We start from the raw sequence: 55,961 nt of genomic DNA, 5'->3' as shown, positions 1-55,961 counted from the left end.
AGGACCTGCGCGCCCTGCTGGCCGAGGTCAAGCAGGCGGGCGCCGCCGTCGTGAGGCGTACCCATCCGTCGCAGACGGTATCCGTGGCGGCACCCATCCGGGGTGCCGGCGGCGACGTTGTGGCGGCGCTGTCCATCGTGGTGCCAGATGCCGCCACCCAGGCGCACGAGATGGTGCCGCTGGTGCGTGCCTCGGCCCTCGCCATCTCCCGGAGCCTGGGGCACCAGGGGAAAGCCAGCGGCGCGTGGCGGCATCCGGTGGCGCGACAGCGGGACGATACGGGCACCGACGGCACATGAAGCAGGCGGGCAGGACCTGGTGGTCCCGCCCGCCTGCTGCTGGTTCCGGGGTGTCCGCTTTAGTTCAGCGCGGCCGAATTGGCAAGGCTTAGTCCGGGCTGCTGTCCGTGCCGGCACGGGTTGACTTGCTCATCTGGAACCGCGGAATGTCGCCGGGGTTGGGGCCGCCGCGGAACTTGGGTGACGGCGCCTGGCCCTCGCTGATCCGCTGCAGTTCCTGGTCCTGGAAGTCTTCTTCCTTGCCGAGCATCACGGCGGAGTCATGGTTGGTGATCTCGCCCTTGAAGGCCCGGACCATAACGCTGCGGTCAAACTGGCCTTCCCACTTGGAGACCACGAAGGTGGCCACGCAGTTGCCCAGCAGGTTGACCACCACGCGCATGGAGTCCATCAGCCGGTCCGCACCGAGCAGGAGCGCCACGCCGGCCACCGGGAAGATCCCCAGCGCAGCGGCCGTGGCGGAGAGGGCCAGGAAGGACGAGCCCGGGACGCCCGCCATGCCCTTGGACGTGAGCAGCAGGACGCCCAGTGCGGCGAGCTGCTGGCCGAGGTCCAGGTTGTGGCCGAAGGCCTGCGCCAGGAAGAGCAGGGAAATCGAGAGGTAGATGGCTGCGCCGTCGAGGTTGAAGGAGTAGCCCGTGGGTACCACCAGGCCGGTGGTGGCGCGGGAGCAGCCGGCGTTGGTCAGTTTGGTCATGATCCGGGGCATGACGGCCTCGGTGGAGGCGGTGCCCAGGGCCAGGAGGAACTCCTCCCGGGTGTACTTGAGGAACTGCCACAGCGGCACGCGGGCAGTGAGCCAGGCGACCACGAAGAGCAGTCCGATGAAGACCACGGCGGCTCCGTAGCAGGCGGCGATCAGGACGGCGTAGGTGCTGAGCGTGCTGAGGCCGTACTGGCCGATGATGAAGGCCATGGCGCCGAAGGCACCGATGGGTGCCACCTTCATGATCCAGGACATGATCTTGAAGATCAGTTCCAGGACGGTTTCCATCAGGCTGATGACCGGCATGCACCGTTCCCGGCCGATGACCACAATGGCTGCGCCGAAGAACACCGAGAAGAACAGGACCTGCAGGAGACTGTTGCTGGCGAAGGCTCCGATCACGCTGGCTGGAATGACATCCAGGATGAAGGATGCTGCGTCCTTGGGCGCGGCAGAGCCGGTTTTGGCGTCCAGGTCAGCCTGCGACAGGGTGGCGGGGTCGATGTTCAGTCCCGCGCCGGGCTGGACCAGGTTTCCGACGACCAGGCCGAAGAGCAGCGCGAACAGGGTGGCCGCCGTGAAATAGACCAGGGCCTTGACCCCAACCCTTCCAACCGCCTTGACGTCGCCTACGGCCGAAATGCCGGTGACGATCACCAGGAAGATCAGCGGCGCGATGATCATCTTGATGAGTTTGATGAAGCCATCTCCGAGCGGCCTCAGCTGTGATCCGAGGTCCGGCCAGAAATGCCCTATGAGGACACCTGCCACGACGGCGATCAGAATCTGGAAGAAGAGCGACTTATACAGCGGCTTCCTCTTCGCGGGCACCGAACTCGCCTTCAGTGCCTCAGGGTTGGGAATCTTCATTGACCTTTGCCTCTTCGATTCGGGAACAGCCCGGGGACGCCCGGGGCTTAAGGCAAAAGTAACCCCGGTCACATCAATTCCGCAAGGGGAAATTCAGTTTCCACAATGTGAAATGCCTAAATTCAGTTTGTGACTGCTGCGCCCTTCCCGGAGTCGCCTGGGCCGCCGGGAAGCGCGTCCACAGCCTGCAGCAGGCGTTGTGCCAGTTCAGCGGCGGGAAGGGAAGCATCCGCCTGGACGAAGCTGCCGAATTCCGGCAGCCCCGCGTAGGCATCCCTGAAAGCAACCAGGTCCGCAAGGGTTTCGGAATCAGTTCCGCGCACTGTGATCCGGCGGTGCGCTTCTGCCGGGTCCAGGTCCAGGTGTACGACGGCGGCGGGCCGGGGAAGTGCCGAGAGCAGCCAGGGCAGAAAGCGGCCGCGCGGCAGTCCCCTGGTGGTGCGCAGGGCAAGTTGGCAGTGGAGGTGGCGGTCCATGATCACCACGCCATCGAAGCAGCAGGCCCGGAGATGGGACACCAGCACGTTGGTGACGCGCAGGAGCGTTTCGGCGGCATCCGCGGCCCTGGGCGGCAATTGCACGCCCAAACTGGCGGCCAGGATGGACATGGTGCGCCGGCCCGCATGGTTGCTCAGCAGCATTGCCTTGCCGCCGCGTGACCGGACAGCCTGCACCAGGGCGCGGGCCGCCGTCGACTTGCCCGAGCCGTCGATGCCGGTGAGAACGATGATCATGTGGCCTCCTTCCGCCACTTCCTACAACGCGGGCAGGCCGGCCAATGTCCCGGTTGAGGCTGAACTCACAGGACGCGCGGCAGAAAGTAGGCTGGAACTCGCAGCGTGCTTCCCCGGAACCGCTTGCAGGACCAGCCAGCAACAACGGAAGGCAGGATCATGAGCACACCGAACGATGAGCCCCGCAACACCGCGGACCTCCGCGGACCCGGCGACCCGGAGGAAGCCCGGGACAACGCGGAACAGGTCACCGAAGCCCCGCAAAGCGGCCAGCACCCGGAGCAGCCCCACGCCGCCAACATAAGGGAAGAGCAGCAGGCCCACGCTGCCGGGACCGTGCCGGCGGCGTACGTGGGAAGCGGCGAGGCTGCCGGCAGCGATGCAGAGCCTGCGGACGGCGGGCAGGAGCGCAAACCTGAGGAAGCGCTGAAGGATCCCGGAACCTGGGACGACGACGTCTAGGATGATCAGCCGTACCGATGTGGACGAGGCCGCCGAGCGGACTGCCGGCCTCACCCGGCTGACACCCGTGCTGGAGGCAGACCCCGGCCAGTACCCGGGCCCGGTCTGGTTCAAATGCGAGTTCCTGCAGCACACCGGAACTTTCAAGGCGCGTGGTGCCCTGAACAGGATCCTGGCCAGCCAGGAGCGCGGGGAGCTAACCCCGGCGGGCATCGTGGTGGCTTCCGGAGGAAATGCCGGCCTGGCCAACGCCTACGCAGCCGCCCGGCTCGGCGTGCCTGCGACGGTCTTCGTCCCAGAAGCGGCCCCCGCCGTCAAGGTCGCGAAGCTCAGGGAGATCGGTGCCGCCGTCGTGCAGGGCGGTGCGGAATACGCGGTGGCGTACGAGGCAGCCGTGGCGCATGCTGCCGAGACCGGCGCGGTGTACTGCCACGCGTACGACCAGCCGGAGATCGCAGCCGGCGCGGGAACGGTGGGCTTGGAACTGCTGGACCAGGTGCCCGGTGTGGACACGGTCCTGGTGGCCGTGGGCGGTGGGGGACTGATGGCCGGTATCGCCGCGGCCGTGGAAGGGCACGCCAAGGTGTTGGCAGTGGAGCCTGAAGGCGCACCCACCCTTCACGCTGCGCTGCGCGCGGGGAGCCCGGTAGACGTTGCCGTGTCCGGTGTCGCGTCGGACTCGCTGGGTGCCCGCAGCGTTGGCGCCATCGGCTTCGCGGTGGCGGTCCGCGCCGGCGTCGAAAGCGTCCTGGTAACGGATGCGGACATCATCGCCGCCCGGAACGCGCTCTGGAACGGCTACCGCATCGTGGTGGAGCACGGCGCCGCGGCTGCCTACGCCGCCCTGCTGTCCGGCGCGTACGTGCAGGGACCGGGCGAACGCGTGGCCGTGGTCCTGTGCGGCGCCAACACGGATCCGGCCACGCTGTAGGCGGCCGGATCCGCCGCGCAGTTAACCGATGCGCTGGTTAGCTGCAGAAGCGGCTGTAGGTGCCGCTGGCCTGCTCGTAACCGGACTGGAGTTCGGCCAGCTTCGCCTCGTCCGGGGTTTCCTTCGCCTGCTCATCCGTGTACTCCAGGATGGACTGCAGCGCGGGCTTGAGGTCATCCGAGGCAACCGCGTGGATGGGGCGGATCTGGTTGGCCAGGCGGTTCATGCCCGTCTTGCCGGCACCGTTGGCGGGGTTCGACACAACGGACTGAATACGCTCGCAGGTTTCGGTGGTGGAAAGCTGGTGGGAAGCGGAGCAGGCCGTGGCGGAGGCAAGGAGGCCTGCGGCGAACAGGACTGTGGCGAGTTTCTTCATGGATCCCTCAGTAGTCGATTGAGGGTTCGATTGTAAGCAGAATGGGGGCTTCGATGCCTTGGCGGGCATGATGCAGGCGCTTAAAATTACTGGACCATCGTGCGGAGCTGCCGCAGATTGGCCCCGCGCATCACCCGCCAACTAAGGATCCAGCATGCGCCGAACAGCACATCGCCGCACCGCCGCAGGACTCATCGCCCTCTTCGCGCTGCTTGCGCCATCCGCCGTCCCCGCCTCAGCCTCGCCGCCTTCCGGCGGCCTCGTAGTGCTCGACGGCGCCAATTCCGCCGAGGGCATTGCCGAGGGCCGCGGGACTACTTTCTACGCCGGCGAGCTGATGACCGGTGACATTTTCAAAGGCGACATCCGTGACGGGAAGGCTGAGCGTTTCATCGATGTCTCCACCTTCGACTCAAACCCCCGGATGGCTGTGGGGCTCAAGTATGACGAGCGCACCAACCTGCTCTTCGTAGCGGGCGGCGGTACCGGCAAGGCTTTCGTTTACAACGCGAAGACCGGCACGGATGCCGGCGCCGTTGACCTGGCGCCGGGCTTCATCAACGACGTCACCGTCACCAAGGACGGCGCGTGGTTCACCAACTCCAAGCGTCCGGAGCTGTACTTCGTCCCCGTCAGCCGCTCGGGAAAGCTGGGCAAGATGGAGACGAGGACCCTCAATGATCCGGCAATCGCCCTTTCTGATCCGGCAAACCAGTTCGGGCTCAACGGCATTGCGTCGGCCAAGGGCGGAAAGGTCCTGATCGTTGCCCATACCTTCAACGAGGCCGTCTACACCGTGGATCCCGGGACCGGTGACACCGCCAAGATCGACACTCCGGCGCTGCCCTACGTTGACGGCATCCTGGTGAAGGGCCGCACCCTGTGGGCCGTCCAGAACCAGCAGAACAAGATCGCCCGCATCAAGCTGTCCGGCGATCTTTCATCCGGCAAGCTCAAGGAAGAGATCACCAGCAAGGACTTTGACGTCCCCACCACCGTGGCCAAGTTCGGCGATACCCTCGCCGCCGTAAATGCGAAGTTCAACAAGATGCCGCCACCCACGCAGTATGAAGTGGTACTGGTCCCTGCCCGCAGCCACGGTCACGAAAGCAGCCACGATCAGGACGAGGACTGACAATGCCCTGGCTGGCAGCAAACCGTCGCTAGAACCGGGTTTTGCGATAGTAGCTGCCAGCCAGTTGGGGCCGGCACGGGCCAGATAGTGCTCAGACGGTGCGGGGTGCCTTCGCCAGGTTGTCCCTCAGTTCGCCGGCATTCTGCCGCTTCACGTAGGCCGGCCGGTCGCGCTCAACACGCCAGCTTTCCTCCAGCGGGCCGGCATTGACGGTATCGAAGCCGAATTCGTCGTACAGGTTCGTGACCAGTTCGGCAGCCTCCGGGTAGTCGCTGGCGGTGGCCAGGGCGCGGCGGTTGTCCGTGCCCGCCGGGGTGCCGTCCGTGGTGATGTCCTTGGCCATGATGTGGTTGAAGCCCTTGGCCACCTTTGACTGGGGCAGGTGTTCCTGCAGCAGGCCGGAGGTGGTGGCTTCGCCGTTGTCCAGCGCCGGGACGCGGCCGTCGCGCTCCCAGTAGTAGTTGTTGGTGTCGATGACGATCTTGCCTGCAAGCGGCTCCGCCGGAACGTCCTTGTAGTTCTTCAGCGGCACCGTGACCACGGCGAAGTCGCCCGCTGCGGCCGCTGCAGCGGCGGTTGCGGCCCGTGCCTTCGGGCCAAGCTCTGCCACGAGATCCGTAAGGGTTTCCGGTCCGCGCGAGTTGCTGATGACTACGTCGTAGCCCAGCTCCACCGCCTTCCGGGCAACCTGGCTTCCAATGTGTCCTGCACCGATGATTCCGATTGTTGTCATATCGGCGGCAACAGCGGCATCCATAAAGTTATTTCAGGCAACCTTCGGGAATAAAACGGCGGGGAAGCAGCTACTTTCCCAGGTAACGCCCCGGCCGGTGGTTCAGCGCCAGGATGAGGTTCAGCAGGGTGGCGCCGGCCGCGGAGAGAAGCACCATCAGCGGGGACACCAAGGCCAGCGCCGCCAGCACGATGGCCACGTCCAGCACCATCTGCACATACCCGGCCCGCCATTTCAGCTTGTCCTGCAGCAGCAGAGCCAGGATGTTGAAGCCGCCCAGGCTGGACTGGTGCCGGAACAGGATCAGCAGTCCCACGCCGGCCAGCAGGTTCCCGGCCGCAACGCCGTAGGCAGGGTCCAACTCCAGGGAGCCGAAAGCCCACGGATGCAGGCTGGCCATCACCGAGACCAGCGCGATGGCCGCCCCGGTGCGAAGGGCGAAATTCCAGCCCTTCTTCCAGATGGCGAGGCCGAAGAACGGCAGGTTGACCGCCGTGAAAATGACTCCGAACGGCAACGGAACGGTGTAGCTGAGCAGCAGTGCCAGCCCCGCCGTGCCGCCGGTCACCGCTTCGCTGGATTTGAGCAGGAACAGGCCCAGCGACGTGGCGAACGTGCCCGTCAGGATGCCCAGGACGTCCTCCACCACTGAATGGCGGACGGCCGACGGCGGCACGGCGGGTCCCGCCGTCGTCGTGCCTTGCGTGGGCGTTGCGTCAGCCGGGGCCGGGGTGCGAATAGTTGGGGTACTCACTGGGCGGCGAACCGTTCCCGGCGGGCGAGGACAGCGAGCACGCGATCGTTCGTTGCCCGGTCCGCGAGGCTGATCCGCACACCGTCGCCGGCATAGCCTCGGGCCAGGATGTCGGCCGCGGACAGCGCGTCCAGGAGCTGCCCGCGCAGTTCGTCGGAGGCTCGGAGCCAGTAGAAATTGGCCTGGCTGTCCGGGACGCCCCAGCCGGACTCCCGGAGGCTTTCGATCACGCGGGTGCGTTCTTCCGCCACGGCGTCGGTACGGGCGGCAAGCTCGTCCGTGGCTGCCAGGGAAGCAATGGCGGCGGCCTGGGCCATCCGGTTCACTCCGAACGGAATGGCCGTGCGGCGCAGGCCGTCCGCCACTGACGGACGGGCAATGGCATAGCCGATCCGCAGCCCTGCGAGCCCGTAGGCCTTGGAGAAGGTGCGCAGGATGCAGAGGTTGGGATACCGGCGGTAGAACGCCAGCGAGTCCAGGCCGGAGCTGCGCTGGTATTCGACATACGCCTCGTCCAGCACCACCAGGACGTGCGGCGGCACTGCCTGCAGGAACTCCTCCAGCGCGTCGGCCCCGATGGACACCCCGGTGGGGTTGTTGGGCGAGCAGAGGATCACCAGGCGGGTGCGGTCCGTGATGGCCGCGGCCATGGCGGGGAGGTCGTGGTGCTCGGTGTCCAGCAGCGGGACGGGAACCGGCCGGGCGCCGGCCACCGTGACCAGGATGGGGTAGGCCTCGAAGGATCGCCACGCGAAGACCACTTCATCACTGGCATCGCACACGGCGGAAATGATCTGCTGCAGCACGCCGGAGCTGCCGGGGCCCGCGGCGATTTCATCCGCGGTGACGCCGACGTGCCCGGCGATTGCCTCACGCGCATCCACCACTCCCATGTTCGGGTACCGGTGCATCCGGGAGGCTTCGGCCGCCACGACGTCGACGACGGAGGGCAGCGGAGCGAAGTGGCTCTCGTTGGAGGCCAGGGCGGCGGTCAGTTCGGACTCGGCGCTCTTGCCGGCAACGTATGCGGGAAGCTGTGCGACGGCGGCGCGGAGCGCGGGAGCGGCCGCTTCGGGAAGGGTGCTGGTCATGCCAGCATCGTGAGGTAAATTCGGGCGTCTGCGCAACACAGCCGATTGCGTCAGGACAGATCCAGCATTTCTGGCGCTGTTTGGTGGCAAAATGCTCACTATGCACCGCATCGACGCCCTTGACGCAGAGATCCTCCTCACACTCGACCGGGACCCGCAGGCCACAGTCCTTTCGCTGTCCCGGTCGCTGGGCGTGGCCCGCAATACCGTCCACGCGAGGCTGCGGCGGCTGGTGAATGACGGCAGCCTGGCGCCGTTCAGCCAGCGGGTCCGCACCGAGGCCCTGGGGTTGCCGCTGATCGCGTTCATCTCGATTTCCATCAGCCAGTCCGCCAGCGACGAAGCCACGGCGGCCCTGCGGACCGTTCCGGAAATCATCGAGATGCACGCCACCACCGGAGACGCGGACCTGCTCGCGAAAGTGGCGGCGAAGGACCCTGCCGATCTGCACCGGGTGACCAACGCGATGCTGGCGATCGCCGGCGTCGTACGCACCAGCACGGCAATGTCCCTGGTGGAGGTCATGCCCACCCGGACCCTGCCCCTCCTCGAAGCGGTGGCCCACCCCCAGTAGCCCCCTGCGGCGCGCGCTCACGTGTGGTGTATTTCGCAGACGCGGGCTCACTGGCGCCGTGGTCAGGCGAGCAGTTCCAGAGCGTCGATGAGCGCGTCCACGAACGCCGTGAGGATGGCGGGCTGGGCGCGGCCGGTCATGGTCTGGATCTGCCCGTGCCGTTGCCGCAACACCGGATGGTCCAGATGAACCGTCACCAGTTCCTCGCGGTCCCGCCGGTCCAGGGACAGGCCGCCCACCAGGGAAACGCCGACGCCGGACCGGGCGAACTGGATCACCGGGTTGATGTGGTCCGACTGCAGCGTGATGGACGGGGTGAGGCCCTCGATCTGCATGGCGAGGTCGAACAGTTCCCACTGGCTTGACCCGGGCGCCGTGACCGCCAGCTTGTAGCGGCACAGGTCCTTCAGGGTGGTGGTCTGCTGCGCGGCGAGGGGGTGGTCCGGGGACACCAGCGCGAAGGCCACAGGCGTTGGTGTGGAGTGCTCCACGGTCACCTTTGACTGCGGCCCCAGCGAGAACACCACGGCGACGTCGGCCTCGCCCTCCGCCACGCGGCGGGTCCCTTCGGAGGAGGAGACGACGTCGAGGTGGAATTCGACGTCGTCATGCTGGCGGCTGAGGCCGGCGATCGCCGAGGGGACCCACACCCTGGCGAAGCCTTCCGCGCAGGCCACCCGCAGGGTCCTCGTCTTCCGCTGCATGGAGACCAGCAGTTCCTCCCGGACCGCGGCACCTTCCGCCTCTGCCCGCCGCACGTATGCCAGCAGGAGCCTCCCCGCCTCCGTCAGTTCCACGCCCCGGGCATGCCTGTGGAACAGCGGCATGCCCAGCGAGGTTTCCAGCTTGTTGATCTGCCGGCTGATGGCGGATGCGGACACGTGCAGCTTTGTTGCGGCCTCGGTGAGCGTGCCCTCCTGCGCCACGGCGTCAAAGTACAGAAGCGCCGGAGTCAGCATGTTCACTGGCGGCGTCCGTTGTTGAGGTTTGCATTCAAGTCAACGCTCATCAACAAAACGATACTGGTTGTTTGTGCCCGGGACACCTAACTTTGGACTCACGCCATACGAACAAAGGAACCACCGAATGCAGGAACGCACGGAACTATTGGCCGCAGCAGCGGAGTATGTGGACTCCGGCCGCTTCCGGGAGGATTTGGCCCGGCTGGTCTCCTACCCGACGGAAAGTTTCAGCCCGCAGGGACGCGTTGCACTGAAGTCATACCTTGATGATGTTATTGAGCCTGCGTTCCAGGCGATGGGCTGCACCGTAAACCGCTTCGACTCCTGGCGGGGCGGCGCCAACTCCTTCCTGGTGGCCACCTGGCACGAGGATCCTGAGCTGCCCACCGTTCTTTGCTACGGGCACGCCGACGTCACCGACGGCCAGGCGGGAGAGTGGAGCGCCGACCGCAGCCCCTGGACACTCAGCGACGAGGGCGACCGCTGGTACGGCCGCGGCGCCGCCGACAACAAGGGCCAGCACTGGATCAACCTCGTCTCGCTCCGGCTGCTGCTTGAACAGCAGGGCCGCCTCGGCTTCAACCTGGTGTTCCTGCTGGAAGGGGCAGAGGAGATCGGTTCCCCGGACCTCGCCGACTTTGCCGCCGAACACCAGAACCTGCTGCGGTCCGACGTCTTTATTGGCTCCGACGGCCCCCGTCTCGCCGCCGGAAGCCCCACGGTCTTCCTGGGTGCACGCGGCGGCGTCAGCTTCGAACTGATTGCCGATCTGCGCGCTGGCTCGTACCACTCAGGAAACTGGGGTGGGCTCCTGCGGAACCCGGCCACCACGGTGGCGGCCGCCGTCGGGTCACTGGTGGACGGCCACGGCATCATTCAGTTGCCCGGACTGCTCCCGGCCGGTATCCCGGACTCCGTCGCCGCTGCGCTGGACGTACTGGACCTGGTGCCGAATCCCGGCGACCCCCAGGCGGACCCGGCCTGGGGAGACCAGACCCTCAGCCCGGCCGAGCGCCTCTACGCCTGGAACACCCTCGAGGTGCTGGCGCTGGGAGCGGGCAACCCGGACAAGCCAGTCAACGCCATTCCCGGGACCGCCCGGGCCGCACTGCAACTGCGGTTCGTGCCGGGCACGGACGTGGTCAACCTTGAAGCGGCCATCCGCAAACACCTGGATTCCGCGGGCTTCGGCATGGTGGAGCTAAAGATGGGCACCTCGTTCGCCGCCAGCCGCATCGATCCGGACAATCCCTGGGTGGCCTGGGCCGCGAACTCGCTGGCAGCAAGCACCGGCCGTGAGGCCACCGTCCTGCCCAACATCGGCGGCTCCCTTCCCAGCTACGTCTTCTCAGATGTCCTGGGCCTTCCAACCCTCTGGATCCCGCACTCCCACCCGGGGTGCCAGCAGCATGCCCCGGACGAACATCTCCTGGCGGAGGTGGCCCGGGAAGGCCTACAGATCGCCAGCGGCCTGTTCTTCGACCTCGCTAATTCACACAGTCCCGCGTCCACCGGCGCGGACCGGCCCTCCCTGACCGTCAGCTCCGTATCCTGAACCCTGGAGTTTCCATGACCATTCCCCAGCAAAAGAACCAGCCCACGGCCCGCGCTGCCGACGATGCGCCGGTCGCAGCGCCCGATTCCCGGGCAGCCACCCGGGGGATCGTTGCCGCCACCATCGGCAACGCCCTCGAATGGTTCGACATTGCCATCTACGCCCTGCTTGCCATCTACATCGGCCGCAACTTCTTCCCCAGCAGTGATCCCGGCGTCGAACTCATCCAGGCGTTTGCCGTGTTCGGTGTCTCCTACCTCATCCGTCCTTTGGGGGGACTGGTGCTGGGCTCGTTCGCGGACCGGCATGGGCTGAAGAAGGGCCTGACGGTCACCATCCGGCTGATGGTCCTCGGCACCGCGTTGCTGGCCTTCATGCCGAACTACGGCACCATCGGGATCCTGGCCCCCATCGGCATTGTCCTGGCGCGGCTAATCCAAGGCTTCTCCGCCGGTGGAGAGTTCGGCGCCGCCACCGCCTACCTCATCGCCCAGAACGGCAAACGCAAAGGCTTCCTGGGCAGCTTCCAGTTCGCCAGCCAGGGGCTGGGCAGCTTGATCGCGGCGATCTTTGTCGCCGTCCTGACCACCGTCCTGACCGATGCGCAGATGACCGAATGGGGCTGGCGGATTCCCTTCTTCTTCGGATTGCTGGTGGGACCGGCCGGGTTCCTGATCCGCAGGGAGATGAAGGAAGTGCCCGTCCAACGGGGCGCTGCGGAGGAGAAGCATTCCCCCATCCGGGACGTGTTCGCCACGCAGAAGACGGGAATGCTGCTGGCCGGTGGCGCGCTGGCGGTATCTACGGCGCTGAATTTCATCCTGCAGTACATGCCCACCTTCGCCATCAAGGAACTGGGGCTCGAGCCGGGTATCTCCTTCACCTCGCTGATCATTACCGGCGTCATCCTGACCTTTGGAACGCCGGTGGTGGGGCACCTCTCGGACAAGTACGGCAGGCTCCGTATCATGGTGCCCACCGTGGTGGTCCTGCTGCTCGCCGTCGTACCTCTCTTCATGTGGGTCATCAGCGCCAAGTCCTTCCTGGTGCTGGCACTGGTGATGACCATCCTTGGCCTGCTCAAGGCCGCCTATTTCGGCGCGCTGCCCTCCGTCATGTCGGATTCCTTCGACGTCAGGACCCGTGCAACAGGGTTGTCCTTCAGCTACAACACGGCCGTGGTGGCCTTCGGAGGATTCACGCCCATGATTGCCGCGTTCCTGGTGCAGCAGACGGGGCAGGCCGTGGCGCCGGGCTACTACCTGGCCGTGGTGGCCATCATCAGCCTCGTTGCACTCGCTGCCGGCGTGAAACTCCGCGGCATCCGGTAGGCACCCGGCGCCCGCCCATCTGCGGCGGGTCCCGCGAGGCCCACACGGTGCGGCAGATTTGCGAAACGCCCGCTCACCTTCCTCCATTTGGAGCAGAGGTGGGCGGGCGTTTCGGTGTAAGCCGCCAAAGGTGAGCGGGCGTTCGGTTTTAGACCGCCACAAGTGCGCGCGATTGTGGGAAATTCCGCCGAGAAGTGAGCGCGCGTCGCGGGGGAGAAGGAACGTAACGGAACAATTTCTCCCAACCATTAACGGTCAAACCCTTGACCAGCTTTGTCATCCCTTGATAAACCAGAAGTGCAGAAAGCGTTTTCCATCCGACGCGGACCCCCAGCCCACCCCTACAAACCGGTGCGCTCCCGCGCGGTTGAAACGTTCCAAACTGTTGAGCGGCAGACTCAGCTGCCGCCGCATCAAAGGAGATGTTCTTTTGGTTTACCACTCGCAGTGTTCCCCCAAATCCCGGGCCGGCAGGGCCTGGAAAGCAGCACCACTGGCAGCAGCGGCGGCGTCCCTCACCGCCGCGGCACTCGCCTTTACCGGAGTTCCGCTGGCCCAGGCGGACCAGTCCACAGCACCGGGCCAGGCCGCAAAGTCGGCCCTCAAGCGCCAGGTGGAAAACCTGGACCGCGCGCCCGTGGCCGTGCTGACGGACCAGGGCGTCACCCTGGGCTGGCGCATGCTCGGCCTGGACAAGGACAGCGTGGGCTTCCAGGTGTTGCGTGATGGCAAGCAGATCACCAAGGAGCCCATCCGGGATACCACCACCTTCGTTGACCCCGACGGAACGGCCCTGTCCAAGTACGTCATCAAGACCGTGGGCAATGGCAACGGGCAGGACAAGCTCAGCTCCGAGTTCACCCCGCTGGCGCAGAACTACCTGGCCATCAAGCTGGACAAGCCGGCGGACGGCGTCAGCAAGGATGGCAAGCCTTACACCTACAGCGCCAACGACTCCACGGTGGCAGACCTGGACGGCGACGGCGCCTACGAGATCATCCAGCTCTGGAACCCGTCCAACGCCCAGGACAACTCCAAGTCCGGCTTCACGGGCAACGTCTACGTCGATGCCTACAAGATGGACGGCACCAAGCTCTGGCGCATCGACCTGGGCAAGAACATCCGCGCCGGCGCGCATTACACCCAGATGCTGGCCTACGACTTCGACGGCGACGGCAAGGCCGAGGTGTCGTTCAAGACTGCAGACGGCACCACGGACGCCGCAGGTACCGTCATCGGCGACGCCGCGGCGGACTACCGCAACAGCGCCGGCTACGTCCTGTCCGGCCCGGAGTTCCTGACGGTCTTCAACGGCGCAACGGGCACCATCATGGACACCGTTCCCTACGATCCGCCACGCGGCAACGTCCCGGCCTGGGGCGACGGCTACGGCAACCGCGTGGACCGGTTCCTGGCCGGCGTCGCCTACCTCGACGGCGAAAAGCCGTCCCTGATGTTCAGCCGCGGCTACTACACCCGCACAGTCCTGGTCACCTATGACCTGGTGGACGGCAAGCTGGTGAAGCGCTGGACCTTCGACTCGGACGTCGCCGGTGCCGAATACAAGGGCCAGGGCAACCACAACCTGTCCGTGGCGGACGTGGACCAGGATGGCAAGGACGAGTTCGTCTTCGGTTCCATGACCATCGACGACGACGGCAAGCCCCTCTACAACACCAAGCTGGGCCACGGCGACGCCATCCACACCGGCGACCTGGACCCGTCACGGCCCGGGCTGGAAACCTTCGCGGTGCACGAGAGCATGAGCCAGAGCGGCAACCGCGGCGCCACCTTCCGCGATGCCGCCACCGGCGAAGTGCTGTGGAGCATCCCCGCCATCAAGGACACCGGCCGCGGCGCCACGGGCGACATCGATCCCCGGTTCCCCGGCTCCGAAAGCTGGGCTGTGGGCGGCGACGCTGCCTGGAATTCGCCGGTCGGCTTCCTGATGTCCGCCAAGGGCGAGAGGATCTCGGACAAGATTCCGGCCGCCAACTTCATGGCCTGGTGGGACGGCGACCTGCTGCGCGAAATTGTGGACCACGAGTTCGACGCCGAGGCAGGCATGGGTGTCCCCACCATCTCCAAGTGGAACTGGGAGACCGAAACCAGCGACCGGTTGCTGACCGCCACCGGCGCCCGCACCAACAACCACACCAAGGGCAACCCGTCGCTCCAGGCCGACCTGCTGGGCGACTGGCGCGAGGAACTGGTCTTCCCGTCCACTGACAGCACCGAACTGCGGATTTACACCAGCACCTCGCCCACCGAGGTCCGGCTCCGCACGCTGATGCACGATCCGATGTACCGGACCGGCGTGGCACGCGAGACCGTGGGCTACAACCAGCCGCCGCACCCGAGCTTCTTCATTGGCGAGGGCATGGAGACGCCGGCAGCGCCGTCCGTCTTCTACGCAGGCAAGACGAAGTAGCAAACACCGCAGGACAGCAGCAAAGCACCGCCCGCCCCGGGAAGAGGCGGGCGGTGCTTTCGTTTCGAAATGCAGTGTACGACGACGGCACCCGCCTAGGGCGGGCCGTCAGCCGGGGTGCGGCGTCGGTCAGTGCTGGCCGAGGTTGCCGCCTACCGGGGGCAGGCCACCGTCGGGGCGGCGCTCATCCTCGCGGCGTTCACCGGCGCTGAATTGTTCGCCTTCTCGCGTTTCGTCGGATTCTCCCGCGGTGTCCACCAGGCCGTTGGTCTGGTCGAACGGGTGGCCGATCCTGTCATCGCTGAGGTCTGCGACCGATCCGTCGGTGACCGGACCGGGGGAGCCGGCCGCCGGCGTCGTGCCTGTTACGCCGGCGCCGCTGCCCGTGACCCCTGTACCGCTGCCTGTAACCCCTGCGCCGCTGCCGGTGGTCGTGTCCGTGGGAATCGGCGTGACGGTGACGGGCTCGCCGGGAGCCACGGGGGTGACCGTTTCGTCGGCGCCCACCGTGGTGTCCTTGTTGCCGCTGGAAGCCATGGCCGCTGCAGCGCCGGCCACTGCGGCTACGCCGACGCCGGCTGCCATCTTGCCTGAGACGCCTGCCTTGCCGGAGTCGCCGCGGGAGGTGCCGGCGTGCTCAACGCCGGGCGTACCCATCGATGCGCCGGGGTTGACGCTGCCGCGCCAGGCTCCGCTTGCGTAACGCTCGTCCTCGATGAATTCCTTGAACTGCTGCAGGTCGGACTCGGCCTGGCGGTCCACCACGTGCAGCTTGTCGCCGATCTTCTCCACCACGCCTTCGGGCTCGTACTCAAGCGTCAGCCGAAGGGAGGTCTGGCCGCCGCCCACGTCCTCGAATTCGACGGCTCCAGCGTTGGTTGCGCCCTCCGTGGCTGCCCAGGAAACCTTGCGGTCCGGTACCTGCTCCAGAATCTTGGCCTCCCACTGCCGGCGGATGCCGCCGATCTCGGCCACCCATTCCAACCGGTCGTCGCTGAGTTGGGTGACGCTCTTGACGCCGCCCATGAAGTGCGGGAACTCCTCGAACTGGGTCCACTGGTTGTAGGCCGTGCTCACCGGAACGTTCACCAGAATGCGCTTTTCCACCTTCGTGCTCATAACGTCTCCTTTGCTCTGTTACCGGAAGCCGATTGATCAGTAGAAATCATCAGCATGCTTACCAAGTTACCTTCCGGAGGAGCAGGTTTCCACCCCCTGATTTTGGGTGGCGGAGTGCCAGGAGAAGCGAACGGCGGCGGCGCCAGGGTCAGGCGGCGGCGTCGGTCAGGGTGCCACCACCACCCCGTACGACCCCTCGTTCAGCGGGTTGGCTGTCGCGGAAGGTGCCACCACGCCAAAGTCGTAACCCCGTGCCCGCAGGGCGTCGATGGTCCGGGCGAGGTAGGACCACTGCGACGCGGGGCAGGACAGGACATCGTTGCCGTCGTGAAGCAGGATGATCGCACCGGGTGCCGCTTCATCCAGGACGTACTTCTGCACGCCGGCCGCGCCGGGGCATTCGAAGTCGCCGGGCTGGCCCACATGCCAGCGCCACTGGATGCCGCCGCTCATGCCGATGCTCCTGATGTAGTTCAGCGAGTAGGACGTGCTGTTGCCGAACGGGAAGCGCATCAGCTTGGGCGTTGCGCCGGTAATGGCAGAGATCGCCGCGTTGGTGCGGTCAACCTCCTGCCGCTGCCTGGTCTGGCTCAGTTCCGGGAAGTTGGCGTGATCCCACGAATGGTTGCCGATCACGTGCCCCTCGGCTTTGATCCGGCGGACGAGGTCGGGGTACTGCTGTGCATGGTTGCCCTGGAGGAAGAAGGTCGCCTTGACCCCCTTCTGCTTGAGGACGTCGAGGACGAAGGCCGTGCGCTGGACTGACGGGCCGTCGTCGAAGGTGAGGCCGATCAGCGGCTTGTCCGCTGCGTTGGCCGCCACGGGGCTGCCCACCAGCAGGGCCGCAGCCAAGCTCGCGGCAGCCAGGACCACGGCGGCAAATTTGCTTTTCATGGTGCTCGTTTCCCTTCCCAAGGTCCTCCTGAACCTTGTTTAGGTGAAGCACCCTATGGCGCACTGAAAGGCGGTGTAAACACGCTCCGCGCCTCGACTGGGTAACATCTGGCGGCACGAAAAAGCCGTTACGTGGGCGTTATTTTGAGGGGCCCGCCGAGGGCGGCGTGAGGAAACGGATGACGGCGGCGCGCGGCCTTGGATGAAAGGGTCCGGGCGCCGCCGTCGCGGGTTAGTTCGAAGTAGCGGGTATCAGCGCAGGTGCTGGCCGATCAGCGCCAGGTTCTGGATGACGGCCAAGCCGAACTGCGCGGTGTCATTGGTGGAAACCGTGGGTGCTTCGTCCACCGGAAGCAGCACATGGGGCGGCTCGATGGTCCGCAAAGTGAACGCCGATTCGTGGTTCAGGTGCTCCCCGCCCTCGCTGAAGCTCTCCCAGGCGCGGTCCGCCAGGTCACGATCCTGCAAACGCGCCGCCGCATAAGCGCTCAAACGGCTGTGCGCCTGGGTGAGGTAGATGCCGGCCAGCGGTTCACCCACCTCCGCCACCTGCTCTTCCTTGGTCCCCAGGAACAGCCGGCAATACTGCAGCCAGGCCCGCTCGAACTCCGGATTATCCACCAGGTCCACCAGCTCGCTGCAGATCTCCACCAGGCCGAACACGGCACTGAGATGGGACACGGAAATCATCTCCCGGCCGGTATCAAAGCGGCCCTTGTCCAGGTCATACAGTGCTTCGCCGGTGAGGAAGCCGTACCTGAGCGCGCCAATATCCGCCATGGTTCCCAGCAGCCGGTCGCGGGAGCGGGGGTTGCCGGTGCGCTCCCAGTCGGTGAGCCAGGTGGCGGCGAGTGAGCCCCAGTCCGTGCCCAGCCCCACGCCCAGGGCGCCGCGGTTGGGCCGGTAGGTGTCGGCGTCCGGGCGGACCTTGCGGACCGGGTCCAGGCCTAGGAAGTTCTGGTCGCTGTCCACCAGCTCTGTCAGCAGGTCGCCGGTGCGCTCGTCCGCCGTGAGGTAGTAGTAGAAACGTCGGTAGGCGGGCGTGCTGATGCGCAGCTGCTTGGCACTGCAGCCCCAGTGCTGCACGTTGTGCCGGGAACCCAGGCCCTTCCACGGGCCCAGGTGGTAGACGTCCACCTCGCCGGTATGCCGGGTCATGGCCTCGGCGAAGCGGAAGATGTCCGCGCGGCCGGAGCGCAGGTAGGAGTACCAGAGCCAGAGGTCCGGCGAGAGTTCCGAGTTGTCCCAGGCGTAGCCGCCCACGTCGTACCGCCACACGTGCCGGTCGAAGTCGTAGGTATGCATTACGTCGCCGAAGTTCCAGAACCCGTACCAGCGCCGCTGCTCCACCTGGCCGGCGTAGAAATCGAAGAGGAAGTCGAGGTGGTCCTCGAGCCGTGCCCGCGCGGGGGTGCCCCGGTCCACCGGATCCCAGTCGCCGAACACGCCCACCGAGTGCAGGTACTCCGGGGTGGCCTGGAGCAGCGCCGGTGAGGATGCTGCAGCGGCGTCGGCGGCGAGGCTTTCAGTGGACGGGGTGGCGTCGTAGGCGAACAGTGTTAACTCATGTGTGCGGGCAATTCCGCTGGGGTTCCCGAAGCCCGGTTCGTAGTCCTCGTACGTGATCTCCAGGCCTTCGAGCTGTTCCTCGAATGTGTCCTGGCCCAGGCCGTCGTGGTAGAACCGCAGGTCCATGGGCTGGGCCTCGGGGGAGTAGAGCCAGGCTGTCACGGTGGCATCGGCTCCGGCGGCGCCGCGGATGTCCAGCTGCCCCGGGTGGGACTGCCAGAAGTCCTTGATGCCGACGCCCAGCCCGCCGCGCGTGTCGCTCAGGGAGCAGAAGCCGGCGGAGCGGGTCCCGCCGGAAACGCCCACCCAGCCGTGGCCCGGTGCTGTCCGTTTGCGCAGTTCGAAGCCGTCCGCGCTGAGCTGGGTCAGTGTGTAGTCGCCCCAGGAAGGGATCAGGTGCAGGCGTTCGGAGACTTCGGGGTTCCAGGTGCCCGGGGAGGGGGTGGCGCGTCCGGCGATCTGGGCGGCGCGCACGTCCGCACCAGGATCCCGGCGCAGGCCGGTGAGCCCACGGACCGCCTCCGTGAGGAAGCCGCTGTCGGCCCCTGAAATCCGGATGTGCCGGTTGTGCAGCTCGGCTTCCAGCGGCACGGTGAAGCGGACGCCCAGGCCGGCCAGGAAGTCGCTGTCCGCGTCGCCGTCCCAGATAAAGGAATGCACCATCCGCACGCTGCGGGCATTGGCGTAGAAGTAGAAACGGACCACGAACGGCAGCCAGCTGCGGCCCCCGCTGCCGGCGTTGTCCTGGCGGTGGCGGCCGTCCAGCCGGACCACGGCGCGCACCGGCCCGTCCTGTTCAAGCACCACGGCGGTGACCTCGCCGGTGAACTGCTGGCGGCTGGCGGTGCCCACCTCTTCCGGGATGCCGTCCTGGAGGAGGCTCACCAGGCGTGCGTCGCGTGCCACGGTCCGGCCGTCGCGGGTGAGGCTGGTGAAGAGCGTGGAGCCGCTGCGGCTGATCTCCATCTGCAGGGCGCCGGTGTCCACGGTGAGGGCGTCGGGGCTTTCGGTGACGCTGACGCGGGCGCCGCCCTGGGCTTCCGGAACGCCCGACGGCGGCGCGTCGCCTTCCGAAGGTCCGGCGCCGGCGTCGTGCCTCACCTGGTAGCTGGACGACGGCGAATCCGTTGCCGGAAGCGCGATCCCGGCCCACTTCAGCGAGCCGTCGGGCCAGGTGGCCAGGGGCCAGGCCTGGCTGGGAACGCTGGCGCCGCCGGCGTCCGTCACTGTCAACGCGTCGGGTCCGTGGACGGTGCCGCGGGGGAAGGGCATCCCCCAGGTGGTTCCGCTGCTGGTCCCTGCCGGTGCTTCGCCGTCGATCCACCTGATGAGGGTACTGTCCGTCATGTTGTCCGTTCCCGCTGGTTTGTGGCGCGCAGAATAAACCCCCGCCACTGCAAGGGAAAGCGCTTTCTTGAATGGTTTCAAACCTACTGCGCGGGGTGCGGGGTGGCAAGGGGTGGCCGAAAATTGCGGGGACTTTCAGCCCCTGGATCAGGACTTCGGGTGCGGTTCGTCCGGAATGTCGGCTCCCTCCGCGGGGTCCTGGGAATGGGCCCTGACGTCGTCCGAGGGATCCGCGTCCGGGTCGCCCTCCGCCGGAGACTCCGGGTGGACCCGCTCGTCGCGCAATGGATTTTCGGTCATCGCTGCCTGCTCCTTTGCTGGTGCCGCGGCTCGGTGGCGGCGGTACTGAACATTGAGCGCCCTTGCCTGCTGCGTGTCAATGGCGCTTGCGGGAACCTCTGGCCGGCCCGGGCCGGGTGCCCGCCGTCCCAGCGACGGCGGGCCTTCGAGTCTCTTGCGGCCCTTTTGCAGGGCCGGGGTTGGTGCTGCCGGGGCTTAGTCAGTCCAGCGGCAGGGTGACCGTCACCGAGGTGCCGTGGCCGGGGCGGGAATCGATGTCCACGGAGCCGCCCGCTTCCTCAACCGCAACCGCCATGAGGCGGAGGCCGTAGCCGTGGCGCCGCCCGCGGTTGGCGCGGCTGCAATCAAAGCCCGTGCCGTCGTCGGCCACTTTCATCCGGATCCTGTGGTCCACCACCGCAAGCTGCACGCTGAGTTCGGATGCGTCCGAGTACTTGTAGGCGTTGCTGATCACTTCGCGTGCCGACTGGTACAGCAGGGACGCACAGTCCGCCGGGATCTCAATGCCCCAGTGCGGAGTATCCCAACGGACCGCGGTCCCGCGTTGGCGGAGGGGCCCGGTCAGCCGGTCAATGCAGCCGGCCAGCCCCAGGGTGTGGAAGTCGAGTGGGTGCTGGTCCGTGAGGACCCCGCCCACCGCGATGACGTCCTTGTCATATGCTGTTTCGTTTCCCATGACTTCGTGCTCCCCAAACTGGCTTGCCCTTCTTCGTCCAGCGTGGACCCGCAACTGCAGCGGTCAGTAAGGTTTGGGTCAAGATCGCATCAATTCTGCGTGCGGGACGTGCCTTCGGCGCGCATGTTTGCGTAGGAGCTGTTGCTTAGGAATCGTCCCCGGGGGTACGCCTTGTGGGACATGGCTCCCGCTGGGGGAGACGGAAAGTGGGAAACATGCCCGTATGGCTGCAGGCCCTGATGTGGGGCACCATCGCCGGTGCCGCCCTGGTCCTGGGCGCAGCACTGTCCTGGCGGTGGTCGCTGCCGTCCAAGCTGGTGTCCTCGATCATGTCCTTCGGAGCGGGTGTGCTGATCTCCGCCCTGGCGTTCGAGCTGGTGGACGAGGCCGTCCAGGGCGGCGGACTTTGGCCCACGGTGGCTGGCTTCCTGGCCGGCGCCGTGGTGTACGTGGGTGCCAACATGCTGCTGGCCCGGGCGGGTGCCAAGCACCGGAAGAGGTCCGGCGGCCAGCAGCCCTCCGAAAAGGACGATCCGGGCAGCGGGACGGCCATCGCCGTCGGGGCGCTGCTGGATGGCGTGCCCGAGTCCGTGGTCCTGGGTGTGACCATGCTTGCCGGCGGAGCGGTGAGCCCGGCCATGATGGCTGCCGTCTTCATCTCCAATGTTCCCGAAGGGCTGTCCGGAACAGCCGGCATGAAGAAGGCCGGCCGGAGCGCCGGGTACGTCTTCGGACTGTGGGGCGGGATTGCGCTCCTCAGTGGCATCGCAGCACTCATGGGATACACGCTGCTGGAAAACGCGCCGGAGGAACTGGTGGCGTTCATAACGTCCGTGGCCGCCGGCGGGATCCTGGCCATGCTGGCGGACACCATGATCCCCGAGGCCTTCGAGGAGCACCACAACCTGACGGGGCTTACGGCCTCCGTGGGCTTCCTGACGGCCTTTACCATCCACCACGTAGGCGGATAGCGTTCCCGGAAGAAAAGGTGAGGCCGTCGGCGTCTGACTCAGGACGCGTCAGCCGCACCCAACGGGGTGCGTTCGTACTCCTCGATCACCACTCCGGACTCGAATGTCCGCGACTTGACGGGCTGGAAGCCGGACGGCTCAAAGGCGGTGTCCCCGAACAGCGGGATGCCTGACCCAAGGACAACCGGGTTGCGTTTGAGGATGATCCTGTCGATCTCGGGCAGCAGCGCCCCGGCCAGCGCGCCGCCGCCGCAGAGGTAGATGTCCAGCCCTTCCTCCTGTTTGAGGCTTCGGACGGTGGCCAGGGCGTCGTCGGTGAACGTGACTGCCGGGTTGGTGCTGGTCCTGGTGCGGGTGGCGACGTACTCGTGCAGGTGGGTGTAGGGGCTCTCGATGCCCACGGCGAGGCCGACGTTGTAGCTGTTCCAGCCCTGGATGACGGTGTCGAAACGGTTCTTGGGCGCCTCGATGCCAAGCCCTCCGAGGACATGGGTGGGCAGGGCATCGGCGAACTCCGTGAAGAGCACCTGCATGTGGTCGCCCTCGACGGGGAAGACGTCGAATGATCCGTCCGGTGCCGCGATGTAGCCGTCAACCGATGCTGCGACGTAGTAGACAAGTTCCCGCACAATTACCCCCATCACGATGAATGCCTTTTAGAGGACGATATCGGACGGCCGGGGGACCGCTGAAGGCCGACCTGCCAGTCAGCGTGTAGCGTGCAGGGAGATCAATCAGCCTGAGGGGGCAGCGCTTGAACATTATTGACTACCTGATGATCGCCGTATTTCTGGCGGCGGCCATGGTGTTGGCGTTTGCCGTTTCGCGGTTCAGGAATGCCCGGTGGCTGGGGCTCGGGCTCGCCGTGGTGGCCGTCGGCCTGGCTGTGTTCCAGTACGGGCCGTGGGAAACCCGCCCCACCCTGAAAGTCCTGGAGAAGACGGCCACGGCCGAAGATGTGGTTTCCGCGAATTACGCCCTGTACGGCGGGATCGACACGGAATCTGCCAGGTACTTGGGGACGAGGTCAGGATCCAAAGTCTTTGTCGCCACCAGGGACGCGAATGGCGAGGAAATCATCTGCCTGCTGATTGAAGCAGGTGACGCGCAGGGGCCTCCGATGGCCGGGTGCGCCGGCATGGTCTCCGCTCACGATCCCATCGTCACAATGAGCGACCAGGCGGGACGCGAGCTGACCCTCGTTCCTGACCAGTACGACACCAATGAGCTGCAGGCAGCCGGGTGGACGAAGATCAGCGACAACCTCTTCAGGGGACGGCAATGACCGGGCAGAAACCGACAGTTCCATTGACGCCCTTTTGGAAATTGATGATCACCTTCGCCGCCGTGGCCGGTGTGGGCACGTGCTTGGCCCTCGGGCTTCTGTACGTGCGTTTCTTCCTGGCGATTCCAGGAACGGTTGAGGTGCTGGAACGGCAGTTGACGAAGCAGGATGCCGTCCCTGCGATCCAGGACGAAGACGGGGAGGCGACGATCCGCGAGTCGAGGTTTCTGGCCACATATGAGTCCATGACCTACTACGCCACGCCGGGTTTGGTCCCCGGGGTGGCATGCCTGGTGGGTACGTACCCGTGGGACGACGAATTCGGTTACTGGGAAGCATGTAACGAGATTGGCGACGGCCGGGACATCCTGGTGGATGTGGCGGACCCGGATGACAGGGTTGTTCTTTTCGTGCCCGATCAGTTCGACCACGCCCCGCTGGAACGCGACGGGTGGGTGACACTGCACCGGAACCTGCTGATCCAGCCTTTAGCCGAAGTTCAACAGCCCGCCCAACCGCTCCTTCGCAACGCGGGGCGTCACTCTACGGTCCACTGACTGCGGGTCATGCTTCGTGGCCGTCTGGCTATCACTAGGGCTGAACACCCTTGGACAGTGCAGTCATACCATGCGGCGCCGCTGCCACTGCCACGCATGCCAGAAAAGCAGGCAAAGGACCAACACCGTTCCAATTAAGAGCGAGTGGGGCGCGAAGGTCATCACGACGAATGAAACGGTGGGAGGCCCGCCCATAAGCCCGGTGGTGAACATCATGGTCGCCAGGGCCCAGATTCCGCCGGTAACCAGTGACGTGGCCAACAGCCACAGCACTGAGATGAACGGGTTCACGGACCAACGTGAATACTGCCGGAGCGGCATCGGTTCTGCCGTGGACGCGAGACCCTGTGTACTGCCGTCCTGGTCAACTTCCCGAAATCCGACATCACTGGCAGATGGCTGCTGCATAGTTCCCCCTGTGGTCCTTCACCCTGCTTTTCGATTGAACGTCAACCCTAGTGCCAATCCCTCGACTCGCTGAAGCTGCTTGAGCCTCCCGTTGGTCAGGCTGGGCCCGCGGCAGCCACGAGGTGTTCAATCTCGTCCGCCAGGTCTGCGACTGGGCGGCGAGCATCGAGCTCGAGGGTTGCGCCGCTCCGAAGCAGCGGTTCGACGTCGAGAACGTATTGGCGGATAGCGGATTGGTCAGCTTCGGAGCGGCCGTAGGAATTGTTCGCACGAACTGACACCCGCTGGATCAGGACCTCCACCGGTGCGCTGAGCAGAACGACGGCGGAGAAACCGCCATAGAAGCGACCTTGATTCTCAACTGTCCCCGAGATGATAAGGGATGAACTGGACGCGAGGAGCGCCGAGATCCGTGGTTCGTCCCATGTTCCGTCAGGAAGCACCCAACCGTCGTAATCGGTGTCGACCGTTCTGTAGCCCCGCTGGGACAACTCATGCAGCACTGTTGTCTTTCCCGCCCCTGACATGCCGGTGATGAGAATGCGAGCCATGGGAATCAGGGTAGCTGAGGCGCAAACGCTGCCTGGCGTCATTCGCAGCGAGAGAGAATCTCGAAACCGCCCGTGAATTTGCTGCGTGTTTGGATGGAGCATGGCCATCATCAACGTTGTAGCGGCCAAGGACCTACCACTCAGCGAAATCCTTGAGCTGTACCGTGCCGTGGAATGGCTTGCCTACGTAAATGAGCCCGACACGCTGGTACGGGCGCTGGAAGGATCTTCCACACTCGTGGCCGCGCACGATGGGCAGATGCTGGTTGGGTTAGCACGTATCGTTTCCGATGGGGCTTCGATCTGCTATCTGCAGGACATCCTTGTTAGGCCATCGCATCAGGGAAGAGGTATAGGGCGAGCCCTCGCCGAACGGGCGCTCGGACAGTATCCGCATGTTCGTCAGAAAGTCCTCATCACCGACAACGAGCCGAAGCAGAAAGCCTTCTACGAAGCGCTCGGCTACACCCAGGTCGAGGAATTCCAGGGAGGTTCGGTCAGAGTCTTTGTCCGATTCGACTGACTAAGCCGCCCGTCAGCCCATGGAACCGCGATCGAACCTGCGCCGACCGGATGTTGCTTCAAGGAAGCATCGAGGAACTGGGAAGGCAGTAGAGTTGCCGGATGCTTGAGATCAGGCCAAACTGCGAGTGTTGCGATCGCGATATCTCTCCATCAGCCGAGGCGTACATCTGCACCTTCGAGTGCACTTGGTGTCCGGACTGCGTGGAACGATTCCCGAATCGTTCGTGCCCAAACTGCGGAGGAGACCTGCAGCGCCGCCCTACCCGGCCCGGCGTCGCGCTGGCCAACAATCCGGCCAGCACTCATAGGGTTGTTTCTCCGGGTTGCCTTGAGAAGGCAGCACGCGCCTAGTTGTTCAGGGCCAGGACATTGGTTTCATCTCCATGTTCCGCCGTACGGCTCGCCAGACCCCGACAGGCAGGCGGATCCTCGTCGGATGCGTTCTGGCTGGCCCGCCCGATTGCCCATGTTGGGCTGATCCGACCGGGGATACCGCCCTCAGGCGCTGGCCAGGACCGGTGCCGCCAGCCGTCCGTCCCGCATGGTGGCCACGGCGTCCGTCAGCGGCAGGAACTCGGTATCGTGCGTAACCATCACCGTGGCCACCGAGAATTCCGTGGTGACCCGGCGCAGCAGCCGGACGATTGCCTCGCTGCGCTCATGATCCAGCGCCGCCGTCGGCTCATCCACCAGCAGCACCCTGGGGCTGCCCATCAGCGCGCGGGCGATGTTGACGCGCTGGCGCTGGCCGCCGGAGAGCTGGTGCGGCAGCTTCCGGGCGCTCGCTGAGAGCCCGACGACGTCCAGCAGTTCGGCGGCCCTGTCCCGGGCGGCCCGGGCTGGCTTGCCGCGCAGGTGGTCGGTGATGATCAGCTGTTCCGCAGCGGTCAGGGAGGGGAGCAGGTTGGGCTGCTGGAAAATAATGCCGATCCTGCTGCGCCGCAGCGCCGTCAGTTCCTTGTCCTTGAGCCCGGTGGTGTCCGTGCCGTCGATAAGAACCTGCCCGCGGGTGGGCCGGACCAGGGTGGCGGCGGTGGCCAGGAGGCTGGATTTCCCGGAGCCCGAAGGCCCCACAAGCGATAACAGCTTCCCGGCGTGCGCGGTGAAGCTGACCCGGTCCAGGGCGGTGGTGGTTCCGGTGCCGTCAGGGTATTCGAGGGTCACGTCAACGAGGTCCAGGGGAGCGGGGGTGGGGAAAGCAGACATCGGGTTTCCTTTCAGGAAGTGGGGTTTTCAGTTGCCGCCGAGGGCCAGGAGGGCATCCACCCGGGTGGCGCGCCGGACGGCCAGGGCGGCACCGGCAAGGCCCAAGGCGATGATCCCGACGACGGGAAGCACCGCGGTGCCTACGTTCAGCAGGAACGGGGCGGCCTGCGCGGCCAGCGTCCCCGCAGCAACACCCACGGCCCCGCCGGCGGCGGCACCTGCCACCAGGACGATGGCGGCCTGGGCGATGGCGTCGCGGAGGATGTAGGACGCGGGCGCCCCCATGGCCTTGAGAACGGCAATGTCCCGGGTCCGCTGGATGGTCCACACGGTCAGGAAGGCCACGATCACCAGCGCCGCGATGCCGTAGAGGAACGCCTGCATGAGGGTCAGGGACCCGTTCTCGCTCTTGTATGATCCCAAAGCCTGGAAGGATCCGGTGCGGGATTCACTGACCGTGCCCGCCGCGGCATTGGCCACTGTCTCGTCCACCTGCGCACCGTCCGCAAAGGTGACGGCAACAACCGTGGCCAGCTGCCCGCCGTCGGACACGTGCGCCACCCTGGACCACTGGGGAAGGTCCGTCCACACCACGCTGGTGTGCGAATACCACTGGTCCGGGACCACCGCGGCAACGGCGAGTTCCACACCGCCGACGCCTACTGTGTCGCCCCGCCGCACGGACAGCGCGTCCGCCACCGAGGCGCCCAGCACCGCCGTCCCGGGCGCCACCGAAGCGGGCGCCAGGGGGCTGCCCGCAGGAACCCCGAAGACAGCCACGTTGGCCGTCCCGGAACCGTCAGCGGTCTGCAGCCGGGTCTGCGTGATGCCCAGCGGCTCGGCCGCGGCCACCCCCGGCTGCTCCTTCCAGCGGTCCACCTGCCCGGCAGTCACCGAACTCTCCGTGTACGAAGCCTTGGGGGCGCCCGTCCCCGGTGCGCCGAACGCGACGGCGTCAACGGGCCTGGACCCGGCGGCTCCGCCGAGCTTGCCGATGGCGGACGTGGACTGCTCGGCCAGACCAGCCGTCAGGCCGGTCAGCATCACCAGCAGCAGGGTGATCAGGGCTACGACGCCGCCCATCATGGCGAACCGGCCTTTGGCGAAGCGGATATCGCGGATTGCCAGGAACACGTTGTTCTTCTCTCAGCAGGAGTGGAATTGAGTAATTCCACTCTCCCGCCGGGCAGCGGCCCGGGCATCGCGGAGACGGTTGATCCCCTGCCGCCATGGGGTGGAGTCCGGAGTCAACCATTTGATTGATCCGCCGCAGGCAGCCCCGGCATAAGCTGGGGGAATGCCCGCCGCGCCCACAACGACATCCCCGGACAGAGCCGGCGGAAGCCCGTCGCGGGGACCCCTGGACGCCGTGGAGAATGCGTCGTCCGCAGCAATCCTGAAGGTTCTCCGCGTCACCCTGCACACCGGGTTCGCGGTGCTGCTGGGCGTGGCCCTGGTCCGGATCCTGATGACCGGCGGTCCGCTGCGCTGGCTCTGGGCGGGGGTGGCGGTGGTTCTCGCCAGCGTGTACCTGGCCGGAACGGTCCTTGAAAAGCGCCATGCGGAGGGCCGGACCAGTATGGATCCGCGCCGCTTCGCCCTCCTGTGGCTGGTGCTGGTGACGGGGCTGTGGGCCTTCCTGCTGGCCGGGAGCGCCGACTTCGCGTGGCTGGCGTTCCCCATTTTCTTCCTGCACCTGCACCTGCTGCCCCGGCGCGCGGCGCTGCTGACCATCACGCTGATGACGGCGGCGGTGATCGCCTCCCAATGGGTAGCCAGCGGTGCCCCCGTTCCGCACGTGGCCGCCGTCGTGGGGCCCGCGCTCGGCGCCATTTTCGCCGTCATCACGGGGCTGGCCTACGCCGCCCTGTACCGCGAGGCCTTGAACCAGCGGCGCGCGGCCGATGAGCTGCGCCGGACACGCGAGGAGCTGGCCCGGTCCCAGCATGAGGCCGGCGTGCTGGCGGAGCGGGAGCGGCTGGCCCGCGAAATCCACGACACCCTGGCCCAGGGCCTGTCCAGCATCGTGCTGCTGGGCCGGGCGGCCGAACAGTCCCTGGCCGGCGGCGACTCCACCGCGGCTGCCTCGCAGCTGGAGCTGGTGCAGCGGACGGCGGCGGAGAACCTGGCCGAGGCCCGCAGCTTTGTCCGCGGCCTGTCCTCGCCGCAGCTGGAGGGGAGCACCCTGGTGGACGCACTTCGCAGGTTGTGCGCCGCCACCGAGACAGGCGCCGCAGCGGCCGGGTTGCCGCTGCGCTGCCGGGTGGAGGTGGACGGTGATCCCCTGGACCTGCCCCAGCCGGTCCGCGTCACCCTGCTGCGCGCGGCCCAGGCGAGCCTTGCCAACGTCCGCGAACACGCCGGGGCGCGCACCGCCGTCGTGACCCTGGCGTTCCTGGGCACGGAGGTGACCATGGACATTTACGACGACGGCGCGGGCTTTGATCCGGACGCTGCGGCGGCCGCCGCGCACGGCGGCGGGGGCGGGTTCGGGCTGCGCTCGCTGCGGGAACGCGTTGCCGCCCTGAACGGCTCGCTGGAGCTGGAATCCGCTCCCGGCGAGGGCACCGTGGTGGCCATCCGGCTGCCGCTGGAGGGTCGGTGACGTCCGCGGGCGAGGTCCGGGTACTGCTGGTGGACGACCATCCAGTGGTCCGGGCCGGGCTGCGGGCCATGCTGGCGGGCTTCGAGGGGATCGCCATAGCCGCCGAGGCGTCCGACGGGCGGGCTGCGCTGAAGGAACTGAACCGGCTGTCCGCGCTGGGGGAACCGCCGGACGTTGTCCTCATGGACCTGCAGATGGGGCAGGGGATGGATGGGGTCACCGCCACCGTCGAGATCCGGAAACTGTCGGCGCCGCCGCCGGTGCTGATCCTGACCACGTACGATACCGACGCGGACATCCTCGCGGCCGTGGAGGCCGGCGCGAGCGGCTACATGTTGAAGGACGCCCCGCCCGAACAGCTGCGGCAGGGCGTCCTGCAGGCTGCGGCCGGCGGCACGGTGCTCGCGCCGAGGGCCGCCGCGCTGCTGATGGACCGGATCAGCAACCCCGGCACGTCGCTGACCCCGCGGGAGGTGCAACTGGTGGAACTGCTGGCCACCGGCCTGTCCAACCGGGCCATCGCCAAGCAGATCTTCATTTCCGAGGCGACAGTGAAGACGCACCTGGTCCATATCTACGGCAAACTCGGCGTGGACAACCGGACCGCGGCCATTGCCGCCGCCACCCAGCGGCGGATCATCCGGCCGCCCGCCGGGAATGGCTGATCGGTTTCAGGTCCGCTACCGGCTGCGGCCGGGCAACATGGCCCTGTTGCGCTGCGGCTCCCCGGCCTAGAATCACGGCCATGGCCACACCGCAGCAGCAGCCCCAAGCCGAGACCCTCACCATGGACGAATGCTGGCGATACCTCGAGTCCGCGTATATCGGCAGGCTGGCGGTGATCAACCGGGCGGTTCCGGAGATTTTCCCGGTCAATTTCGTGCCCGTGGACCGCACCATCCTGTTCCGCACGGCCCCCGGCGCGAAGCTCAACGCCCTGCTCAGCAGCACGCCGGTCGCGTTTGAAACGGACGGGCTGGGCACCTACAGCACCGAGGTGTGGAGCGTGGTGGTCAAGGGCATCCCCGGGCAGGTTCCGGAGGGTGAGGCGCCCGTTGAGCTGGCCGATCCGGACCGTGAACCGTGGCTGCCGGGGCCCAAGGACCATCTGATCCGCATTACTCCCACCGAAGTCACGGGCCGCAGGTTCCCGGTGCATTCACGGACCCGCTGGTGGCCGCCGCTCGACTTCTCCTCGGACTGGACCTGACGGAGGCGCTGTGACGAGTCACGGGCGGGATCTCTGACCCACTCTTGCCGCGCTAAGCGCTGGACCGGGGCAAGTGCGGGTGCGTCCTCGCCGCTCCGCGGGTCTTGGCTTGCTGTTGTCAGGTTGAGGTCGAAAGCTGCTGCATGGCGTGGTGCAGTAGGCGGCGTGTGGACTCTACCCTGACGCTCTGACCAGGGGGCCGACGTCCGGTTGAGGTGTACTTCTCCGGAAACGCTCCGTGGCCGCCGACTAGGCGACGCTGAGTACGCCGGTTCTAAGTATCGCTGGCACCAGCAGGGGATACTGCGGCCGAAAGGGTTTCCGGCTCGGCTCTTAACCCGTAAAGAGGGCGCTGGTTGGTCAGAACCAAGTCGCAAACTTCTTATCAACTAGCGAGCTCTTAAGACCGCGTATAGGTGAGGTCGGCCGACCGACCCCTTCACCGCAGGCTTCACGGCTACTCGACGTGAGCTAAGGATGCGTCATACCGGGCGCTTCATGGCTTGGACTGCAGTTTGTAACTTTAGTTGACATGTGACTAGCCTTGTCACATTCAGCTGATTGGGGGAATCATGTTGGTATCGGAAGCAAAGCTTTCTGGTAAGACGAAGCGTCTCATTTGGGGCATAGTTGGCGCCTCTTGCGTTGTGGTGCTGGTCTCGGCAGTAGCGGGGAACATCCCCCTACCGGGGTTGGCGATCGTCGCCGGGATGGTTGCCCTCACTTATTTGGTTATGAGCATGACCGTCACGATCGACGTCGAAACTGACCGTCTCGTGATTCGTTGCAAGCCTTTCTATGCGGCTACGCTGAGCTTCTCCAGTGTTCTCACAGCTCGCGAAGCCCCGTCAACGTCAGTGTCGGAAGGGTTCGGGATCCGGGCCTTGGGCAATAACACGAAGGGTGTACTGGTGGGAGGCCCCGCGGTCTTGTTAGAAACAACGGCTCGCAAATGGGTCGTTTCGGTGCCAAACCCCGGCTCTGTGGCCTCGCGCATTAACGAGAGCTTGCCACACACCTGAAAAAGTAGCAGTAAAACAGATAAATATTGGGGAAGAAAGCACTCAGCGCTGCGCTCGTATCCGGACTGTTGCTGACCGGTATTCTTTCTTCAGCGCAGGCCACTCAAGTGTCGAACCAGCAAGAGCTCACCAAAGGCGCAGTTCAAAAAAGCGACGGGAAGGGCGCGCGGTCGCTGTTTGAGCGATTTGGTTCGCAACCGGTGATCCTGCTTTGAACAGTGCCAGATTGTGCCGGATTAACGGTTTGTCCAGAGGGATTCATCCGGCGGAAGGGGAAGTCAACGCATACTGCTGCCCCTAGACCCTGCGCCACCCCTCTCGGTAGCGTGCACCCATGACCATCAAGCTTGAGAACGTGGGCATCGCCGTCCGGGACCTGGAAGAAACCATCGCCTTCTTCACCGATCTCGGCCTCACGGTGGTAGGGCGGGATACCGTCAGCGGCGAATGGACCGATACCGCCGTTGGCCTCGACGGCAACCATGCCAGGATTGCGATGCTCCAGACACCGGACGGCCACGGCCAGCTGGAACTCTTCGAGTACATCCATCCGAAGGCAATCGAGACGGAACCCACGCTGCCCAACGAAATTGGCATGCACCGTGTCGCCTTCTCCGTGGACAACATCGACAAAGCCCTGGAGATCGCCGCGAAGCACGGCTGCCTTCCGTTGCGCGGCGTGGCCACCTACCAGGACATCTACAAACTCTCCTATGTGCGCGGGCCCAGCGGCATTATCGTCATGCTCGCCGAAGCACTGAAGAAGGACTGACGACGGCGGGCTGCGGCGTTCCGGAACCCGTTCCCGGCGCCGCGCGCCGCCGTCGTCCGCCTGTTTCGGAAGGTGCGGCCTACTGGAGGCCCTGCCGCGCCAGGTCCGCGGTGACGACCCGGGCGAGTTCGGTAGCGCCGGCCCGGTTGGGGTGCAGGGTGTCGCCGGTCATGAACAGGGCGAGCGTCGCCTCCGGGCCGATCTGCGTGAAGTAGGCGGATGAGAGCACGTTCAGGTCCACCAGGGGGACGTCTTCCTCCTGTGCCAGGGCCACCGTGGAGTGCCGGTACCAGCGGTCCACCGAGGAGTGCACGCCGTCCACGAAATCGGTGGCGCGGCCCTGCGGGGTCACCAGGACCGGGGTGGCACCGGTGGCCGCCACCTGGCGGACCATGTCACGCATGATCTCCTTGAACTCCGCCTCGGTGGTGGCGTTCTTGGCGGCAGTGTCATTGATGCCCATCTCCAGCAGGAAGAGGTCGCCGGGCTTGATGTACTGCAGGATGGCCTCCAGCTGGCCGTCGTTGCGGAAACCGCGCGCGATCTGCCCGCCGGTGGCCATGTTGCGGACGTCGTACTCTTCCGGGTCGACGAACTGCGACAGCAGCTGGCCCCAGCCGCCCTGGACGCTGGAATCGAGCGGATAGTAGCTGGCGACCGTGGAATCGCCGCCCACCCAGATGGTGGGGTCCATCTCGGGATGGCGCGACACCTTCTCGATGTCCAGGGCGCTGAGTGTGAAGGCCGTGCCCACCTTGCCTTCCGTGACCAGGAGATTGAGCTGGCCGTCGGTTACCGGGATCTCGAAAGACGCCGTGGCGCCGTTTCCGGTCAGGTTCATCTCCTGGAAGACGCCTTCGGCGGCAACGCTTGCCCGTGACGTATCGCCGAGGGTGACGGTCACCCTGTACAGGCCTTCCTTGAGGTCCACGTTGAAGGTATTGCTGCTCTTGGTGCCGAACTCCATGAACCGGACGGCGTCGCTTCCCACCCCGGTTCCTTTGGCAGCCACGTTGGCCATGTGCCCGGGGGTGTTGAAGCCGTACCGGCGCTCCGGCGTGTAGGCATCCGAGGCGCTGACTCCCGTGTAGCCCTGTTCCACTGGCCCGCTGCCGAAGTCGAATCTGTAGTTGCTGGGCTCGGCCTGGGCAGCCGGGGCGGAGAACGCCAGTCCGGCTCCACTGGCCAGCGCGGTGGCGGCAAGACACCAGGCCAGGGGCGTTTGGTAGTTCCTGGTGCGGGCGCTGCGGGCGCTGCGGGCGGGAGGGGTTTGAGTCACGTTGATCTCCTTTGATAACGGTTGGAGCGGCACGGGTGCGTTGTATCGATTCAAAAGTGATGCAGGCAAGCATCTGGAACATGGAGGGAAGGTGGGGGCCTGAGGCCCGGAGCCGCTGTTACAACAGTTGTAACAGCGTTCAACTTTCTCAGTCAAGAGATTTTGAGCGTTTTCTGTGATGTTTTGGTGTTTCCTGTTGCGGTGCGGAGCACGCGCGGAGAGCCCGGCGGCAGCGACGGCGTAGGAATCGGCGCAGACGCCGAAGCCAACACTTTCGAGCCCGAAGAGGACGTGGACGCGACCAAGGGCCCGAAAACAGACTGAACCGCAGCGTCAGCCCGTGCCCGGGCTCAAATTTCAGTCAAGATTCCCCGCCGGCCGCCCACATTGGCATTTACGGAGGTTACCAGCGGGTAGATTTTTAGTTGCTTCCAATTCCCCCAATGCGGAGGCAACAAGGAGGCCCCCGCGCTTGAGCTTCGACTCGCGTGGGGGCCTTCCCGCATTCCCCGGACCTACCAGGCCAGGTCTTCCTCGCCGAGGGAGCAGAACCGGGGAGACATGCGGGAGCCCGAGTCGACGAGTTCCAGCAGCTGCCGCGCGGCGGTGGCGGGACTCTTGGAAGCATCGGACTGGCCCATGGCCGTGGCGAGTTTGCCGGGGTGCACCGCCCAGCAGCGCACCTGGCCTTGGAGCTCCTGGGCCAGCGAAACGGTGAGCATGTTCTGGGCTGCCTTGGACACCTTGTACGCATAGCTGGTGGAAAGGTCCGCGAAGTCGCCGTTCGCCTGCGCCGTCACGGAACCAAGCCGGGACGACACATTGACAATGACGGGGTCCGGCGCGGCCAGCAGGTTCGGCAGCAGGAACTGCGTCAGCCGCAGCGGACCGGCCACATTCACATCCACAGCGTTCATAAGGCCGTCCGCCTCGATGGCTCCCAATTTGCCGTGCGGCGCACCCTGCGCCGCGTTGTTGACCAGCAGGTCAACGGGTCGGTGGTCCAACGCTGCGGTGAGCGCGTGCGCCGGTTCGGACCGGACGTCATGCAGGACGGGTACGACGCCGGCTGGCCAGGATCCGCCCGCGGGTCCGCCGGAGGTGCGGGTGAGGGCGAGGACGTCCCACCCGTTTTCTGAGAGCTCGCGGACAATGGCGTATCCCAGTCCGCGGTTGGCCCCGGTGACCACGGCAAGCCTGCCCACCACGGGATCAGGCCGGGTCTTTCGAAGTGCCGGAGTGGGCATCGGCGGGCCGTGCCGACGTCACCTCGGTGTAGTGCTCCACCACGGGGAAGGGCTCGTAGAACCGGTGCAGCAAAGCCCGCCACTGCTGGTATTCGGGGGAGCCGCGGAAGCCTTCGGTGTGGTCCTCGAGGGTTTCCCAGTCCACCAGCAGCAGGTACGTGCTGGGGGACTCAATGGAGCGCGAGAGCGACAGCGAACTGAAGCCGGGCATGGCCGCGATGATCCGGCGTGCCTGGCCGAAGGCGGCTTCGAACTCCTCTTCCTGGCCGGGAACGACGGGCAGCAGTGCGTGCTCGGTAATCATCCGGCTATTCTGGCAGGTTTCCGGGCCATTCCCGGCTTGACCTGCTGCAACGCAGAAGACCCCGCCCGGAAAGCTTTCCGGACGGGGTCACCTGATCGCTAAAGCCTAGTGCTCCAGGAGGGACACGTCGCGGACGGCACCCTTGTCCGCGGAGGTTGCCATGGCGGCGTAGGCGCGCAATGCCGCAGAGACGTGGCGCTCCCGGTCCTTGGGCTTGTAGCCGCCATTGACCAACAGCTTCTCGCGGCGCTCGGCCAGGATCTCGTCGGAGACTTCCAGCTGCAGGGAGCGCTGGCTGATGTTGATGCTGATGATGTCGCCGTCTTCCACCAGGGCGATGGTGCCGCCGGAGGCAGCCTCGGGGGAGATGTGTCCGATCGACAGGCCGGAGGTGCCGCCGGAGAAGCGGCCGTCAGTGATCAGCGCGCACTTCTTGCCGAGCCCGCGGCCCTTGAGGAACGACGTCGGGTAGAGCATTTCCTGCATGCCCGGTCCGCCCTTGGGGCCTTCGTAGCGGATGACCACCACGTCGCCTTCCTTGATGCCCTTGTTCAGGATTTTCTCCACGGCTTCGTCCTGCGACTCGCACACCACAGCGGGGCCCGAGAAGGTCCAGATGGATTCATCCACGCCCGCGGTCTTCACCACTGCGCCGTCCACTGCCACGTTGCCGCGCAGCACGGCCAGGCCGCCGTCCTTGGAGAAGGCGTGCTCCACCGAACGGATGCAGCCTTCCGCGGCGTCGGTGTCCAGGGAAGTCCACTCGTTCGACTGTGAGAACGCGGTGGAGGAGCGGACGCCGCCGGGGGCCGCGTGCCACAGGGCCTGTGCCTCTTCGGTGGCTTTGCCGCCGCGGATGTCCCAGTCATCCAGCCATCCGTCCAGGTCGGTGGAGTGCACTGAGTGGACGTTCTTGTGCAGCAGGCCGCCACGGTTCAGCTCGCCCAGCAGCGCAGGAATACCGCCGGCGCGGTGCACATCCTCCATGTAGTAGGTCTTGTTTCCGGCCACGTTCGGGGCCACCTTGGCCAGGCAGGGCACCTGGCGGGACTTGGCATCCATCTCGGCCAGGCCGTAGTCCACGCCGGCTTCCTGGGCCGCGGCCAGCAGGTGCAGGATGGTGTTGGTGGAGCCGCCCATGGAGATGTCCAGCGCCATGGCGTTATCAAAAGCTTCTGCGGTGGCGATGTTGCGCGGCAGGACCGACTCGTCGTCGCCGTCGTAGTAGCGCTTTACGAGCTCGACGACGGTAGCGCCGGCTTTCTCGTACAGCGCCTTGCGCGCGGTGTGGGTGGCGAGTACCGAGCCGTTGCCCGGCAGGGCCAGGCCGATGGCCTCGGCGAGGCAGTTCATGGAGTTGGCCGTGAACATGCCGGAGCAGGATCCGCAGGTGGGGCAGGCGTTTTCTTCGATGAGGTTGATGTCCTCATCGGAGATGGACTCGTCCACAGCGTCGGCGATCGCGTTCACCAGGTCAAGGGAGCGGACAGAACCGTCGGTCAGGGTGACGCGGCCGGCCTCCATGGGTCCGCCGGAAACGAACACCACGGGGATGTTCAGGCGCAGCGCGGCCATCAGCATGCCGGGGGTGATCTTGTCGCAGTTGGAGATGCACACGAGGGCGTCGGCGCAGTGTGCGTTGACCATGTACTCCACCGAGTCGGCGATCAGGTCGCGGGACGGCAGCGAGTAGAGCATGCCGGAGTGGCCCATGGCGATGCCGTCATCCACGGCGATGGTGTTGAATTCGCGCGGCACGGCGCCGGCGGCGAGGATCGCGTCGGAGACGATACGGCCCACGGGGGCGAGGTGAGTGTGGCCGGGGACGAATTCGGTGAAGGAGTTGGCCACGGCGATGATCGGCTTGCCGATATCCGAGTTGGCGACGCCGGATGCGCGCAGCAGTGCGCGGGCTCCGGCCATGTTGCGGCCGTGGGTAACTGTCTTTGAACGTAGTGCAGGCATGATGACCATCCTTCTCTGGCGCCGCCGCAAGAGGAAGACGGCCTTGCTACTAGTAGTGGGAGTACCAGAGTAATAGTATTTCCGAATGCAGAGTTCCGGCCGCCGCAAAGAACTGGGCCTCTTCCTCCGGGCCCGCCGGGACCAGGCCCTCCGGGTTGATTACGGACTCCCGCCCATAGCCCGCAAGCGGGAGCGGGGCCTGCGCCGTGAAGAGGTGGCGTTCCTCTCCGGCGTGAGCGTCACCTGGTACACGTGGCTGGAACAGGGCCGCGACATCAGCCCGTCCCGCCAGGTGCTGGAAGCAGTCAGCAGGGCGCTGCATCTTTCAGACACCGGCCTGGACTACGTCCTGTCGCTCGGCGGGTACGCATCCGCCGGACCGAGCACGACGGCGGCCGCCACCGCGCCTGCCCATCTTCAGCGGCTGCTCGACGCCCTTGACCCGAACCCGTCCTTTGCGCTGTTCCCGGACTGGGGCGTCGCAGGCTGGAACAACGCCTACGCGGCCCTCTTTCCCAACATCGCCACCGTTCCCGCCGCGGACCGCAACCTGCTCTGGCTGGTGTTCACGGACCCGTACGTCAGGAACCTGCTGCCGGACTGGGACGTCACCAGCAAGAGGTTTCTGGCGGAGTTCCGTGCCGAAACCGGGCAGCGTTTGGGGGATGTGGACATCAAGAACCTGGTGGAACGGCTCAAGGAGGCAAGCCCGGAATTCCGGGAAGGGTGGGACCGGTACGACATCCTGGGCTTCGAATCGCGCGAACGGCTCTTCCACCACCCTGCCGTGGGAGTGCTGCAGCTGGAGCACCACCAGCTCTCGCCGTCGGACCGGCCGGACCTGCACCTGGTGGTCTACACGCCGGCGCCCGGGAGCGACGCGGGAACGCAGATGGAGCGGCTCATCGCTGCTGCTGCCTAGTCGACCGCGCCAATCCACCTGAGGCCCAGCGAAATGGAAATGGCGGCGAAACCGGGATGGTTTCGCCGCCATTTCTGTAGGCAGGTTCAGCGGCTGGGCGCCGCCGGGGCAAGGCTTAGTTCAGGTCGAACCGGTCCAGTTCCATGACCTTGGCCCAAGCCGCCACGAAGTCGTGGACGAACTTCTCCCTGGCGTCGCTGCTGGCGTAGACCTCGGCCAGGGCGCGGAGCTGCGAGTTGGAGCCGAACACCAGGTCCACGGCGGTGGCCGTCCACTTCACTTCGCCGGTGGAGACGTCCGTGATCTCGTAGACGTTCTCCTCGTTCTCCGAGGCCTTCCACTTGGTGCCGGGGGAGAGGAGGTTGACGAAGAAGTCGTTCGTCAGGGCCTGCGGCTTGTCGGTGAGGACACCGTGGCCGGAGCCTCCCACGTTGGTGCCCAGCGCTCGCATGCCGCCCACCAGCGCCGTCATCTCCGGTGCGGAGAGGTCCAGCAGGTAGGCCTTGTCCAGCAGCAGGGTTTCGGGCTGGAGCTTCACTCCAGGCCGGATGTAGTTTCGGAAGCCGTCCGCCCGCGGCTGCAGGTAGCCGAAGGACTCGACGTCGGTCTGTTCCTGTGCCGCGTCCGTGCGGCCTGGACGGAACGGCACTGTGACGGGGACCCCGGCGTCGGACGCTGCCTTTTCCACCGCAGCCGCGCCGCCCAGGACGATCAGGTCCGCGAGGGATACCTTCTTGCCGTTGGCCTGGCCGGAGTTGAACTCCTCCTGCACGCGCTCAAGCGTCGGCAGCGCGGTGGAGAGCTGTTCGGGTTCGTTGGCTTCCCAGCTGCGCTGCGGTTCCAGCCGGATCCGGGCACCGTTGGCGCCGCCGCGCCGGTCCGTCTTGCGGTACGTGGCGGCCGAGGCCCACGCCGTGCCCGCAAGCTGCGGGATGGTCAGGCCGGAGTCCAGGAGTTTGGCCTTCAGCGCGGCGATGTCCTCCTCGCCGATCAGTTCATGGTCGACGGCGGGAACGGGATCCTGCCACAGCTGCGCCTCCGGAACCCACGGGCCGAGCAGGTGCGGACCCACCGGGCCCATGTCACGGTGCAGCAGCTTGTACCAGGCCTTGGCGAACGCCAGCGCGAACTGGTCCGGGTTCTCCAGGAAGCGACGGGAGATCTTCTCGTACTCCGGGTCCACGCGCAGCGACAGGTCCGTGGTGAGCATGGTGGGCCGGTGCTTCTTCTCCGGGTCATGGGCGTCGGGGATGATCTTCTCGGCGTCCTTGGCCACCCACTGCTTGGCGCCGGCGGGGCTTTCCACCAGCTCCCATTCGTGCCCGAACAGGATCTCGAAGAACCGGTTGCTCCACTGCGTGGGCACGTCCGTCCAGGTCACTTCCAGGCCGGAGGTGATGGTGTCGGCTCCGTTGCCGGACCCGTACGTGCTCAGCCAGCCAAGTCCCTGGGACTCGAGGTCCGCACCCTCAGGTTCCGGGCCAACGTGGTCATCGGCGCTGCCGGCGCCGTGGGTCTTGCCGAAGGTGTGGCCGCCGGCGATCAGCGCCACGGTCTCCTCGTCATTCATGGCCATGCGCTTGAATGTTTCGCGGATGAACGCCGCCGCAGCCAGCGGATCCGGGTTGCCCATGGGGCCTTCGGGGTTGACGTAGATCAGGCCCATCTCGGTGGCGCCCACCTCATCAGCCATCTGGCCTTCGGCGACGTACCGCTCGTCGCCCAGCCACGCGTCCTCGGGGCCCCAGAAGATCTCCTCCGGCTCCCACACGTCCTCGCGGCCGAACGCGAAGCCGAAGGTCTTGAAGCCCATCGACTCGAGGGCCACGTTGCCGGCGAGGACCAACAGGTCCGCCCAGGAAAGCTTCTGGCCGTACTTCTGCTTCACCGGCCACAGGAGGCGGCGGGCCTTGTCCAGGTTGGCGTTGTCCGGCCAGCTGTTCAGCGGAGCGAACCGCTGGCCGCCGTCGCCCGCTCCGCCGCGGCCGTCATGGACGCGGTAGGTGCCGGCCGCGTGCCAGCTCATCCGGATCATCAGGCCGCCGTAGTGGCCGAAGTCCGCCGGCCACCAGTCCTGCGAAGTGGTGAGGACCTCGGTGATGTCCTGCTTGAGTGCCTCGACGTCGAGCTTCTGGAATTCGTCCCGGTAGCTGAAGTCCGGGCCCAGCGGATTGCCGGCCGGGTGGTTGGTGTGGAGGACGGAAAGGTCCAACTGGTTGGGCCACCAGTCGGCGATGGTCCGCGGCCGGTGCCCCTTAGGCTGGGGTGAATCGATGGCCGGGTTTTCGCTCTCGCTGCCCTGTGCGGTAACGCTGTCATGCATTACAGGGCAGCCGCCCTCGGCCTTCCCGTCCGCGCCCTGGGCGCTCGCTGGCGTGGGAAGCGGAGGATGCTCTTGGGGATCGGTCATGTGCTTCTTCCTTCCGTTGGGCCGAGGCCGCGGTTGGACTCGGGCAGCCGGTGCAAACCCTCCCATTTGAACATAGAGCCATGGTTCGAGGAGACCCCTAATTTGGGGTGAATCCGCCGCTTGCCCTGTGATCTGCGGCATTGCCGGGCGGCGGTGGCCGCAGGGTTCCGCCGTCCGCGTAACAGTGCCGCCAGGGTGTTACGCGGAATATCTTCCTGATGCCGGGGCTTGTCGACTAAGGGTCCTTTAGCGGTCCCTTTCCCGGCGCGATGCAGCGCGCGGGCCTCCGCCTCAGCGCGGGGCCGTGCTGGCGCGCGGATACACAGCACCTACCAGAAGGAGCACCATGACCATCGGAGCAGGAACAGCAGCGGGCAACGGACGGACGGCACTGGTGGTGGGGGCTACCGGAATCTCAGGCTCCGCCCTGGTGGATACCCTGGTTGGCGACGGCTGGTCAGTCCTGGCCCTGTCCCGCCGGCCCGGACCTGAGCGCTCCGGCGTCAGGTGGCTCTCCGCGGACCTGACCTCGGCGTCCGCCCTTGCCGCCGTGCTTGCTCCGGAGAACCCCTCCCATGTTTTCTTCACCGCCTGGTCGCGCCGCGCCACGGAGGAAGAGAACATCGCCGTGAATGCGGGCATGGTGCGTGACCTGCTCGCAGCGCTGCGGGGAAAGGACGTAGCCCACGTTGCCCTGATGACTGGGCTCAAGCACTATCTGGGACCGTTCGAGGCGTACGCCGCCGGGGAAATGCCGGACACGCCCTTCCATGAGGAGGAACCGCGGCTTCCGGTGAACAACTTCTACTACGCCCAGGAGGACGAACTCTGGGCGGCAGCTGCCGAGCAGGGGTTCACCTGGTCAGTGCACCGTGCCCACACCGTGATCGGCCATGCGGTAGGCAACGCCATGAACATGGGCCTCACGCTCGCCGCGCAGGCCACCCTGTGCCGGGACAGCGGGCAGCCGTTCGTCTTCCCCGGGTCCGAAACCCAGTGGAACGGCCTGACCGATATGACGGATGCCGGCCTGCTTGCCGAGCACATGCTGTGGGCCTCCACCACTCCCGCCGCCGCCAATGAAGCCTTCAACATCGTCAACGGCGATGTGTTCCGCTGGCGCTGGATGTGGCCGAAGCTCGCAGCCCATTTCGGCGTGGAGTGGGAGGGGTACCAGGGGGAGCCCCGTCCGCTTGAGCAGTCCATGGCGGGGCGGGAGGACCAGTGGCGGAGGATCGCCGAGGAGAACAACCTCAGCGAACAGGACCTGGGCCGGGTGGCCTCCTGGTGGCACACGGACGGCGACCTGGGGCGGAACATCGAGGTCGTGACGGACATGGGCAAGAGCAGGGACGCAGGTTTCACGGGCTACCGGCGGACGCTGGACGCCTTCACCACTCTGTTTGACCGCTACCGCTCCGAGCGCCTCATTCCCTGACGAAGTGGGTCAATGCGCTGCGCCGAGTTCTATGAGCAGGACACCGCCGATGATGAGGCCGAGCCTGAGCATCATGACGGGGGTGATGGTCTCCTTGAAGAAGACGCGGCCGGCCAGGGCAATCAGGGCGACGCCGGCGGCGGCCCAGATGCCGTAGGCAACGCCCAGGCCAAGGCCTTTCCGGAGGACTCCGGCAAGGAATGCGAAGGACGCGGAATAGCCGAGAATAACCGCGATGAAGAACACAGGATTATCGAGGGCCGCTTTCAAGGAGAGGGACGCCGTTACCCCGCTCAGGATCGCGCCGGCGAGAAGAATCCACTTCATTTACCTCAGTCCTTGAGAATCATCGGGGCTTGGTCCCCGTGGGTGCAACGGAGCGAGTGGCACTGGTGGTCCCGGGCCTCCCACGTGCAATGGCAGGCGGGAGGCCCGGGACGGTTGGTTACGCCTGGGGGACGAGCTCCGCACCGGCAACAGCGGAGCTGCCGAGGTCACTCCCCTTGAGGGCCCGATTCGCAGCCAGAGCACTGGTCCACGTGTCAGTGTCCGCCACTGCTGCCCAGTTCGAGTTCAGCAGCGTCAGGAGTGTGGTGTGGACCGTCCGGGCATCAGCGAAACCGGCGTCGTTGGCGAGGTTGATGGCGCCTGTGGCGTCTGAAAGGACCTCGGTGCTGAAACCGAGGGACTCTGCCTCCACGGCTGAGGCGAGCACGCAGTTGTTGGTCATGTAGCCCACCAGGGTGACCGTGTCGACGTCGTTCTTCCGCAACCAATCAGCGACGTCCGTGCCCGCGTACACGGACCCGTACTGCTTGACGACGGACTTCCATTCGCCGGTCCTGCGGCTTTCAATCTCGGGGTGCAGCTCGAACTCCGGCGTGCCGGGGGCAAAGACGGGTGCGCCAACGCCCGCGGAGTGCTGGATCACGGCAACCGGAATCCCGGCGGCTGTCGCGGCGTCCACGGCCTTCGTGATCATGGGCAGGGACTCCTGGTGCGCCGGGTACTGGATTTCGAGGGGACCGCTGAAGTACTGCTGCTGTACGTCGATGACTATGAGGGCGCGGCGGGGGATGCTCATGTTCTGGTTTCTCCCTGGTGGTTGATTTGGCCGCCGGTTGGCGACCCTTCCAGTCTTCCCACCAATGAACCGGATCAACAGTGGCACGAAGGCGAATGTACGATGGATTCAGGCCAAAGTGTTGGAATGGGGCGGAATGAGGATTGCGGTATATGCCTTCGATGGGGCAACGATGTTCCACTTGGCCGTTCCCCAGATGGTTTTTGACGAAGTTGCCCGCCAGGGCCTCGCCGGCTGGAAGACGGTTCTGTTCTCTGACCAGGAAGGCGAGGTAACCACCGCTGAGGGCTACCGGCTGGGTGAGATAAAGGGGCCGGAGGCTGCCGAGGTGGCGGACGTTGTGGTGGTGCCTTCATGGTTCGACGACGGTCGCGTCCCCGGTGATTCGCTGCGGCAGGTGCTCCAAGTTGCGCACGGGCGTGGGGTGCCGATCATGGGCTTGTGCCTGGGCGCGGTTCCCGTGGCCGACGCCGGTTTGCTCGCCGGGCGCCGGGCCGTCACGCACTGGCAGGCGTTTGATTCGCTGGCTGTGCGGCACCCGGATATCGCCCTTGACCAGTCCGTGCTGTACATCGATCACGGTGATGTCCTGACCTCGGCCGGCACGGCTTCCGCGCTCGACGCCTGCCTGCACGTGGTGCGTTCGCGGCTGGGGGCGGAGGCGGCAAACAAGGTGGCTCGCAGCCTGGTGATTGCTCCGCACCGGGACGGCGGCCAGGCGCAGTACATCGAGCGGCCGGTGCCTCAACGTACGGCTGATGACCCGATCTCGAGCCTCCTTGACTGGGCGTTGGCCCGCTTGGGCGAACCCCTCACCATTGACCGGCTCGCGGCGCAGGCGCACCTGAGCCGCCGGACCTTCGTCCGCGCCTTCCGGGCCGCGACAGGTACGACGCCGGCTTCCTGGATCCGTGCGCGCCGCCTGGACGCTGCCCGGCGGCTGCTGGAGACCACCGACCTGTCAGTGGAACAGATCGCGGACGACTGCGGGTTCGGCAACGCCGTCACGCTGCGGCAGAACTTCGCGGCTGCATTCTCCACTACGCCTACGGAGTACCGGCGGCGTTTTGATGCGCGGGTGGGATAACCGGGCAGCACGGTTGGCTGTTTTGAACGCCAACCAGGCACCGCTGAAGGGGCCGAAAGCCAATAGACACGCGAACCCGGCAGGCCTAAAATTGCTCCGCTGGGACCCCACGAAGGTGTTGGAAAGGGTTCGAGATGGGCAATCAGGAAGACGCCGCGGTGGTGCGGCGCGGTTATGAGGCCTTCAATTCAGGGGACGTCCAGACCCTGATGGAGCTGTTTGCGCAGGACGCGGTCTACCACGTGGGCGGCAGCGGCGGGCTGGCGGGCGACAAGAACGGCCAGGAAGAAATCATGGCCTATTTCGGTGAACTGTTCTCCCGCTCGGGAGGCACCACCAAGGTGGAGCTCAAGGACGTCATCGCCGGGGAGCAGCACACCGTCAGCCTCCAGAAGGCCCAGGCGCAGCGCAACGGGCAATCCATGGACCAGGAAGGCGTCCTCGTGTTCACGCTCAAGGACGGCAAGGTCACCGAGGTCAGCGAGTTCCAGGAGGACACCGCCAAGGCTGCCGACTTCTGGACCTAATGGGGAACGCACACCCCAGAATCACCGGTGTGTACGCCGTGGGAGAACCTCCGGGTTTTCTCCGGCGGCACGGTCCAAGTCCCAGCTGCCGGACGTAAACTGACGCTCGCACCACGTTTTGTGGACACTCCGTCAGGTTGGAACCGGAATGCTCTGGAAACTGCTTGTTGAATACCTGCGGCCGCACCGCGCGCTGCTGGCCGCCGTCGTGATCTTCCAGCTGGCGCAGTCCATCGCGTCGCTGTACCTGCCCACGCTGAACGCGGACATCATCGATGAGGGCGTGGCCAAGGGGGACACCGGGTACATCCTGTCCACCGGCACCATCATGCTGGTCATTACCCTCGCGCAGATCGCGTGCGCGGTGGTGGCCGTCTACTTCGGCGCCAAGGCCGCGATGGGGTTGGGCCGGGACCTGCGCGGAGCCATCTTCGAGCGGGTGGGGGAGTTCTCCGAGCAGGAGGTCAGCCGGTTCGGTGCCCCCAGCCTGATCACCCGGTCCACCAACGATGTCCAGCAGGTCCAGCAGCTGGTGCTGATGAGCGCCACGCTGATGGTGGCAGCACCCATGCTCAGCATCGGCGGCGTGATCATGGCCATCCGGCAGGACGTCCAGCTGTCCTGGCTGATCGCCGTCTGCGTGCCGGTGCTGCTGATCGCCGTCGGGCTGATCGTCATCCGGATGGTGCCGCTGTTCCGCAAGATGCAGAAGCGGATCGACACCGTGAACCGGGTGCTGCGCGAACAGCTCACCGGCATCCGGGTGGTGCGGGCGTTCGTGCGCGAGGACGTGGAGACGGCCCGGTTCACCCAGGCCAACGCGGATGTCACGGACGTGGCCCTGCAGGCCGGCCGGCTGATGGCGCTCATGTTCCCGGTGGTGATGCTGGTGCTGAACGTGTCGTCCGTGGCGGTGATCTGGTTCGGCTCGTTCCGGATCGGGGACGGGTCCATGCAGGTGGGCACCCTGATCGCCTTCCTCAGCTACCTGATGCAGATCCTGATGTCCGTCATGATGGCCACGTTCATGGCGGTGATGATCCCGCGCGCCTCGGTGTCCGCGGACCGCATCGGCGAGGTGCTGGGCACCCGGTCCAGCGTGCTGCCGCCACTGAACCCGGTCACCGCCGCGGCGGACGGCAGGCAGCGCAGGGGCGAGCTGGAGATGCGCGACGTCGGATTCGCCTACCCGGGTGCCGACCAGCCGGTCCTCTCCGGCATCAGCTTCACCGCGAAGGCCGGGCAGACCACGGCGATCATCGGCAGCACCGGCGCGGGCAAGACCACCCTGGTGAACCTGATGCCGCGCCTGTTCGACGTCACCACCGGGGCGGTCCTGATCGACGGGGTGGACGTCCGCGACCTGCACCCGGACCTGCTCTGGGGGCACATCGGCCTGGTGCCGCAGCGGCCCTACCTGTTCACCGGCACCGTGCGCAGCAACCTGCTGTACGGCAACCCGGCGGCCACCGAGGACGAGCTGTGGGAGGCGCTGGAGATCGCGCAGGCCAGGGACTTCGTGGAGGAGATGGAGGCGGGGCTGGACGCACCCATCAGCCAGGGCGGCACCAACGTTTCCGGCGGGCAGCGGCAGCGGCTGGCCATCGCCCGGGCCCTGGTGAAACGGCCCGAGCTCTACATTTTCGACGACTCCTTCTCCTCCCTGGACACCGGCACGGACGCGCGGCTGCGGCGGGCGCTGAAGCGGAGCACGTCCGGCGCCTCCATGGTGGTCATCGCGCAGCGGGTGTCCAGCATCGTGGAGGCGGACCAGATTTTGGTGCTCGACGACGGCAGGATCGTGGCGCGCGGAACGCACCATGAGCTGCTGGAGAGTTCGGAGACGTACCGCGAGATTGTCTCGTCGCAGCTCGCGGCGGAGGAGACGGTCTGAGCCCCCGGCCCGCGTCCGTGACCGGCGGATCCTGGCGGGTTGTGGCCCGGTGCAAGCACCTGGAGTGCCTGTAACACTGCAGACATGGTCCGCGGACCGAAAAGCTGCCACTGCCTTTGGGCCCGCGACCATATTTTGCGGGTGGCCGCCTCGATAGCATGAGGTGTCCGGACAGAGCCGTCCGGCCAGTTCGACGCAGAAGGAAGCCCATGGCAGCGGTGACGGTGGACGACATCCTCTCGGATCTCCCCCTGGGTTTCGCCACCCTGGTCCTCGGGCCGGTCCCGGCCGGCTCCGCCATTGAACGGTTCCTGATTGTGGATGCCGATGATGAAACGTCCGACGGCGGTGCGGCCTTTGTGCTGCTGATCGGCGTCCGCGGCCGCTCGGCCCTGCCCGCGTTGCGGCGGCTTCTGAAGAACCCCCCGCCGGTGATTGCCGTGAAGGGAAAGCGGGAAGAGCTCATCGAGGCCGAGGAGCTGCTCCGCGATGCGGGCACGGGCCTGCTCCTGGTGGATCCGGCGGCTGACTGGGACCGCCTCCTGTCCATCGCCAAGGACAGGATCCAGCCCCGCAGCTACCAGAGCGAAGTGCTGACCCTGCTGGAAGAGGATCTGTTTGCGATTGCCCAGACCACGGCCAGGCTCACCTCCAGCCACGTGCTCATCGAAGACGCCGCCAACAAGGTGCTGGCCTACTCCACTGTTTCCAATGACATCGACGAGCTGCGCAAAGCTTCCATCCTGACCCGGCGCGGTCCGCGGAAATATGAGCTGTTGCTCAAAGACCTGGGCGCCTACCGGGAACTGCACCGGACCCGGCTGCCGGTGCGGGTGCCAGCCCGGCCGCAGGACGGGCTGCGGGAACGCGTGGCCATCACGCTGTTCGCCGGGGACCGGATCATGGGGTACATCTGGCTCCAGGAAACCGGGGCGGGGTTCGGCGCGGACGTTGACTATGTCCTCAACGGATCTGCCGCCAGGGCTTCCGCCGAGCTGATCCGTTACCGCAACCAGCAGTCCGTGCACATGCGCGAAGACCGCGTGGCGCGGATCCTGTCGGGCCCGGCGGAAGCCGCCGCCAGCGCCCACAGCGAGAAGATCCCCGCTGACCGTCCCGCGGCTTTGATCCTGCTGGGCATCTCGGATGCCGAGGCGCAGGCGGACGACGCAGCACTCAAACACGGCGAGCTGGCCAACCTGGCATCCATCCATGCGGCCGCGTATAAGGCCTCCGCCATCGTGGGCCAGTTCAAGGGCGATACCGCGGTGATTGTCCCTGGGCTGCAGTCCACCGCCGCGGAACCTGGGCTGCGCAGCCTGGCTGAGTCGATCGTCCGGGATGCGGGCAAGCACCTGGGCATCCGTCCGTTCGCCGCCGTGGGGCCGGTGGTCCCGGACCTGCTGTCGCTGCATTCAACCACCAGCATCACCGAGGCCCTGCTGGGCTGCGTCGGCGGGTCTCCGGACGCGTCGGTTGCCACCGTGGACGACTTTGAAGCCGAGATCCTCTTCCGCGAAGCAGTCCACAATTTCACGTCCTCCACGTTCCGTCACCGCAGCCTTTCCGCGTTGCTGCGGGAGGACGGCGAACTCGCCGAAACCCTCCACGCGTATTTCGATGCCGCCCTTGACGTGGCCGGGTGCGCCGCCAGGATGAAGCTCCACAAGAACACCGTCTACTACCGGATCGGCAAGGCATCCCGGCTGACGGGCCTGGATTTCAGCGACCCCCGGGATGCGTTGGTGGCCCTGCTCCACATCCAGGAATGGGCCGGTACACACAAAGAACTCTTAGGCAGGAAATGACCACAGCACTTATGGCGCCTCCGTTGGGCCCGATACTGGACGACATCGTCCGCAGCCACACACCGCAGCGGGAAAGCGGGTCAGTCCCCGCCACTATCCCGCACTTGGCAGCAGTGCCGTTCAACAGGTTCGGGATCGCGGTTGCCACCACGTCCGGTGAGCTGTTCAGTTCCGGCGATGCCCACGTTCCGTTCTCCATCCAAAGCATTTCCAAGGTGTTCACCCTGGCCATGGCGCTCCGGGGCGACGGCCCGGGAACACTGTGGTCCCGCGTGCTGCGGGAGCCGTCCGGTACCCCGTTCAACTCCCTGGTCCAGCTGGAAGTGGAGCACGGCATCCCACGGAACCCCTTCATCAATGCCGGTGCCCTGGTGGTCACCGACCACCTGATGGATGAAACGCCCGACGCCGCCACCCGGCTGTTGCGGTTCCTCACCGAAGAGGCAGGCAGCGCTGGTCCGTTCATTGACGAGGACGCGGCGGCCAGCGAGCTTTCCAGCAGCAGCCGCAACCTGGCCCTGGCGCACTTCCTCAAGGATTTCGGCAACCTGGCGCGGCCAGCGGAATCAGTGGTGGAAAACTATGTCCGGCAGTGCTCCATCATGATGACCTGCGTGGAACTCGCCAAAGCGGGACTTTTCCTGGCCCGGGACGGCGAGGGGACCCACGGACCCGTGGTGTCCCGCAGCGAAGCGAAACGCATCGGCTCCATCATGCTGACGTGCGGCATGTATGACGCCGCCGGCGAGTTCGCCTACCGGGTTGGCCTGCCCGGAAAAAGCGGCGTGGGAGGCGGGATCCTGGTGATCGTTCCCGGCGAATGCGCCATCTGCGTCTGGAGCCCCCGCCTGGACGCTAAGGGAAATTCCCTGGCCGGCACCGCCGCCCTGGCCGACCTTTCGGACCGCACCGGCTGGTCCGTCTTCTGAACACCCGGGCTGCACAGCCCGGCCATTTTCTTCCCCACCTTGCTTGATGTTCCCCTACTGAAAGGCTCAACCATGCCCAACAACCCCAATGACGAGGTTGTAGCGGACCGCAATGCCGCACCGGACCACCTGATCGACGGTGGTCATGCCCACGCTTCCGAGTCCTCGCTGCATGCTGAGGATAAGGGTTATCACAAGAGCCTGAAGCCGCGGCAGATCCAGATGATCGCCATCGGCGGCGCTATTGGTACCGGTTTGTTCCTTGGTGCCGGCGGGCGCCTGAACGCGGCCGGCCCGTCGCTGGTGATCGCTTACGCGGTGTGTGGTTTCTTCGCGTTCCTGATCCTGCGGGCCCTGGGCGAGCTGGTGCTCCACCGCCCCTCGTCCGGGTCCTTCGTGTCCTACGCCCGTGAGTTCTTCGGGGAGAAGGCCGCGTTCGTGTCCGGCTGGTTCTACTGGATCAACTGGGCCACCACCACCATCGTGGACATCACCGCCGCGGCGCTCTACATGCACTTCTTCGGCAACTACGTCCCCTGGATGGCTGACGTGCCGCAGTGGGCCTGGGCCCTGATCGCCCTGGTAGTGGTCCTGAGCCTGAACCTGGTCTCCGTGAAGGTCTTCGGCGAGATGGAATTCTGGTTCGCCCTCATCAAGGTCGCCGCCCTGGTCGCGTTCCTGCTGGTGGGCACGTACTTCGTCATCTTCGGCACCCCCGTGGACGGGCAGGAGGTAGGCCTGAGCCTCCTCTCGGACAACGGCGGCGTGTTCCCCAACGGCCTGCTGCCCATGATCATCCTCATGCAGGGCGTCCTGTTCGCCTACGCCTCGATCGAACTGGTCGGCACCGCCGCCGGCGAGACCGAGAACCCCGAGAAAATCATGCCCAAGGCCATCAACTCCGTAGTCTTCCGCATCGCGGTGTTCTACGTCGGCTCCGTGATCCTGCTGGCCCTGCTGCTCCCGTACACGTCCTACCAGAAGGGCGTCAGCCCGTTCGTGACGTTCTTCGGCTCCATCGGCGTCCAGGGCGTGGACGTGATCATGAACCTGGTGGTCCTCACCGCGGCACTGTCCTCGCTGAACGCCGGCCTGTACTCCACCGGACGGATCCTCCGCTCCATGTCCGTCAACGGCTCCGCCCCGAAGTTCGCGTCCCGCATGAACAAAGCCGGCGTCCCCTACGGCGGCATCGCCATCACCGCCGCCGTCTCGCTCCTCGGTGTGCCGCTGAACTACCTGGTCCCGGCCGAAGCGTTCGAGATCGTCCTGAACATCGCCTCCGTGGGCATCATCATGACCTGGGCCACCATCGTCCTGTGCCAGATCCAGCTCAAACGCTGGGCCGACAAAGGATGGGTGGAACGGCCCTCCTTCAGGATGTTCGGCGCCCCCTACACCGGATACCTCTCCCTGGTCTTCCTGATAGGCGTCCTGATCATGGTCTTCATCGACTCACCCCTGACCATGATGGTCACAGCCATCGCCTCAGTCCTGATGGTCTTCGGCTGGTACGCCTGCCGCAAACGCATCCACGAAATCGCCGAAACCCGCGAAGGCCACACCGGCACCGCACCGGTCATCGCCAACCGGACACCCATCCGGTAATTCACCAACGCCAACCGATCCGCACTGCCAAAGAAAGCCCATGACAACGGAAACCGAAGCAACCCTGACCGCATCCCCCACCCGGCCCGCCGCCGTCGTTCTTTCCACTGCTGACCCACGCCCGGCGCTGAAGTCCGCCGGGCACGTGATTGTTGATTCGCTGCTGGCCCACGGCGTGGAGCGCACCTACGTGGTTCCCGGCGAGAGCTTCCTTGACGTGCTGGACGGCCTGCACCACTCGAAGATTGAAACCATCGTCTGCCGGCACGAAGGCGGTGCGGCCTACATGGCGGAGGCGGACGGGAAAATGCAGCAGCGCCCCGGGGTGGCCATGGTGACCCGCGGCCCCGGGGCGGCGAACGCGCATGTGGGGCTGCATACCGCATGGCAGGATTCCACCCCCATGCTGCTGTTCGTGGGCCTGATCCCGTTCGCGCACCGTGACCGTGAGGCGTTCCAGGAGTTCGACATCAAGGCCTGGTTTGATACCGGCGCCAAACGTGTCATGGTGCTGGACCACCCGGAACGGGCATCCGAGATCGTGGCCGAAGCGATGTTCGCGGCCATGAGCGGGCGGCCGGGTCCGGTGGTGGTGGGCCTGCCGGAGGACATCATCCGGCAGCAGATCGACCCGGCGGTCCACCCCGTCATTCCGGTGGCCGCCGGCGGGATGAGCATCACCGACGCCACCGCCCTGGAGGCTGCGCTGGCAGAGTCCCGCAAGCCGCTGTTCGTCACCGGCGGCAACGACTGGACTCAGGAGGCAGCGGACCAGTTGACCGGTTGGCTGGAACGGCATCACATCCCGGCGGCAGCGGAATGGCGGACGCAGGGCACGGTTTCCTTCGATTCCCCCTCCTATGTGGGACCGATCGGCTATGGGAGGCCCCGGCCCACGTACAACCTGCTGGAGGAAACCGACTTGCTGGTGTTTGTGGGGACGGTACCGGGCGACGTAATCACGGACGGGTTCCTCTGCCGGCAGGATTGGAACAAGAAGAACTTCCTGGTCACCGTGGACCCCTCACTCCGGGGCCGCTCGGGACCTGTTTCGCGGCAGATCCTGGCCAAGCCTGACGCCTTTGTCCGCGACCTTGCAGGCATCGACCTGCCCGTGAAGGACGAGTGGAAAGCGTGGACGGCCCGGATGCGCGGCGAGCAGGAGCGATTCGCCGCGCTGCCCCCGGCGGAGCCTGCAGCGGGGCAGGCGAGGATGGACACGCTCATGGCGAACCTGGTGCCCAGGCTGCCAGGGGATTCGATGGTCACCTTCGGTGCGGGGGAGCACACCAACTGGGCGCACCGCTATTTCCCCACCCGCCGCTACGCCTCCATGATCAGCGCCCGCAACGGTTCCATGGGTTATTCGGTCCCCTCGGCCATCGCGGCCTCGCTGGCTGAACCCCGACGCCGGGTGGTCACCATTGCCGGGGACGGCGAGTTCCTTATGAACGGGCAGGAGCTGGCTACCGCGGCGCAGTACGGGGCCACGCCCCTGGTGATCGTGATGGACAACCAGGAGTACGGCACCATCCGCACCCACCAGGAGCGGCATTATCCGGCCCGAGTCTCCGGGACGCAGCTGAAGAATCCGGATTTCGGCCTGATGGCCCGGGCCTTCGGCGGTTTTGGGATCACCGTCACCGACGACCGCGACGTTCCGGCCGCCCTGGACGCGGCGTTGGCGGCCATCGATGAGGACGGTGTCTTCGCCCTGATCCACCTCATTGTGGAGCAGCGGGTCAAAGCCTATTGAGAGGGGCATTTCCTGTGGCGCAACTGCCCGCTGATTCCCAGCCTCCGAACGTAAACTGACCTCTGCATCACTTCCCGTGAGCTTCGAGTCAGGTTGGAGCCGGCATGCTCTGGAGACTGCTTCTTGAACACCTGCGTCTGTTGCGGCAGGCAGTGAGCCGGCATGTGTTCTCCCACCTCGCGGCGGAGGAGACCGTATGAGCCCCGAACCCGCTTCGGCACCCGGCACCAAGGCCGCGCCCGGCACGAAAACCGCGGACGCCGACGTCGTACGCATCCCGCGTCCCGCCGGCCCCGGACGCGGCGGACCCTTCGGCGGAATGAACATCCCGGCGGAGAAAGCGATGAACTTCGGCGCCTCCGCCAAGCGGCTGCTGGGGACGCTGCGGCCGGAACGTGCCTGGCTCACCCTGGTGCTGCTGATGGCCGTGGCGGGTGTGGTGCTGCAGGTGATCGGGCCGCGGCTGCTGGGCGAGGGCACCAACCTGATCTTCTCCGGCGTGGTGTCCAAGGAGCTGCCGGCGGGCGTGACGCAGGAGCAGCTGATCGCGCAGTTGCGCGCGGCGGGAGACAACCAGAAGGCGGACATGCTCAGCGCCATGACGCTGACGCCCGGTGCCGGGATCGACTTCGCGGCGCTGGGGAGCGTGCTGACGTGGGCGCTGGTGCTGTATGTGCTGGCGTCGGCGTTCATGTGGGGGCAGGCGTATGTGCTCAACGGTGTGGTGCAGCGGACGGTCTTCGGGCTGCGCGAGGAGATCGAGGCGAAGATCAACCGGCTGCCGCTGAAGTATTTCGATTCCATCCAGCGCGGTGAGCTGCTGAGCCGGGTCACCAACGATGTGGACAACATTTCGCAGAGCCTGCAGCAGTCCATCTCCCAGGCGGTGACGTCCGTGCTGTCCGTGGTGGGCGTGCTGGTGATGATGTTCATCCTTTCGCCCACGCTGGCCCTGATCGCGCTGGTGACCATTCCGCTGACGCTGGGTATTACGGCGCTGATTGCCAAGCGTTCGCAGAAGCTGTTCGTGGCGCAGTGGAAGAACACGGGCCAGCTGAACGGGCAGATCGAGGAGACGTACACCGGGCATGCGCTGGTGAAGGTGTTCGGCCGGCAGCGCGAGGTGGGGGAGCGGTTCCGGCAGAAGAACCAGGAGCTGTATGAGGCAAGCTTCGGGGCGCAGTTCATTTCCGGGCTGATCATGCCGGCCATGACGTTTATCGGGAACCTGGTGTACGTGGGGATCGCCGTGGTGGGCGGCTTGCAGGTGGCGTCCGGGGCGATGCAGCTGGGCGATGTGCAGGCGTTCATCCAGTACTCGCGGCAGTTCACGCAGCCGCTGGCGCAGCTGGGGTCCATGGCCAACCTGCTGCAGTCCGGGGTGGCGTCCGCGGAGCGGGTGTTTGGGCTGCTGGATACGGAGGAGCAGTCGGCGGATCCTGCTTCTTCGGGTGAGGAGTCCGACGGCGGCCGTGCGGTGCGTGGGCGGCTTGCGTTTGAGGGGGTATCCTTCGCGTATTCGCCGGACAAACCGCTGATTTCGAACCTCTCCCTGGTCGCGGAGCCGGGGCAGACGGTAGCGATCGTGGGGCCCACCGGGGCGGGCAAGACCACGCTGGTGAACCTGATGATGCGGTTCTACGAGCTGGACGGCGGCCGGATCACGCTGGACGGCGTGGACATCACCACCATGAGCCGGCATGACCTGCGCTCGCGGATGGGGATGGTGCTGCAGGATACGTGGCTGTTCGGCGGGACCATCCGGGACAACATCGCCTACGGCCGGCCCGGGGCATCAGAGGCCGAGATCCTGGAGGCGGCGCAGGCGACGTACGTGGACCGGTTCGTGCACTCGCTTCCGGACGGGTACGACACCGTGCTGGACGACGAGGGCTCCAACGTGTCGGCCGGCGAGAAGCAGCTGCTGACCATTGCCCGGGCGTTCCTGGCCCGGCCATCGGTGCTGATTCTGGACGAGGCGACGTCCTCCGTGGACACCCGGACCGAGGTGCTGGTGCAGAAGGCCATGAGTGCGCTGCGCTCCGACCGGACGTCCTTCGTGATCGCGCACCGCCTGTCCACCATCCGTGACGCCGACCTCATCCTGGTGATGGAGGCCGGTCAGATCGTGGAACAGGGGACGCACGCGTCACTGCTGGCCGCCGGCGGGGCGTACGCGCGGTTGTATGAGGCGCAGTTCGCGGCGCCTGCGGCGGAAGTCTGAGATCAACTGCCGGACGGGGCCGGGATGCAGGGCTTAAAGGTGGACGATCTATTGGGCGTTAGGACGTTTCGCATCAACGTCCAACTATCAGAATGTGCGCTGTAATCTGGGATACAGCACGGACCGGACTTTTCGCGCCGATTCTGAGACTGCCCCGGGTACCGACGGACGTTCGTCACCGTCGGTTTCTGAGTTCCTTGCGGTGCTTCCGTTCCCTTCGCCCTGGTCCTCGGACGTGCTGCAAGCCTAGGAAGTCTGCCAGGCTTTCTCTCGAGTTTAGGTCTGTGCCCGACCGGCCGCATGTTGCCGAACGCTACTATCTCCGAGAGCTTAGTTCCGGCAACAGAGGAGGATGTTCGAATCGAGACTTGCGAGGCCCAGATACAAAAGTACGTGGGGCGAGCCGCTTCTTATCTCCTCTTGGGTGAGGAGCGGTCTTCAGTCACTAGAAGTTCTATCCGGGCTATCGCCTCAAGGCGGACGACGATGGCTTCCCACTCGGTCAAGAGCACCGCAGGAAGATTTACCATGCTTGTTCTTCCGTGGAGAACATCCGAAGTTCGTTTGTAAATGTGTCGTGCTAGTCGTACGAGACCGAGTAATTCCGAAGACGCCGCTCGTCCCTCGTAGGCTACGAGTGCAAACGCCAGCCGAGGGCCGATCTTGATCTGATTTACGACGACTATTTGGCTCGCAAACGCGTCCGACACCGCCTTCGTTGCAATTTGCTCTACCCGGAGGCGCAGATTGATGACCGCTAAGCGTGACCCAGACTCGTTCGTCACATGATCTGCAGTCATGACGTCGAAGCCAATGCCTTACAGGCATCGCGCGCGGCACGTATCTCTGCTCTTGTAGCTTGGCTGAGTTGAGAATTTCCGTGGATTGATTGGTTCCAGGAGGCCAGGTGCGGCTGGCATCGCTGCACCGCCCGCGTCACGGGATTCGAGGCAGGGGTCGGTCCCTGCCAAAAGGTCGTTGCGACCGCGAGTCGCTGCTCAGTCGTGTATGCCTTGTCGAGGTTCGTGAGGTCTGCATCCGTGTCTCGACCGAAGAGGACAGCATTCCGAAGGACGAAAGCCCGTAGCGCGTTATCGATACTCATTCGACACAAGCCGCGAATCGGATCGGTGACGTCCGTCGTGGTTCCGGTCTCTTCGAGAGAGAGGTCAAGAATAGTCCCTGCGTCGGTTAGCAATTGGTCCCAGAAGTGGCTGCTGTCCGTAACTTTTACCGCCCCAGTGGCACCGGAACGATCCACCAAACGCGTGTCGCAGTCGTGGGTTCTAGCCGCCAGATGCTCTTTTAGTCGATCATCGTGTGTCAGGACGATCACGCGGCGCGTTTCAGCGAGCTCGGAAAGCAAGCCCGCGAGCCTATCGATCCTCAGTTCATCGAAGGCGTGGACAGGGTCATCAAAGATAAGGAATCCAAACGGTCCACCATCCACGGACGCGAGCAGTGGAGCTAGGAGGACAGCGTTTCTCTGCCCTGCGCTTAGCATGCCGAGGTCGACCC

At 65.9% G+C, this 55,961-nt stretch carries 53 protein-coding genes (2 of these 53 running past the window's edge); 29 read left to right on the top strand and 24 right to left on the bottom strand.

The genetic code is table 11. The annotated features are described in order from the left end of the window. A protein-coding gene (locus ACP3TD_RS18220; protein ID WP_426764388.1) for an IclR family transcriptional regulator crosses the window boundary here: on the top strand, positions 1-299 show its final stretch. Its footprint begins 550 nt before the window's first position; 299 of the gene's 849 nt are visible here — the last part of the coding sequence; the start codon falls outside the window, past its left edge; its stop codon occupies positions 297-299. Between the two features lie 88 nt (positions 300-387). Here ACP3TD_RS18220 and ACP3TD_RS18215 read toward each other — a convergent pair whose 3' ends face one another. Together ACP3TD_RS18215 and ACP3TD_RS18210 are read right to left on the bottom strand one after the other, a co-directional pair. Beyond that, the gene (locus ACP3TD_RS18215) at positions 388-1,875 is read right to left on the bottom strand and encodes a cation:dicarboxylate symporter family transporter (protein WP_426764387.1); all 1,488 of its coding nucleotides are present in this window, start codon (positions 1,873-1,875) and stop codon (positions 388-390) included. Positions 1,876-1,997: 122 nt separating this feature from the next. Beyond that, positions 1,998-2,609 (bottom strand): thymidylate kinase, encoded by a 612-nt coding sequence (locus ACP3TD_RS18210; RefSeq protein WP_426764386.1) that lies wholly within the window; start codon positions 2,607-2,609, stop codon positions 1,998-2,000. Positions 2,610-2,768: 159 nt separating this feature from the next. Between ACP3TD_RS18210 and ACP3TD_RS18205 the strand changes: the two genes are divergently transcribed. Next, positions 2,769-3,071, top strand: coding sequence for a hypothetical protein (locus tag ACP3TD_RS18205; RefSeq protein ID WP_426764385.1), 303 nt, complete (start codon positions 2,769-2,771; stop codon positions 3,069-3,071). Between the two features lies 1 nt (position 3,072). Beyond that, a complete protein-coding gene (locus ACP3TD_RS18200; protein ID WP_426764384.1) occupies positions 3,073-4,002 on the top strand; it encodes a threonine/serine dehydratase in 930 nt (309 codons plus the stop codon). Between the two features lie 37 nt (positions 4,003-4,039). Here ACP3TD_RS18200 and ACP3TD_RS18195 read toward each other — a convergent pair whose 3' ends face one another. Continuing rightward, the gene (locus tag ACP3TD_RS18195) at positions 4,040-4,378 is read right to left on the bottom strand and encodes a hypothetical protein (protein ID WP_045731153.1); all 339 of its coding nucleotides are present in this window, start codon (positions 4,376-4,378) and stop codon (positions 4,040-4,042) included. 154 nt (positions 4,379-4,532) lie between these two features. Here ACP3TD_RS18195 and ACP3TD_RS18190 point away from each other — a divergent pair, with 154 nt between their 5' ends. Then, positions 4,533-5,513 (top strand): hypothetical protein, encoded by a 981-nt coding sequence (locus ACP3TD_RS18190; RefSeq protein WP_426764383.1) that lies wholly within the window; start codon positions 4,533-4,535, stop codon positions 5,511-5,513. Positions 5,514-5,604: 91 nt separating this feature from the next. On the opposite strand, the gene ACP3TD_RS18185 is transcribed toward ACP3TD_RS18190, so the two are convergent. The 3 genes from ACP3TD_RS18185 to ACP3TD_RS18175 all read right to left on the bottom strand — a co-directional run bounded on the left by ACP3TD_RS18185 (position 5,605) and on the right by ACP3TD_RS18175 (position 8,091). After that, positions 5,605-6,246: an NADPH-dependent F420 reductase gene (locus tag ACP3TD_RS18185; protein WP_426767293.1), complete on the bottom strand. Its 642-nt coding sequence runs from the start codon at positions 6,244-6,246 to the stop codon at positions 5,605-5,607. A 70-nt stretch (positions 6,247-6,316) separates the two neighbouring features. After that, a complete protein-coding gene (locus ACP3TD_RS18180) occupies positions 6,317-7,000 on the bottom strand; it encodes a YitT family protein (protein WP_426764382.1) in 684 nt (227 codons plus the stop codon). Then, the gene (locus tag ACP3TD_RS18175) at positions 6,997-8,091 is read right to left on the bottom strand and encodes a histidinol-phosphate transaminase (protein ID WP_426764381.1); all 1,095 of its coding nucleotides are present in this window, start codon (positions 8,089-8,091) and stop codon (positions 6,997-6,999) included. The genes ACP3TD_RS18180 and ACP3TD_RS18175 overlap by 4 nt, the downstream gene beginning before the upstream one ends. A gap of 91 nt (positions 8,092-8,182) precedes the next feature. Between ACP3TD_RS18175 and ACP3TD_RS18170 the strand changes: the two genes are divergently transcribed. Further along, on the top strand, positions 8,183-8,665 hold the full coding sequence (locus ACP3TD_RS18170) for an Lrp/AsnC family transcriptional regulator (RefSeq protein WP_426764380.1): 483 nt from the start codon (positions 8,183-8,185) through the stop codon (positions 8,663-8,665). 62 nt (positions 8,666-8,727) lie between these two features. On the opposite strand, the gene ACP3TD_RS18165 is transcribed toward ACP3TD_RS18170, so the two are convergent. Beyond that, on the bottom strand, positions 8,728-9,624 hold the full coding sequence (locus tag ACP3TD_RS18165; RefSeq protein WP_426767291.1) for a LysR family transcriptional regulator: 897 nt from the start codon (positions 9,622-9,624) through the stop codon (positions 8,728-8,730). Between the two features lie 127 nt (positions 9,625-9,751). Here ACP3TD_RS18165 and ACP3TD_RS18160 point away from each other — a divergent pair, with 127 nt between their 5' ends. The 3 genes from ACP3TD_RS18160 to ACP3TD_RS18150 all read left to right on the top strand — a co-directional run bounded on the left by ACP3TD_RS18160 (position 9,752) and on the right by ACP3TD_RS18150 (position 14,944). Continuing rightward, positions 9,752-11,182, top strand: a complete 1,431-nt coding sequence (locus ACP3TD_RS18160) for a M20 family metallopeptidase (protein WP_426764379.1) — start codon at positions 9,752-9,754, stop codon at positions 11,180-11,182. Between the two features lie 14 nt (positions 11,183-11,196). After that, positions 11,197-12,513, top strand: a complete 1,317-nt coding sequence (locus tag ACP3TD_RS18155; RefSeq protein ID WP_426764378.1) for an MFS transporter — start codon at positions 11,197-11,199, stop codon at positions 12,511-12,513. Between the two features lie 430 nt (positions 12,514-12,943). Further along, the gene (locus tag ACP3TD_RS18150) at positions 12,944-14,944 is read left to right on the top strand and encodes a rhamnogalacturonan lyase (RefSeq protein ID WP_426764377.1); all 2,001 of its coding nucleotides are present in this window, start codon (positions 12,944-12,946) and stop codon (positions 14,942-14,944) included. A gap of 129 nt (positions 14,945-15,073) precedes the next feature. On the opposite strand, the gene ACP3TD_RS18145 is transcribed toward ACP3TD_RS18150, so the two are convergent. The 5 genes from ACP3TD_RS18145 to ACP3TD_RS18125 form a co-directional block, all read right to left on the bottom strand. Then, positions 15,074-16,063 carry an SRPBCC family protein gene (locus ACP3TD_RS18145; protein ID WP_426764375.1) on the bottom strand — a complete coding sequence of 330 codons (990 nt, stop codon included), beginning with the start codon at positions 16,061-16,063 and terminating at the stop codon, positions 15,074-15,076. 165 nt (positions 16,064-16,228) lie between these two features. Continuing rightward, positions 16,229-16,957 (bottom strand): polysaccharide deacetylase family protein, encoded by a 729-nt coding sequence (locus ACP3TD_RS18140; protein ID WP_426764374.1) that lies wholly within the window; start codon positions 16,955-16,957, stop codon positions 16,229-16,231. A 252-nt stretch (positions 16,958-17,209) separates the two neighbouring features. Next, positions 17,210-19,873: a Tat pathway signal sequence domain protein gene (locus tag ACP3TD_RS18135; protein WP_426764372.1), complete on the bottom strand. Its 2,664-nt coding sequence runs from the start codon at positions 19,871-19,873 to the stop codon at positions 17,210-17,212. 147 nt (positions 19,874-20,020) lie between these two features. Then, a complete protein-coding gene (locus ACP3TD_RS18130) occupies positions 20,021-20,173 on the bottom strand; it encodes a hypothetical protein (RefSeq protein ID WP_426764370.1) in 153 nt (50 codons plus the stop codon). A 199-nt stretch (positions 20,174-20,372) separates the two neighbouring features. Beyond that, positions 20,373-20,849 carry a sensor histidine kinase gene (locus ACP3TD_RS18125; RefSeq protein ID WP_426764369.1) on the bottom strand — a complete coding sequence of 159 codons (477 nt, stop codon included), beginning with the start codon at positions 20,847-20,849 and terminating at the stop codon, positions 20,373-20,375. 215 nt (positions 20,850-21,064) lie between these two features. Between ACP3TD_RS18125 and ACP3TD_RS18120 the strand changes: the two genes are divergently transcribed. Further along, the gene (locus tag ACP3TD_RS18120; RefSeq protein WP_426764368.1) at positions 21,065-21,820 is read left to right on the top strand and encodes a ZIP family metal transporter; all 756 of its coding nucleotides are present in this window, start codon (positions 21,065-21,067) and stop codon (positions 21,818-21,820) included. Between the two features lie 38 nt (positions 21,821-21,858). On the opposite strand, the gene ACP3TD_RS18115 is transcribed toward ACP3TD_RS18120, so the two are convergent. Next, the gene (locus ACP3TD_RS18115; protein WP_426767290.1) at positions 21,859-22,461 is read right to left on the bottom strand and encodes a dihydrofolate reductase family protein; all 603 of its coding nucleotides are present in this window, start codon (positions 22,459-22,461) and stop codon (positions 21,859-21,861) included. Between the two features lie 113 nt (positions 22,462-22,574). Here ACP3TD_RS18115 and ACP3TD_RS18110 point away from each other — a divergent pair, with 113 nt between their 5' ends. After that, entirely contained in the window at positions 22,575-23,105 is a 531-nt protein-coding gene (locus ACP3TD_RS18110) for a hypothetical protein (RefSeq protein WP_426764366.1), read from the top strand. Then, a complete protein-coding gene (locus tag ACP3TD_RS18105; RefSeq protein WP_426764365.1) occupies positions 23,102-23,662 on the top strand; it encodes a hypothetical protein in 561 nt (186 codons plus the stop codon). The genes ACP3TD_RS18110 and ACP3TD_RS18105 overlap by 4 nt, the downstream gene beginning before the upstream one ends. A gap of 503 nt (positions 23,663-24,165) precedes the next feature. On the opposite strand, the gene ACP3TD_RS18100 is transcribed toward ACP3TD_RS18105, so the two are convergent. Continuing rightward, the gene (locus ACP3TD_RS18100; RefSeq protein ID WP_426764364.1) at positions 24,166-24,621 is read right to left on the bottom strand and encodes an AAA family ATPase; all 456 of its coding nucleotides are present in this window, start codon (positions 24,619-24,621) and stop codon (positions 24,166-24,168) included. Between the two features lie 100 nt (positions 24,622-24,721). On the opposite strand from ACP3TD_RS18100, the gene ACP3TD_RS18095 reads away from it, so the two are divergent. Together ACP3TD_RS18095 and ACP3TD_RS18090 are read left to right on the top strand one after the other, a co-directional pair. Further along, positions 24,722-25,144: a GNAT family N-acetyltransferase gene (locus ACP3TD_RS18095; protein WP_426764363.1), complete on the top strand. Its 423-nt coding sequence runs from the start codon at positions 24,722-24,724 to the stop codon at positions 25,142-25,144. A 101-nt stretch (positions 25,145-25,245) separates the two neighbouring features. Continuing rightward, positions 25,246-25,497 (top strand): DUF1272 domain-containing protein, encoded by a 252-nt coding sequence (locus tag ACP3TD_RS18090; RefSeq protein ID WP_426764362.1) that lies wholly within the window; start codon positions 25,246-25,248, stop codon positions 25,495-25,497. A 147-nt stretch (positions 25,498-25,644) separates the two neighbouring features. Here the strand turns inward: ACP3TD_RS18090 and ACP3TD_RS18085 are convergent, their stop codons facing one another. Together ACP3TD_RS18085 and ACP3TD_RS18080 are read right to left on the bottom strand one after the other, a co-directional pair. Continuing rightward, positions 25,645-26,352, bottom strand: a complete 708-nt coding sequence (locus tag ACP3TD_RS18085; RefSeq protein ID WP_426764361.1) for an ABC transporter ATP-binding protein — start codon at positions 26,350-26,352, stop codon at positions 25,645-25,647. 27 nt (positions 26,353-26,379) lie between these two features. After that, the gene (locus ACP3TD_RS18080) at positions 26,380-27,486 is read right to left on the bottom strand and encodes an FtsX-like permease family protein (RefSeq protein WP_426764360.1); all 1,107 of its coding nucleotides are present in this window, start codon (positions 27,484-27,486) and stop codon (positions 26,380-26,382) included. Positions 27,487-27,649: 163 nt separating this feature from the next. Here ACP3TD_RS18080 and ACP3TD_RS18075 point away from each other — a divergent pair, with 163 nt between their 5' ends. The 5 genes from ACP3TD_RS18075 (at position 27,650) to ACP3TD_RS18055 (ending at position 31,961) form a co-directional block, all read left to right on the top strand. Next, positions 27,650-28,957 carry a sensor histidine kinase gene (locus tag ACP3TD_RS18075; protein WP_426764358.1) on the top strand — a complete coding sequence of 436 codons (1,308 nt, stop codon included), beginning with the start codon at positions 27,650-27,652 and terminating at the stop codon, positions 28,955-28,957. Further along, positions 28,954-29,622, top strand: a complete 669-nt coding sequence (locus ACP3TD_RS18070; protein ID WP_426764357.1) for a response regulator — start codon at positions 28,954-28,956, stop codon at positions 29,620-29,622. The genes ACP3TD_RS18075 and ACP3TD_RS18070 overlap by 4 nt, the downstream gene beginning before the upstream one ends. Positions 29,623-29,702: 80 nt before the next feature. Continuing rightward, complete coding sequence (locus tag ACP3TD_RS18065; RefSeq protein ID WP_426764356.1) at positions 29,703-30,167, top strand: pyridoxamine 5'-phosphate oxidase family protein; 465 nt, start codon at positions 29,703-29,705, stop codon at positions 30,165-30,167. Between the two features lie 1,048 nt (positions 30,168-31,215). Next, the gene (locus ACP3TD_RS18060) at positions 31,216-31,404 is read left to right on the top strand and encodes a hypothetical protein (protein ID WP_426764355.1); all 189 of its coding nucleotides are present in this window, start codon (positions 31,216-31,218) and stop codon (positions 31,402-31,404) included. Between the two features lie 119 nt (positions 31,405-31,523). Further along, the gene (locus ACP3TD_RS18055) at positions 31,524-31,961 is read left to right on the top strand and encodes a VOC family protein (protein WP_426764354.1); all 438 of its coding nucleotides are present in this window, start codon (positions 31,524-31,526) and stop codon (positions 31,959-31,961) included. Between the two features lie 79 nt (positions 31,962-32,040). On the opposite strand, the gene ACP3TD_RS18050 is transcribed toward ACP3TD_RS18055, so the two are convergent. After that, entirely contained in the window at positions 32,041-33,240 is a 1,200-nt protein-coding gene (locus ACP3TD_RS18050) for a rhamnogalacturonan acetylesterase (protein WP_426764353.1), read from the bottom strand. Between the two features lie 186 nt (positions 33,241-33,426). On the opposite strand from ACP3TD_RS18050, the gene ACP3TD_RS18045 reads away from it, so the two are divergent. Beyond that, the gene (locus tag ACP3TD_RS18045; protein WP_426764352.1) at positions 33,427-33,564 is read left to right on the top strand and encodes a hypothetical protein; all 138 of its coding nucleotides are present in this window, start codon (positions 33,427-33,429) and stop codon (positions 33,562-33,564) included. Positions 33,565-33,755: 191 nt separating this feature from the next. Here ACP3TD_RS18045 and ACP3TD_RS18040 read toward each other — a convergent pair whose 3' ends face one another. From ACP3TD_RS18040 to ilvD, 3 genes are all read right to left on the bottom strand, one after another. Next, the gene (locus ACP3TD_RS18040) at positions 33,756-34,487 is read right to left on the bottom strand and encodes an SDR family NAD(P)-dependent oxidoreductase (protein ID WP_426764351.1); all 732 of its coding nucleotides are present in this window, start codon (positions 34,485-34,487) and stop codon (positions 33,756-33,758) included. Further along, positions 34,453-34,791: an antibiotic biosynthesis monooxygenase family protein gene (locus ACP3TD_RS18035; RefSeq protein WP_426764350.1), complete on the bottom strand. Its 339-nt coding sequence runs from the start codon at positions 34,789-34,791 to the stop codon at positions 34,453-34,455. The genes ACP3TD_RS18040 and ACP3TD_RS18035 overlap by 35 nt, the downstream gene beginning before the upstream one ends. Positions 34,792-34,896: 105 nt before the next feature. Continuing rightward, on the bottom strand, positions 34,897-36,756 hold the full coding sequence (gene ilvD, locus ACP3TD_RS18030; RefSeq protein WP_426764349.1) for a dihydroxy-acid dehydratase: 1,860 nt from the start codon (positions 36,754-36,756) through the stop codon (positions 34,897-34,899). Positions 36,757-36,841: 85 nt separating this feature from the next. Here ilvD and ACP3TD_RS18025 point away from each other — a divergent pair, with 85 nt between their 5' ends. Then, on the top strand, positions 36,842-37,678 hold the full coding sequence (locus ACP3TD_RS18025) for a helix-turn-helix transcriptional regulator (protein WP_426764348.1): 837 nt from the start codon (positions 36,842-36,844) through the stop codon (positions 37,676-37,678). A gap of 115 nt (positions 37,679-37,793) precedes the next feature. On the opposite strand, the gene katG is transcribed toward ACP3TD_RS18025, so the two are convergent. Then, on the bottom strand, positions 37,794-40,088 hold the full coding sequence (katG, locus tag ACP3TD_RS18020; RefSeq protein ID WP_426764347.1) for a catalase/peroxidase HPI: 2,295 nt from the start codon (positions 40,086-40,088) through the stop codon (positions 37,794-37,796). Between the two features lie 346 nt (positions 40,089-40,434). Between katG and ACP3TD_RS18015 the strand changes: the two genes are divergently transcribed. Continuing rightward, positions 40,435-41,526, top strand: a complete 1,092-nt coding sequence (locus tag ACP3TD_RS18015) for an SDR family oxidoreductase (RefSeq protein ID WP_426764346.1) — start codon at positions 40,435-40,437, stop codon at positions 41,524-41,526. 9 nt (positions 41,527-41,535) lie between these two features. On the opposite strand, the gene ACP3TD_RS18010 is transcribed toward ACP3TD_RS18015, so the two are convergent. After that, the gene (locus ACP3TD_RS18010; protein ID WP_426764345.1) at positions 41,536-41,853 is read right to left on the bottom strand and encodes a DMT family transporter; all 318 of its coding nucleotides are present in this window, start codon (positions 41,851-41,853) and stop codon (positions 41,536-41,538) included. A gap of 118 nt (positions 41,854-41,971) precedes the next feature. Then, a complete protein-coding gene (locus tag ACP3TD_RS18005) occupies positions 41,972-42,610 on the bottom strand; it encodes an isochorismatase family protein (RefSeq protein ID WP_426764344.1) in 639 nt (212 codons plus the stop codon). A 136-nt stretch (positions 42,611-42,746) separates the two neighbouring features. Between ACP3TD_RS18005 and ACP3TD_RS18000 the strand changes: the two genes are divergently transcribed. The 8 genes from ACP3TD_RS18000 (at position 42,747) to ACP3TD_RS17965 (ending at position 54,443) form a co-directional block, all read left to right on the top strand. Next, positions 42,747-43,697 carry a GlxA family transcriptional regulator gene (locus tag ACP3TD_RS18000; protein ID WP_426764343.1) on the top strand — a complete coding sequence of 317 codons (951 nt, stop codon included), beginning with the start codon at positions 42,747-42,749 and terminating at the stop codon, positions 43,695-43,697. Positions 43,698-43,831: 134 nt separating this feature from the next. Then, a complete protein-coding gene (locus tag ACP3TD_RS17995) occupies positions 43,832-44,224 on the top strand; it encodes a nuclear transport factor 2 family protein (RefSeq protein WP_426764342.1) in 393 nt (130 codons plus the stop codon). Between the two features lie 148 nt (positions 44,225-44,372). After that, positions 44,373-46,118: an ABC transporter ATP-binding protein gene (locus ACP3TD_RS17990; protein WP_426764341.1), complete on the top strand. Its 1,746-nt coding sequence runs from the start codon at positions 44,373-44,375 to the stop codon at positions 46,116-46,118. 209 nt (positions 46,119-46,327) lie between these two features. Continuing rightward, complete coding sequence (locus ACP3TD_RS17985) at positions 46,328-47,926, top strand: PucR family transcriptional regulator (RefSeq protein ID WP_426764340.1); 1,599 nt, start codon at positions 46,328-46,330, stop codon at positions 47,924-47,926. Continuing rightward, positions 47,923-48,855: a glutaminase gene (locus ACP3TD_RS17980; RefSeq protein WP_426764339.1), complete on the top strand. Its 933-nt coding sequence runs from the start codon at positions 47,923-47,925 to the stop codon at positions 48,853-48,855. Before ACP3TD_RS17985 ends, ACP3TD_RS17980 begins: the two co-directional genes overlap by 4 nt. 72 nt (positions 48,856-48,927) lie before the next feature. After that, positions 48,928-50,463 (top strand): amino acid permease, encoded by a 1,536-nt coding sequence (locus tag ACP3TD_RS17975; RefSeq protein WP_426764338.1) that lies wholly within the window; start codon positions 48,928-48,930, stop codon positions 50,461-50,463. Between the two features lie 40 nt (positions 50,464-50,503). Next, positions 50,504-52,219: a thiamine pyrophosphate-dependent enzyme gene (locus tag ACP3TD_RS17970; protein WP_426764337.1), complete on the top strand. Its 1,716-nt coding sequence runs from the start codon at positions 50,504-50,506 to the stop codon at positions 52,217-52,219. Between the two features lie 196 nt (positions 52,220-52,415). Then, on the top strand, positions 52,416-54,443 hold the full coding sequence (locus ACP3TD_RS17965) for an ABC transporter ATP-binding protein (RefSeq protein ID WP_426764336.1): 2,028 nt from the start codon (positions 52,416-52,418) through the stop codon (positions 54,441-54,443). 796 nt (positions 54,444-55,239) lie between these two features. Here the strand turns inward: ACP3TD_RS17965 and ACP3TD_RS17960 are convergent. Next, positions 55,240-55,961, bottom strand: the end of a protein-coding gene (locus ACP3TD_RS17960) for an AAA family ATPase (protein WP_426764335.1). It continues 1,738 nt past the right edge of the window; only the last 722 of its 2,460 coding nucleotides appear in the window; its start codon lies off the right edge, out of view; it ends in the stop codon at positions 55,240-55,242.

This window comes from Pseudarthrobacter sp. 1G09, assembly GCF_050038305.1.
Lineage (GTDB): Bacteria > Actinomycetota > Actinomycetes > Actinomycetales > Micrococcaceae > Arthrobacter > Arthrobacter equi.
This window is presented reverse-complemented; position numbering and strand designations above follow the sequence as displayed.

Coding starts and splice junctions, on each gene's coding strand:
- ACP3TD_RS18215 (WP_426764387.1), bottom strand. CDS start 1,875: ATGAAGATTCCCAACCCTGAGGCACTGAAGGCGAGTTCGGTGCCCGCG.
- ACP3TD_RS18210 (WP_426764386.1), bottom strand. CDS start 2,609: ATGATCATCGTTCTCACCGGCATCGACGGCTCGGGCAAGTCGACGGCG.
- ACP3TD_RS18205 (WP_426764385.1), top strand. CDS start 2,769: ATGAGCACACCGAACGATGAGCCCCGCAACACCGCGGACCTCCGCGGA.
- ACP3TD_RS18200 (WP_426764384.1), top strand. CDS start 3,073: ATGATCAGCCGTACCGATGTGGACGAGGCCGCCGAGCGGACTGCCGGC.
- ACP3TD_RS18195 (WP_045731153.1), bottom strand. CDS start 4,378: ATGAAGAAACTCGCCACAGTCCTGTTCGCCGCAGGCCTCCTTGCCTCC.
- ACP3TD_RS18190 (WP_426764383.1), top strand. CDS start 4,533: ATGCGCCGAACAGCACATCGCCGCACCGCCGCAGGACTCATCGCCCTC.
- ACP3TD_RS18185 (WP_426767293.1), bottom strand. CDS start 6,246: ATGACAACAATCGGAATCATCGGTGCAGGACACATTGGAAGCCAGGTT.
- ACP3TD_RS18175 (WP_426764381.1), bottom strand. CDS start 8,091: ATGACCAGCACCCTTCCCGAAGCGGCCGCTCCCGCGCTCCGCGCCGCC.
- ACP3TD_RS18170 (WP_426764380.1), top strand. CDS start 8,183: ATGCTCACTATGCACCGCATCGACGCCCTTGACGCAGAGATCCTCCTC.
- ACP3TD_RS18165 (WP_426767291.1), bottom strand. CDS start 9,624: ATGCTGACTCCGGCGCTTCTGTACTTTGACGCCGTGGCGCAGGAGGGC.
- ACP3TD_RS18160 (WP_426764379.1), top strand. CDS start 9,752: ATGCAGGAACGCACGGAACTATTGGCCGCAGCAGCGGAGTATGTGGAC.
- ACP3TD_RS18155 (WP_426764378.1), top strand. CDS start 11,197: ATGACCATTCCCCAGCAAAAGAACCAGCCCACGGCCCGCGCTGCCGAC.
- ACP3TD_RS18145 (WP_426764375.1), bottom strand. CDS start 16,063: ATGAGCACGAAGGTGGAAAAGCGCATTCTGGTGAACGTTCCGGTGAGC.
- ACP3TD_RS18140 (WP_426764374.1), bottom strand. CDS start 16,957: ATGAAAAGCAAATTTGCCGCCGTGGTCCTGGCTGCCGCGAGCTTGGCT.
- ACP3TD_RS18135 (WP_426764372.1), bottom strand. CDS start 19,873: ATGACGGACAGTACCCTCATCAGGTGGATCGACGGCGAAGCACCGGCA.
- ACP3TD_RS18130 (WP_426764370.1), bottom strand. CDS start 20,173: ATGACCGAAAATCCATTGCGCGACGAGCGGGTCCACCCGGAGTCTCCG.
- ACP3TD_RS18125 (WP_426764369.1), bottom strand. CDS start 20,849: ATGGGAAACGAAACAGCATATGACAAGGACGTCATCGCGGTGGGCGGG.
- ACP3TD_RS18120 (WP_426764368.1), top strand. CDS start 21,065: ATGCCCGTATGGCTGCAGGCCCTGATGTGGGGCACCATCGCCGGTGCC.
- ACP3TD_RS18115 (WP_426767290.1), bottom strand. CDS start 22,461: ATGGGGGTAATTGTGCGGGAACTTGTCTACTACGTCGCAGCATCGGTT.
- ACP3TD_RS18105 (WP_426764365.1), top strand. CDS start 23,102: ATGACCGGGCAGAAACCGACAGTTCCATTGACGCCCTTTTGGAAATTG.
- ACP3TD_RS18100 (WP_426764364.1), bottom strand. CDS start 24,621: ATGGCTCGCATTCTCATCACCGGCATGTCAGGGGCGGGAAAGACAACA.
- ACP3TD_RS18095 (WP_426764363.1), top strand. CDS start 24,722: ATGGCCATCATCAACGTTGTAGCGGCCAAGGACCTACCACTCAGCGAA.
- ACP3TD_RS18090 (WP_426764362.1), top strand. CDS start 25,246: ATGCTTGAGATCAGGCCAAACTGCGAGTGTTGCGATCGCGATATCTCT.
- ACP3TD_RS18085 (WP_426764361.1), bottom strand. CDS start 26,352: ATGTCTGCTTTCCCCACCCCCGCTCCCCTGGACCTCGTTGACGTGACC.
- ACP3TD_RS18075 (WP_426764358.1), top strand. CDS start 27,650: ATGCCCGCCGCGCCCACAACGACATCCCCGGACAGAGCCGGCGGAAGC.
- ACP3TD_RS18065 (WP_426764356.1), top strand. CDS start 29,703: ATGGCCACACCGCAGCAGCAGCCCCAAGCCGAGACCCTCACCATGGAC.
- ACP3TD_RS18055 (WP_426764354.1), top strand. CDS start 31,524: ATGACCATCAAGCTTGAGAACGTGGGCATCGCCGTCCGGGACCTGGAA.
- ACP3TD_RS18040 (WP_426764351.1), bottom strand. CDS start 34,487: ATGCCCACTCCGGCACTTCGAAAGACCCGGCCTGATCCCGTGGTGGGC.
- ACP3TD_RS18035 (WP_426764350.1), bottom strand. CDS start 34,791: ATGATTACCGAGCACGCACTGCTGCCCGTCGTTCCCGGCCAGGAAGAG.
- ilvD (WP_426764349.1), bottom strand. CDS start 36,756: ATGCCTGCACTACGTTCAAAGACAGTTACCCACGGCCGCAACATGGCC.
- ACP3TD_RS18025 (WP_426764348.1), top strand. CDS start 36,842: ATGCAGAGTTCCGGCCGCCGCAAAGAACTGGGCCTCTTCCTCCGGGCC.
- katG (WP_426764347.1), bottom strand. CDS start 40,088: ATGACCGATCCCCAAGAGCATCCTCCGCTTCCCACGCCAGCGAGCGCC.
- ACP3TD_RS18015 (WP_426764346.1), top strand. CDS start 40,435: ATGACCATCGGAGCAGGAACAGCAGCGGGCAACGGACGGACGGCACTG.
- ACP3TD_RS18010 (WP_426764345.1), bottom strand. CDS start 41,853: ATGAAGTGGATTCTTCTCGCCGGCGCGATCCTGAGCGGGGTAACGGCG.
- ACP3TD_RS18005 (WP_426764344.1), bottom strand. CDS start 42,610: ATGAGCATCCCCCGCCGCGCCCTCATAGTCATCGACGTACAGCAGCAG.
- ACP3TD_RS18000 (WP_426764343.1), top strand. CDS start 42,747: ATGAGGATTGCGGTATATGCCTTCGATGGGGCAACGATGTTCCACTTG.
- ACP3TD_RS17995 (WP_426764342.1), top strand. CDS start 43,832: ATGGGCAATCAGGAAGACGCCGCGGTGGTGCGGCGCGGTTATGAGGCC.
- ACP3TD_RS17990 (WP_426764341.1), top strand. CDS start 44,373: ATGCTCTGGAAACTGCTTGTTGAATACCTGCGGCCGCACCGCGCGCTG.
- ACP3TD_RS17985 (WP_426764340.1), top strand. CDS start 46,328: ATGGCAGCGGTGACGGTGGACGACATCCTCTCGGATCTCCCCCTGGGT.
- ACP3TD_RS17980 (WP_426764339.1), top strand. CDS start 47,923: ATGACCACAGCACTTATGGCGCCTCCGTTGGGCCCGATACTGGACGAC.
- ACP3TD_RS17975 (WP_426764338.1), top strand. CDS start 48,928: ATGCCCAACAACCCCAATGACGAGGTTGTAGCGGACCGCAATGCCGCA.
- ACP3TD_RS17970 (WP_426764337.1), top strand. CDS start 50,504: ATGACAACGGAAACCGAAGCAACCCTGACCGCATCCCCCACCCGGCCC.
- ACP3TD_RS17965 (WP_426764336.1), top strand. CDS start 52,416: ATGAGCCCCGAACCCGCTTCGGCACCCGGCACCAAGGCCGCGCCCGGC.